At 69.1% G+C, this 57,671-nt stretch carries 50 protein-coding genes and 2 pseudogenes (2 of these 52 running past the window's edge); 17 read left to right on the top strand and 35 right to left on the bottom strand.

Features of this window, described 5'->3' with window-relative positions; translation table 11 throughout:
• On the bottom strand, positions 1-1,191 hold the 5' portion of the coding sequence (guaB, locus tag G6N23_RS04180) for an IMP dehydrogenase (protein WP_085261301.1). Its footprint begins 354 nt before the window's first position; 1,191 of the gene's 1,545 nt are visible here — the first part of the coding sequence; the start codon lies at positions 1,189-1,191; its stop codon lies off the left edge, out of view.
• Between the two features lie 189 nt (positions 1,192-1,380).
• Between guaB and G6N23_RS04175 the strand changes: the two genes are divergently transcribed.
• Entirely contained in the window at positions 1,381-1,785 is a 405-nt protein-coding gene (locus G6N23_RS04175) for a DUF5319 domain-containing protein (RefSeq protein WP_024440345.1), read from the top strand.
• Positions 1,786-1,792: 7 nt separating this feature from the next.
• Here the strand turns inward: G6N23_RS04175 and G6N23_RS04170 are convergent, their stop codons facing one another.
• Complete coding sequence (locus G6N23_RS04170; protein WP_085261302.1) at positions 1,793-2,605, bottom strand: tetratricopeptide repeat protein; 813 nt, start codon at positions 2,603-2,605, stop codon at positions 1,793-1,795.
• A 237-nt stretch (positions 2,606-2,842) separates the two neighbouring features.
• Here G6N23_RS04170 and G6N23_RS04165 point away from each other — a divergent pair, with 237 nt between their 5' ends.
• From G6N23_RS04165 to G6N23_RS04145, 5 genes are all read left to right on the top strand, one after another.
• A complete protein-coding gene (locus tag G6N23_RS04165) occupies positions 2,843-3,133 on the top strand; it encodes a WhiB family transcriptional regulator (RefSeq protein WP_085261303.1) in 291 nt (96 codons plus the stop codon).
• 66 nt (positions 3,134-3,199) lie between these two features.
• The gene (locus G6N23_RS04160) at positions 3,200-3,445 is read left to right on the top strand and encodes a hypothetical protein (protein ID WP_085261304.1); all 246 of its coding nucleotides are present in this window, start codon (positions 3,200-3,202) and stop codon (positions 3,443-3,445) included.
• Between the two features lie 53 nt (positions 3,446-3,498).
• Complete coding sequence (locus G6N23_RS04155) at positions 3,499-3,840, top strand: DUF732 domain-containing protein (protein WP_234808637.1); 342 nt, start codon at positions 3,499-3,501, stop codon at positions 3,838-3,840.
• Positions 3,841-3,964: 124 nt separating this feature from the next.
• Positions 3,965-4,939 carry a PE-PPE domain-containing protein gene (locus G6N23_RS04150; RefSeq protein ID WP_234808638.1) on the top strand — a complete coding sequence of 325 codons (975 nt, stop codon included), beginning with the start codon at positions 3,965-3,967 and terminating at the stop codon, positions 4,937-4,939.
• Positions 4,940-5,186: 247 nt separating this feature from the next.
• Positions 5,187-6,104, top strand: a complete 918-nt coding sequence (locus G6N23_RS04145; protein WP_085261375.1) for a PE-PPE domain-containing protein — start codon at positions 5,187-5,189, stop codon at positions 6,102-6,104.
• Positions 6,105-6,154: 50 nt separating this feature from the next.
• On the opposite strand, the gene G6N23_RS04140 is transcribed toward G6N23_RS04145, so the two are convergent.
• A complete protein-coding gene (locus tag G6N23_RS04140) occupies positions 6,155-6,436 on the bottom strand; it encodes a hypothetical protein (protein ID WP_085261305.1) in 282 nt (93 codons plus the stop codon).
• A 10-nt stretch (positions 6,437-6,446) separates the two neighbouring features.
• Positions 6,447-6,746 (bottom strand): GlsB/YeaQ/YmgE family stress response membrane protein, encoded by a 300-nt coding sequence (locus G6N23_RS04135; protein WP_085261306.1) that lies wholly within the window; start codon positions 6,744-6,746, stop codon positions 6,447-6,449.
• A 260-nt stretch (positions 6,747-7,006) separates the two neighbouring features.
• Here G6N23_RS04135 and G6N23_RS04130 point away from each other — a divergent pair.
• Positions 7,007-7,249 (top strand): annotated as a pseudogene (locus tag G6N23_RS04130) (IS256 family transposase); the annotation flags it as partial.
• Positions 7,250-7,309: 60 nt separating this feature from the next.
• Positions 7,310-8,050, top strand: coding sequence for an SDR family oxidoreductase (locus tag G6N23_RS04125; RefSeq protein WP_085261307.1), 741 nt, complete (start codon positions 7,310-7,312; stop codon positions 8,048-8,050).
• A gap of 409 nt (positions 8,051-8,459) precedes the next feature.
• Here the strand turns inward: G6N23_RS04125 and groL are convergent, their stop codons facing one another.
• The 8 genes and pseudogenes from groL to alr all read right to left on the bottom strand — a co-directional run bounded on the left by groL (position 8,460) and on the right by alr (position 15,575).
• Positions 8,460-10,082, bottom strand: coding sequence for a chaperonin GroEL (gene groL / locus G6N23_RS04120; protein WP_085261308.1), 1,623 nt, complete (start codon positions 10,080-10,082; stop codon positions 8,460-8,462).
• A gap of 100 nt (positions 10,083-10,182) precedes the next feature.
• Entirely contained in the window at positions 10,183-10,485 is a 303-nt protein-coding gene (groES, locus tag G6N23_RS04115) for a co-chaperone GroES (protein ID WP_019736720.1), read from the bottom strand.
• Between the two features lie 296 nt (positions 10,486-10,781).
• Positions 10,782-11,807, bottom strand: coding sequence for a tRNA (adenosine(37)-N6)-threonylcarbamoyltransferase complex transferase subunit TsaD (gene tsaD, locus G6N23_RS04110; protein WP_085261309.1), 1,026 nt, complete (start codon positions 11,805-11,807; stop codon positions 10,782-10,784).
• Positions 11,804-12,250 carry a ribosomal protein S18-alanine N-acetyltransferase gene (rimI, locus tag G6N23_RS21875; protein ID WP_234808643.1) on the bottom strand — a complete coding sequence of 149 codons (447 nt, stop codon included), beginning with the start codon at positions 12,248-12,250 and terminating at the stop codon, positions 11,804-11,806. The genes tsaD and rimI overlap by 4 nt, the downstream gene beginning before the upstream one ends.
• Before the next feature lie 21 nt (positions 12,251-12,271).
• Positions 12,272-12,877, bottom strand: a pseudogene (gene tsaB, locus G6N23_RS21870) (tRNA (adenosine(37)-N6)-threonylcarbamoyltransferase complex dimerization subunit type 1 TsaB); the annotation flags it as partial.
• Entirely contained in the window at positions 12,874-13,329 is a 456-nt protein-coding gene (gene tsaE / locus G6N23_RS04100; RefSeq protein WP_085261310.1) for a tRNA (adenosine(37)-N6)-threonylcarbamoyltransferase complex ATPase subunit type 1 TsaE, read from the bottom strand. The gene tsaE and the pseudogene tsaB, both read right to left, overlap by 4 nt.
• On the bottom strand, positions 13,322-14,425 hold the full coding sequence (locus tag G6N23_RS04095) for an alpha/beta fold hydrolase (RefSeq protein WP_085261311.1): 1,104 nt from the start codon (positions 14,423-14,425) through the stop codon (positions 13,322-13,324). The genes tsaE and G6N23_RS04095 overlap by 8 nt, the downstream gene beginning before the upstream one ends.
• Positions 14,415-15,575 carry an alanine racemase gene (gene alr, locus G6N23_RS04090; RefSeq protein WP_085261312.1) on the bottom strand — a complete coding sequence of 387 codons (1,161 nt, stop codon included), beginning with the start codon at positions 15,573-15,575 and terminating at the stop codon, positions 14,415-14,417. Before alr ends, G6N23_RS04095 begins: the two co-directional genes overlap by 11 nt.
• A gap of 164 nt (positions 15,576-15,739) precedes the next feature.
• Between alr and G6N23_RS04085 the strand changes: the two genes are divergently transcribed.
• Positions 15,740-16,612: a hypothetical protein gene (locus tag G6N23_RS04085; protein WP_085261313.1), complete on the top strand. Its 873-nt coding sequence runs from the start codon at positions 15,740-15,742 to the stop codon at positions 16,610-16,612.
• 73 nt (positions 16,613-16,685) lie between these two features.
• Here G6N23_RS04085 and G6N23_RS04080 read toward each other — a convergent pair whose 3' ends face one another.
• From G6N23_RS04080 to G6N23_RS04070, 3 genes are read right to left on the bottom strand one after another with little or no spacing between them, the layout of a single operon-like run.
• On the bottom strand, positions 16,686-18,074 hold the full coding sequence (locus G6N23_RS04080; protein ID WP_085261314.1) for a glutamate decarboxylase: 1,389 nt from the start codon (positions 18,072-18,074) through the stop codon (positions 16,686-16,688).
• Between the two features lie 12 nt (positions 18,075-18,086).
• Positions 18,087-19,508, bottom strand: coding sequence for an NAD(P)H-hydrate dehydratase (locus tag G6N23_RS04075; RefSeq protein WP_085261315.1), 1,422 nt, complete (start codon positions 19,506-19,508; stop codon positions 18,087-18,089).
• Between the two features lie 21 nt (positions 19,509-19,529).
• Positions 19,530-20,183 carry a rhomboid-like protein gene (locus tag G6N23_RS04070; RefSeq protein ID WP_085261316.1) on the bottom strand — a complete coding sequence of 218 codons (654 nt, stop codon included), beginning with the start codon at positions 20,181-20,183 and terminating at the stop codon, positions 19,530-19,532.
• A 114-nt stretch (positions 20,184-20,297) separates the two neighbouring features.
• On the opposite strand from G6N23_RS04070, the gene G6N23_RS04065 reads away from it, so the two are divergent.
• The 4 genes from G6N23_RS04065 to G6N23_RS04050 all read left to right on the top strand — a co-directional run bounded on the left by G6N23_RS04065 (position 20,298) and on the right by G6N23_RS04050 (position 24,947).
• On the top strand, positions 20,298-21,167 hold the full coding sequence (locus G6N23_RS04065; protein WP_085261317.1) for a sensor domain-containing protein: 870 nt from the start codon (positions 20,298-20,300) through the stop codon (positions 21,165-21,167).
• A 136-nt stretch (positions 21,168-21,303) separates the two neighbouring features.
• The gene (locus tag G6N23_RS04060; protein WP_085261318.1) at positions 21,304-22,179 is read left to right on the top strand and encodes a sensor domain-containing protein; all 876 of its coding nucleotides are present in this window, start codon (positions 21,304-21,306) and stop codon (positions 22,177-22,179) included.
• A gap of 102 nt (positions 22,180-22,281) precedes the next feature.
• Positions 22,282-24,213 (top strand): flavin-containing monooxygenase, encoded by a 1,932-nt coding sequence (locus tag G6N23_RS04055; RefSeq protein ID WP_085261319.1) that lies wholly within the window; start codon positions 22,282-22,284, stop codon positions 24,211-24,213.
• Positions 24,210-24,947, top strand: coding sequence for an SDR family NAD(P)-dependent oxidoreductase (locus G6N23_RS04050; RefSeq protein WP_085261320.1), 738 nt, complete (start codon positions 24,210-24,212; stop codon positions 24,945-24,947). The genes G6N23_RS04055 and G6N23_RS04050 overlap by 4 nt, the downstream gene beginning before the upstream one ends.
• Positions 24,948-24,959: 12 nt before the next feature.
• Here G6N23_RS04050 and G6N23_RS04045 read toward each other — a convergent pair whose 3' ends face one another.
• The 7 genes from G6N23_RS04045 to gjpA (G6N23_RS04015) form a co-directional block, all read right to left on the bottom strand.
• The gene (locus tag G6N23_RS04045) at positions 24,960-26,804 is read right to left on the bottom strand and encodes a fatty acyl-AMP ligase (RefSeq protein ID WP_234808640.1); all 1,845 of its coding nucleotides are present in this window, start codon (positions 26,802-26,804) and stop codon (positions 24,960-24,962) included.
• Between the two features lie 140 nt (positions 26,805-26,944).
• The gene (gene gjpA / locus G6N23_RS04040) at positions 26,945-28,081 is read right to left on the bottom strand and encodes an outer membrane porin GjpA (protein ID WP_407938363.1); all 1,137 of its coding nucleotides are present in this window, start codon (positions 28,079-28,081) and stop codon (positions 26,945-26,947) included.
• Between the two features lie 47 nt (positions 28,082-28,128).
• Complete coding sequence (locus G6N23_RS22560; RefSeq protein WP_157997541.1) at positions 28,129-31,527, bottom strand: PGRS repeat-containing protein; 3,399 nt, start codon at positions 31,525-31,527, stop codon at positions 28,129-28,131.
• Positions 31,528-32,138: 611 nt separating this feature from the next.
• Positions 32,139-33,005 (bottom strand): DUF4436 domain-containing protein, encoded by an 867-nt coding sequence (locus G6N23_RS04030; RefSeq protein WP_085261322.1) that lies wholly within the window; start codon positions 33,003-33,005, stop codon positions 32,139-32,141.
• Positions 33,006-33,234: 229 nt separating this feature from the next.
• Complete coding sequence (locus G6N23_RS04025) at positions 33,235-33,792, bottom strand: hypothetical protein (protein WP_133055489.1); 558 nt, start codon at positions 33,790-33,792, stop codon at positions 33,235-33,237.
• Positions 33,793-33,804: 12 nt separating this feature from the next.
• On the bottom strand, positions 33,805-35,673 hold the full coding sequence (gene glmS / locus G6N23_RS04020) for a glutamine--fructose-6-phosphate transaminase (isomerizing) (RefSeq protein WP_085261324.1): 1,869 nt from the start codon (positions 35,671-35,673) through the stop codon (positions 33,805-33,807).
• 137 nt (positions 35,674-35,810) lie between these two features.
• The gene (gene gjpA, locus G6N23_RS04015; protein ID WP_234808641.1) at positions 35,811-36,848 is read right to left on the bottom strand and encodes an outer membrane porin GjpA; all 1,038 of its coding nucleotides are present in this window, start codon (positions 36,846-36,848) and stop codon (positions 35,811-35,813) included.
• A 359-nt stretch (positions 36,849-37,207) separates the two neighbouring features.
• On the opposite strand from gjpA (G6N23_RS04015), the gene G6N23_RS04010 reads away from it, so the two are divergent.
• Both G6N23_RS04010 and G6N23_RS04005 read left to right on the top strand, forming a co-directional pair.
• Positions 37,208-39,046 carry a fatty acyl-AMP ligase gene (locus G6N23_RS04010; RefSeq protein WP_085261326.1) on the top strand — a complete coding sequence of 613 codons (1,839 nt, stop codon included), beginning with the start codon at positions 37,208-37,210 and terminating at the stop codon, positions 39,044-39,046.
• Positions 39,047-39,085: 39 nt separating this feature from the next.
• A complete protein-coding gene (locus tag G6N23_RS04005; protein WP_085261327.1) occupies positions 39,086-39,925 on the top strand; it encodes a dienelactone hydrolase family protein in 840 nt (279 codons plus the stop codon).
• A 91-nt stretch (positions 39,926-40,016) separates the two neighbouring features.
• On the opposite strand, the gene G6N23_RS22555 is transcribed toward G6N23_RS04005, so the two are convergent.
• Both G6N23_RS22555 and gjpA (G6N23_RS03995) read right to left on the bottom strand, forming a co-directional pair.
• Positions 40,017-42,809, bottom strand: a complete 2,793-nt coding sequence (locus G6N23_RS22555) for a PGRS repeat-containing protein (RefSeq protein WP_095174004.1) — start codon at positions 42,807-42,809, stop codon at positions 40,017-40,019.
• 78 nt (positions 42,810-42,887) lie between these two features.
• The gene (gene gjpA, locus G6N23_RS03995) at positions 42,888-44,090 is read right to left on the bottom strand and encodes an outer membrane porin GjpA (RefSeq protein WP_085261329.1); all 1,203 of its coding nucleotides are present in this window, start codon (positions 44,088-44,090) and stop codon (positions 42,888-42,890) included.
• Between the two features lie 282 nt (positions 44,091-44,372).
• Between gjpA (G6N23_RS03995) and G6N23_RS03990 the strand changes: the two genes are divergently transcribed.
• Together G6N23_RS03990 and G6N23_RS03985 are read left to right on the top strand one after the other, a co-directional pair.
• Entirely contained in the window at positions 44,373-45,416 is a 1,044-nt protein-coding gene (locus G6N23_RS03990; RefSeq protein ID WP_085261330.1) for an LLM class F420-dependent oxidoreductase, read from the top strand.
• Between the two features lie 66 nt (positions 45,417-45,482).
• Positions 45,483-47,312: a fatty acyl-AMP ligase gene (locus G6N23_RS03985; protein ID WP_085261331.1), complete on the top strand. Its 1,830-nt coding sequence runs from the start codon at positions 45,483-45,485 to the stop codon at positions 47,310-47,312.
• Positions 47,313-47,318: 6 nt separating this feature from the next.
• Here the strand turns inward: G6N23_RS03985 and G6N23_RS03980 are convergent, their stop codons facing one another.
• The 11 genes from G6N23_RS03980 to eccCb form a co-directional block, all read right to left on the bottom strand.
• Positions 47,319-47,750 (bottom strand): TA system VapC family ribonuclease toxin, encoded by a 432-nt coding sequence (locus tag G6N23_RS03980; protein ID WP_085261332.1) that lies wholly within the window; start codon positions 47,748-47,750, stop codon positions 47,319-47,321.
• A gap of 6 nt (positions 47,751-47,756) precedes the next feature.
• Complete coding sequence (locus G6N23_RS03975; RefSeq protein WP_165758706.1) at positions 47,757-47,993, bottom strand: CopG family transcriptional regulator; 237 nt, start codon at positions 47,991-47,993, stop codon at positions 47,757-47,759.
• Positions 47,994-48,050: 57 nt separating this feature from the next.
• Complete coding sequence (locus G6N23_RS03970; protein WP_085261333.1) at positions 48,051-49,373, bottom strand: hypothetical protein; 1,323 nt, start codon at positions 49,371-49,373, stop codon at positions 48,051-48,053.
• Between the two features lies 1 nt (position 49,374).
• Positions 49,375-49,677, bottom strand: a complete 303-nt coding sequence (locus tag G6N23_RS03965) for a type VII secretion target (protein WP_085261334.1) — start codon at positions 49,675-49,677, stop codon at positions 49,375-49,377.
• Positions 49,678-49,787: 110 nt separating this feature from the next.
• Positions 49,788-51,116 (bottom strand): phosphoglucosamine mutase, encoded by a 1,329-nt coding sequence (gene glmM, locus G6N23_RS03960; RefSeq protein WP_085261335.1) that lies wholly within the window; start codon positions 51,114-51,116, stop codon positions 49,788-49,790.
• A gap of 97 nt (positions 51,117-51,213) precedes the next feature.
• Positions 51,214-51,735: a 30S ribosomal protein S9 gene (gene rpsI / locus G6N23_RS03955; protein ID WP_085261336.1), complete on the bottom strand. Its 522-nt coding sequence runs from the start codon at positions 51,733-51,735 to the stop codon at positions 51,214-51,216.
• Complete coding sequence (gene rplM / locus G6N23_RS03950) at positions 51,732-52,175, bottom strand: 50S ribosomal protein L13 (RefSeq protein WP_085261337.1); 444 nt, start codon at positions 52,173-52,175, stop codon at positions 51,732-51,734. The genes rpsI and rplM overlap by 4 nt, the downstream gene beginning before the upstream one ends.
• Before the next feature lie 272 nt (positions 52,176-52,447).
• Positions 52,448-52,744, bottom strand: coding sequence for a WXG100 family type VII secretion target (locus G6N23_RS03945; protein ID WP_085261338.1), 297 nt, complete (start codon positions 52,742-52,744; stop codon positions 52,448-52,450).
• A gap of 9 nt (positions 52,745-52,753) precedes the next feature.
• Positions 52,754-53,077: a WXG100 family type VII secretion target gene (locus tag G6N23_RS03940; RefSeq protein WP_085261339.1), complete on the bottom strand. Its 324-nt coding sequence runs from the start codon at positions 53,075-53,077 to the stop codon at positions 52,754-52,756.
• 64 nt (positions 53,078-53,141) lie between these two features.
• A complete protein-coding gene (locus G6N23_RS03935) occupies positions 53,142-54,326 on the bottom strand; it encodes a type VII secretion-associated protein (RefSeq protein ID WP_085261340.1) in 1,185 nt (394 codons plus the stop codon).
• Positions 54,323-57,671 carry the 3' portion of a type VII secretion protein EccCb gene (gene eccCb / locus G6N23_RS03930; RefSeq protein ID WP_085261379.1) on the bottom strand. 224 nt of this gene lie beyond the right edge of the window, so only the last 3,349 of its 3,573 coding nucleotides appear in the window; the start codon falls outside the window, past its right edge; the stop codon is at positions 54,323-54,325. The genes G6N23_RS03935 and eccCb overlap by 4 nt, the downstream gene beginning before the upstream one ends.

Here is a 57,671-nt window from a genome sequence, read left to right as displayed (position 1 = left end):
GAAGATCAGCTCGCCGGGCGACTCAGCGGTACCGGCCAGCAGCGAACCGAGCATGGCCGTCGACGCCCCGGCGGCCAGCGCCTTGGCGATGTCACCGGAGTACTGCAGCCCGCCGTCGGCGATCACCGGCACCCCGGCCGGTTGACATACCGCTACCGCCTCCATGATGGCGGTGATCTGCGGGGCGCCCACCCCGGCGACCACCCGGGTGGTGCAGATCGAACCGGGGCCCACCCCGACCTTCACCGCGTCGGCGCCGGCCTCGACCAGCGCGGCGGCACCGCTCCGGGTGGCCACGTTGCCTCCGACCACCTCGACCCGCTCCCCCACTTCGGCCTTGAGCTTGCCGACCATGTCGAGTACCAGCCGGTTGTGGGCGTGCGCGGTGTCGACGACCAGCACGTCGACTCCGGCGTCGGCCAGCGTCATCGCCCGCACCCACGCGTCGGCGCCGACCCCGACCGCGGCGCCGACCAAAAGCCGGCCGTCACTGTCCTTGGTGGCGTTGGGGTGCTGCTCGGTCTTGACGAAGTCCTTGACGGTGATCAGCCCGGTCAGCTTGCCGTGGCCGTCGACGATCGGCAGCTTCTCGATCTTGTGCCGGCGCAGCAGGCCCAGCGCCGCATCGGCGGAGACCCCCTCCTGCGCGGTGATCAGCGGCGTCTTGGTCATCACCTCGGCGACCGGCTTGTTCTGGTCGACCTCGAAGCGCATGTCCCGGTTGGTGATGATGCCAACAAGTTGGCCCAGGGAGTCCACCACCGGCAGCCCGGAGATCCGGAACCGCGCGCACAGCGCGTCCACCTCGGCCAGCGTGTTCTCCGGGGTGCAGGTGACCGGGTCGGTAACCATCCCGGCCTCGGAGCGCTTCACGGTCTCGACCTGGCCGGCCTGCTCGGTGACCGGCAGGTTGCGGTGCAGCACACCCATGCCGCCGGCGCGCGCCATCGCGATCGCCATCCGGGCCTCGGTGACGGTGTCCATGGCGGAGCTGACCAGCGGCACCTTGAGCCGGATCTTGCGGGTAAGCCGGCTGGAGGTGTCGGCGTTGGCCGGCACCACGTCGGAGGCCGCAGGCAGCAGCAGGACGTCGTCGAAGGTCAGGCCGAGCATGGCGATCTTGTCCGGATGCCCACCGGACGGGACGCCGGTCGGCGCCGCATCATCGAGCGGGCCCGCGGGATACGACATCGTCGGGGCACTGACTTCCGTTTTTGGACTACCAACGGCCATCTGGGAGCCTCCACTACGCAGCCGGGGTGAGAAGCCCATCCTAGTCGCGGCGTACAGCGGCTTCGTTGCCCACCACCCTTGGCGATTATGCGGGCCGCAGAACCGGCCGCTGGCATTCTGTCCTGGGGTCTGCGTACCCTGATGGGCGTGCGTGACCACCTGCCACCGGGTTTGCCACCTGACCCGTTCGCCGACGATCCCCACGACCCGTCCGCTGCGCTGGACGCCGTCGAACCGGGCCAACCGCTGGATCCGCAGGAGCGGACCGCGGTCGAAGCCGATCTCGCCGACCTGGCGGTCTACGAGGCGCTCCTGGCGCATCGGGGAATCCGCGGCCTGGTGGTGTGCTGCGACGACTGCCAGCAGGACCACTACCACGACTGGGACATGCTGCGCGCCAACCTGCTGCAGCTGCTCATCGATGGCACCGTCCGCCCGCACGAACCGGCCTACGACCCGGAGCCGGACAGCTACGTGACCTGGGATTACTGCCGCGGTTACGCCGACGCGTCGCTCAACGGAGCGACCTCGGAGGCCGACGGCTACCGCTGAGCGCGGTTCAGTCGCCCTGCCACCTTCCGCCCCGGTAGCGCACCAGCTCAGCGGCCTCATCGCGGAGGCTGCGCACCTCCTCGACCGTCCGCGTCGCACTGCCCACATCGGTCAACAGGCACGCCAGCGCCCATCGCAGCGGAACCAGGCCCAGCTCCCCGGTCTCGTCCAACGCGGCGTCGGCCACCGTGCGCGCCCGTTCCGGGTTCCCCGCACAGCACAGCGCGCCGGCCAGCACCACTTGACTTTTCACCCGATGGCGCACCATGCCATCCCGGGCCTCGGAGGCCAGCTCCAGGGCCTGCTCGGCGTGCCGCACCGCGGTGGCGCCGTCACCGGTGACCATCGCCAGCTCGGCCGTCACCCAGTTCCGGCGCACCGCCAGGCGCGGCGGACCAGGCGAGTGGGGGGCCCGGCCGGCCCGGCCCAGCAGCGCCGCCGAGGCCGCGAAGCGCCCCACCCCCAGCGCGTCGGCGGCCAGCCCCACCAAGGCATCGGCGGTGGCCTCGGGGTCGGCTTCCGGTTCGTCGAGGGCCAGGGCCAGTGCCCGGCCGTCAAGGCCGCGGGCCAGATCGTGCCTGCCGAGCTGGCGCAGGAACGACGCCCGCGTGCTGTGGGCCAGGGAGGCCAACGGGCCGGCCGGTGTCTGCCGCAGCAGCGCCGCCAGATCGGCGGTGGCGCTGGCGTAACGGCCCTGCCCGCCCGCGGCGACCGCACGCAGCCACCGCTGCCGGGGTGTGGTCGCGGCAGGCAACGGCCAGCGGCCGGGTGCACCGCCGAACGCGGCGGCAGTCAACGCCGCGTCTGGGTCCTCGCTCATCGCTGCGCGACGTTACGCGGCCGGCTCACCGCACCGCCGTCGGCCCGGATAACACCGACTCTCAGGGAATGTCCACCGTCTTAGGCGAGCCTTTCTTAACCGTTACGTAGGTCTAACTTCAGACGCTTTGGTTACGGTCCCCACAGCGCCGGACACCGCCGGCGCTGTTTTACGCGCACCAACAGACACCTCAACGGCCGCAACCGATCCGGCCGCCGGCGTTTGAGAGGGGTTCCCATGCCACTGGTTGAGCAGTTGCCCGGCCGCAATGCGGACGTATGGGATTGGCAACTCCGAGGAGCGTGCCGGGGGGTCGACTCGTCGGTGTTCTTCCCGCCCGACGGGGAGCGCGGACGCGCCCGAGCGCAGCGCGAGCAGAACGCCAAGAAGTGGTGCCGAAACTGCCCGGTGATGGAGCAATGCCGTCAGCACGCACTCGCCGTCGGGGAGCCCTACGGCATCTGGGGCGGCATGTCGGAATCCGAGCGGCACGCCGCGCTCCGCTGCAATCTGCGGCCCAGCGGCTGACCCGCCGGGCCACCGGGCAGCCGGCGTTCTCGCCGGGTTGTCGGACCGCTCGTGTTGGATCCAGGCATGCGATCTGCAGCGGCCTTCACGGCGGTACTTGTCACCTGGTTCGGCATCGGCCTGGCCGCAACGGCCCACGCCGGCCCCACCGACTGCTTCGATCAGCGGCTCTGCGGCGACCTGGGCGACGTCTACTACTGCCCGGACACCGGCGAGGTGGTGGGCGCGTTCGGCGCCTGTCCCTCGCTGGTGACCGGTCCCTATGCGCCCGGCGGCCTGCAACCCAATGAGGGGCTGACTCCGCTGGGCTGAGATTGCGCCGTTATCCGCCGTCGCCGGCAACGGCACCGTTACGCTTCCCCACGGTGCAGGCCATCGAAAGCGAGGCGAACAACGTGCGCAGACAGCTTCTGTTCGGAACCGTCGCGGCAGGCTTGGCCATCGGCCTGATCGGCGCCCCCATCGCCAGCGCCGATGACGAAGGCTTTCTCAACGAACTGCGGGCCAACGGGTTTCCGGGTCTGACCGTCGGAGACGCCCAGATGCCCGACGGTGTGGTGGTGGCGAACGGCTGGATGGCCTGCAACCGGCTGCATCTGGGCGAGAAGCCCGAACAGACACTGGCGCAGTTGAACCCGAACGACCTCGACAAGGGCCGTATGCTGCTGAACGCCGCACAGCACCACCTGTGCCCCGACACGCTCTGAGCATCCGGACCCAAGGCAGCACCCGTCCGAATTGACGAGGACGTCAGATATCGGTGGCCGCAAAACCGGCTGACTCACTATCAGCTTGTGATAAGCAAATGCGATGAGAACGCGGGGAGCAGTAGTGAAAACGGCGGTCGCTCACGTCGCCGTCGCCGGCATGATGGTGGCCGCGGGCGGGGTGGGGATCGGCCAGACCGTCCACGCCGCGGCGTCGCTGCTGGCTGCCACCGGTCCGCTGGGGGGCAGCGTAACGGCGCTCATCCTCGGTGGCACCACCGAACCGACGCCCTCGCCCGAGTTCGCGCGGTCCGCCGAGAACCTGTATCTGAATCCGCTGGGATTCAACGGCGGTTCGACCGACTCGACGGTCTGCTACATGGACGGCACCGACCCGTGCAGCGCCCCACTGCAGGTGCTCACCACACCCGAACTGATCCAGCAGGGCCCGAGCAGTCTCACGGCCGCGTCGGCCATCGTGCTCGCCGTCCAGAACGAGTTCAACGCCAACCCGGGGGCATTCGACGCCGAACACCCGCTGACGATCTTCGGCTACTCCCAAAGCGCCACCGCCGAATCGATCGCCATGACCCGGCTGGCCGAGCTCGGAATTCCCAGCGACTCATTGCATTTCGTGTTCATCGGCGACCCGTCGACTCCCGATGGCATCTGGGGCCACCTGGAAGCCGCCATGGAGGCGACGCTCGGGCCGAGTCTGACGGCCTATCTGATCGACCTCTTCGACTTCAATGGCGTGCTGGGCAACGAGACGCCCAATGACCTCTACGAGACAACGATTTACGGCCTGCCGGGTGACCCGGTCTCCAACTTCGCCGACGTCTATGCCGATAAAGGACTGTTCGGCGCGCTGCTGGACATCCTCTGGCCGCACGTGTGGTACCTGGGCCTGACACCCGAGCAGGTCGCCGACGCCACCACCACGGTCGACGGCGCCCTGACCTACGTCAATATCGACGCCAGCGACATCAACGGCCTCGACGCCTGGCTCAACGCGGTCTTCGCCGGAGGGGCCGCCAACAGCGGCATCTTCGAGAGCCTGTGGGACTCGCTGCAACTCCTGTTCAACAACTTCTTCTGAGTTGTCGCTGTCCGGCAAGCGGGCGTCGACGCTGACGCTGACGAGAATCCTGGACTCAAATATGAGAACCGGATACTCTCATCCGACGCACAGCGGAAAGGATGCCATGGCTCAGGTGACGGGGCGATCGGCTGGGCCGATGCGGACGGGGGGTGACCCCACCGCACGAGGATGGGGCGCAGTACGGAACGCGAATAAGGCGGTAGCCCAGCTTGCCGTCGCCGCGACGGTGATTGCCGCGGCCGGCGTGGGAGTCGGTCAGACCGTCAGCGCCGCGGCGACACTGCTGGCCGCCACCGGTCCGCTGGCGGGCAGCCAGACCGCGCTCATCCTCGGCGGAACCGGCCAGCCGACGCCGTCGCCGGAATTCGCCCGATCCGCCGAGAATCTCTATCTCAACCCGCTCGGGTTCAATGGCGGCTCAACCGATTCGACCGTCTGCTACATGGACGGCACCGACCCGTGCAGCGCCCCACTACAGGTGCTGACCACGCCGGAACTCTTCCAGCAGGGCCCGAGCAGCCTCACCGGCGCGGGACTCATCGTGCTCGCCGTCCAGAACGCATTCGACGCCAACCCCGGCGCCTACGATGCCGAACACCCGCTGACGATCTTCGGCTACTCCCAAAGCGCCACCGCCGAATCGATCGCCATGACCCGCCTCGCCGAGGCCGGCATCCCACTCGACTCGCTGCACTTCGTGTTCATCGGCAACCCCTCCGCCCCGGACGGCATCTGGCAATACCTGGAGTCGGCCATGGTGGCGACACTCGGCCCTGACCTGACGAACTATCTACTCAACCTGCTGGGCATGACCGAGGTCCTGGGCAACCAGACACCCAATGACCTGTACGCGGCAACCATCTACGGCCTGCCCGATGATCCGGTCTCCAACTTCGCCGACGTCTATGCCTCCGACGGCCTGTGGGGAGCGTTGCTGGGCATCTTCGGCGCGCACGTCGAGTACCTGGGGTTGACGCCGGACCAGATCGCCGACGCCACCACCACGGTCGACGGCGCCCTGACCTACGTCAATATCGACGACAGCGACATCAACGGCTTCGACGCCTGGCTCAGCGCCTTACTCTGGCACGGGGTCGCCAACAGCGATCCGTTCCAGGCCCTGTCCGACTCGATGAACCTGCTTTTCAGCAACTTCTTCTGAGCCGGTTACAGCCCGCTCGAATCGCCGTGACGGCCGGCGCGTAATTCCGATCAGCCGTGCGGGGCCTCGGAAATCTTGCTGTCCGGACTTCCCACCGTCTTGCAGTAGGTCGACACCGACAGCCGAGTCGCCGAGATCTCCAGATTGGAGGGATCCGCGCCGCTCTTGTCTTTGAGCATCTTGCTGATCTCGTCGTCCTGCTTCTTCTCGTCCTGCTCGACGAAGTCCTTGCATCTGGTATCGCCACCGGTGTTGATCACCTTCGATGCCGAGCACCCGCTGGAGACCAGCACACCCAGTGTCATGGCCGCAACCGCAACGTATTTCATCATTACTCGCCCCTTACGCCTCGCGGCCGAACAGACGCATCACCCAGAGCAGGATGATCGCCCCCAGGACCGCGGTGAACAAGGTGAACCACCAGCCGCCGCTCGCCGTGTCCACGACGAAGCTCAGCAGAAAACCACCGATCAACGCGCCGACAACACCCACGACGACGTCGGCGAGCAGGCCGTATTTGGTTTTCATGACCATTCCCGCGATCCAGCCGGCAATCGCGCCGATGATGATGTAACCGATCCACCCGACACTGGTCAACGTTGTAGAGCGAGCCAGGAATTCAGTGGCCGCCACTGCGTTCATGGTGATCTCCTTTTCAGCACCGTCATACGCCGTCCTGCTTGACGCCGCGATGGATCAATACCCGTTCTCCACGACTACAAACCAATACGCCGCATCGACGCACTGTTGTGGACGAAGTGCCGCCAAGCAACGTGGTGGACGGCTGAAATATCGATCGTTCTGGAAAAGAGCGCCCGTGACTTCTTGCTCGCGTAGTCGCGCCGCCGGCGCCGGATTAAGCCAGCAGATGCAGAGGAACGTTCTGTTGGGGACATGTCAATGCCCAGGTGCGGGTTATCAACTCGGATTCCGGAGTGCCCGCTCGCAGAGCGGTGAGCATCGGAATGGCCATGCCTTACAAACTCGTCGCCGCCGCACAAGCCCGCTGACGCAAAGTCAACGCGCCGGAGATGGTCGCCCCTCGTGCGTGCCGGCGCGGTGTTCCACAAAGGCAAACTGCTCGAACGCCGCGTCGACACCACACCCGCTGAAACCGTCGATCAGCCGAAACGGAGGTCGCTTGAATCACAAAGCTAAGGTCATCGGGGTAAGCGGGCAGTGTTTCTCCTAGGCGAAAGGTCTTAATGACCATCCACAGCAAGGTCGTCGCCATCACCGGTGCCAGCAGCGGCATTGGTGAAGCAACAGCCCGCCACCTCGCCTCGCTTGGTGCGGCCGTCGTCCTCGGAGCCCGCCGCACCGACCGGCTCGACCGGCTGGTTGCCGAGATCGAAGCAGCTGGCGGGCAGGCGTGCGCCACGCGCGTGGATGTCACACGTCCCGAGGACCTCCAGTCGCTCGTCGCGGTCGCCGTCGAGCGCTTCGGCCGTCTCGATGTCATGGTGGGCAACGCAGGGGTCAGCAGGATCAGCCCCATTTCCGACCTGGACGTCGAGGGTTGGTCGGCGATGGTCGACGTGAACGTCAAGGGGGTCCTGCATGGGATCGCCGCGGCCTTGCCAGTGTTCCGGCGTCAGGGCAGCGGTCACCTCGTCACCGTCGTCTCGACCTCCGGCCTCAAGATCGTTCCCACCCAGGCGGTTTACGCCGGGACGAAGAACGCGGTCCGCACCCTCCTGGAGGGCCTGCGGCAGGAGAGCACCGACGGGGTTCTGCGGACGACGTCGATCTCCCCCGGCTACGTCCGTACCGAGCTTATTGACAACGCGGTCGACGATCTAGCCTTGCGCCAGCAGGCCAGGCAGAACATGGCCGATCTCGGTATCGACCCCGCGGCGGTGGCTCGAGCGATTGCATTCGTGATCGACCAACCCGACGACGTCGAAATCGGCGACCTGACTATTCGACCGACCCGCCAAGGCTGAGTGCCCGCTCATCGGCATGAGCGGCACGTGGGATTGCCGCCTCTTGATTGTGGCCGGGACGGCCTGAGGTAGGTCCGCGCAGGACGGGATCATGCCAGGGTTTGCCCCGACCCGCCCGTGCCAGTTGCGCCAATACCGCTACTCGGTCTTATGACAACTATGTCGAACCCCGATCCACAGGTATCGACAATTTCTGCTCAGCACCTTCAGTGCCCGGTCCGCAGGACAATGTGAGCGAGTCTCTTGTCAGCTCCCATGACAGTCTCCCGGTTAGTGATCTGATCGGAGTCTGGCACCGCGACAGTCTCGGTCTGGCAAATTCTGGTGATTCGCAGCTTGGATGGCATCCGGGGTCTCACAGCATGAAAAAGCCCCCGCCGCAGCGGGGGCTTTCTCGTGGCTTCCGGGCCTAGTGCGCGTGACCGTGATGCCCGTGCCCGGCGTGCTCGTCGGCCTCGGCGGGCTTGTCGACCACCGCGGTCTCGGTGGTCAGCACCATCCGCGCCACCGAGGCGGCGTTCTGCACCGCCGAACGGGTCACCTTGACCGGGTCGACGATCCCGTCGGCAGCCAGGTCACCGTAGGTCAGCGTCGCGGCGTTGAAGCCCTGCCCGGCCGGCAGCTCGGCCACCTTGCTGGTCACCACCGCGCCGTCTAGACCCGCGTTGGCGGCGATCCAGTACAGCGGCGCGCTCAGCGCGGCGGCGAACACCTCCACGCCCAGCTTCTCGTCGCCGGTCAGCGAGGACCGCAGCTCCGACAGCGCCGCGCGGGCCTGCACCAGGGCGGCGCCGCCGCCAGTGACGATCCCCTCCTCGACCGCGGCCTTGGCCGCCGCCACCGCGTCCTCGACGCGGTGCTTGCGCTCCTTGAGCGCGGTCTCGGTGGCAGCGCCGACCTTGATCACCGCTACCCCACCGGCCAGCTTGGCCAGCCGCTCCTCGAGCTTTTCGCGGTCCCAATCCGAATCGGTCGCCTCGATCTCGGCGCGCAGCTGCTTGACGCGAGCGGCGATCGCCTCGGCGGTGCCGGCTCCGTCGACGATGACGGTGTCGTCCTTGGAGACCACCACGCGGCGGGCGCTGCCGAGCAGATCGAGACCGGCCTCCCGCAGTGTCAGGCCGACGTCGGGGTTGATCACCTGGGCACCGGTGACGATCGCGAGGTCCTCCAGGAAGGCCTTACGCCGGTCACCGAAGTACGGCGCCTTGACCGCGACGGCCTTCAGCGTCTTGCGGATCGCGTTGACCACCAGGGTCGACAGCGGTTCGCCCTCAACGTCCTCGGCGATGACCAGCAACGGCTTGCCCGACTCGGCGACCTTCTCCAGCAGCGGCAGCAGGTCCGGCAGCGAGCTGATCTTGTCCCGGTGCAACAGGATCAGCGCGTCCTCCAAAACGGCTTCCTGGGAATCGAAGTCGGTGACGAAGTACGCCGACAGGAAACCCTTGTCGAAGCCGACACCGTCGGTGATCTGCAGCTCGGTGTTCAGCGTCGAGGACTCCTCCACACTGACCACGCCGTCGCTGCCGACCTTGGTCATGGCTTCACCGACCAGCTCACCGATCTGCTCGTCGCGCGAGGACACATTGGCCACCTGCGCGATCGACTCCTTGCCGGTGACCGGGGTGGCCGCGGCCAGCAGCGCCGCCGACACCGCGTCGGCCGCCTTGGCGATACCGGCGCCCAGCGCGATGGGGTTGGCGCCTGCCGCGACGTTGCGCAGCCCGCCGGTGATGATGGCCTGGGCCAGCACGGTGGCGGTGGTGGTGCCATCGCCGGCGACGTCGTTGGTCTTGGTGGCCACCGACTTCACCAGCTGGGCACCGAGGTTCTCGAACGGGTCCTCCAGGTCGATCTCACGGGCCACGGTGACGCCGTCCATGGTCACCGTCGGGCCGCCGAAGGCCTTGGCCAGCACCACGGAACGTCCGCGCGGGCCCAGCGTGACCCGGACCGCGTCGGCGAGTTTGTCGACGCCGGCCTCCAAAGCCCGGCGGGCGGCTTCGTTGAACTCAATCTGCTTGCTCATGAATGTTCAACCCTTTCCTTCACGCGTGCCGCCCCGGAGATCGCCCCCCAAAACAGATTGGTACGGGGATCTCCGGGGCGGGCACGGTGGTTGCTGGTGGCTACTTGCCGACGATCGCCAGCACGTCGCGCGCCGACAGGATCAGGTACTCCTCGCCGGCGTACTTGATCTCGGTGCCGCCGTACTTGCTGTAGATGACGACGTCGCCTTCCTTGACGTCCAGCGGAATCCGCTTGTCACCATCCTCGTCCCACCGGCCGGGACCGACGGCGACGACGGTGCCTTCCTGCGGCTTCTCCTTGGCGGTGTCGGGGATGACCAGCCCGGAAGCGGTCGTGGTCTCGGCCTCGTTGGCCTGAACGAGGATCTTGTCCTCGAGTGGCTTGATGTTCACGCTCGCCACGATTGGAGCCCTCCACATTGTCTGGATGCGGCCCGGCGTTTAGCCGGGCCCATCGGTACGTACTTACTTAAGGTGTTCGGCATTCGTGCGAACCCTCGCGTCGTCGTCGCGGGTGCCGAGCAAGGAATCGTCCGACTGCCACCTAGCACTCTATACATGAGAGTGCTAGCACTCAAGGTGGGGTCGCTGCGAATCGCAACTTTTGCGCGAAGGTGCACAGTTGTACGCCCTCGCCCGGTGTGTCGTGTGCAAACACGCGCGCTCGCGCGGTGGGAGCGCGGGTGGGAGTCAGGGGGTCAGCTGACCCGGGCCTGCACCACCGGCAGGCCGGGATCGGTAGCCACATCCAGCGGCGACGGTGGCGCTCCGGCCGCGATCAGATGCGCCGCGAACGACGCGATCATCGCCCCGTTGTCGGTGCACAGTCGCAGCGGCGGGATACGCAGGCTCAGACCGGCTGCCGCGCACCGCTGCTCGGCCAGCTCACGCAGCCGGGAGTTGGCGGCCACCCCGCCGGCGATCAACAGCGTGCCGACACCGAGGTCGGTGGCCGCCCGCACCGCCTTGGCCGTCAAGACGTCGGCGACGGACTCCTGGAAGCCGGCCGCCACATCGGCGGGGACGAAGTCGGGGTTGCGTTCCACATAGCGGGCCACCGCGGTCTTGAGTCCGGAGAAGCTGAACGCGTAGGGGGCATCGCGCGGCCCGGTCATCCCACGCGGGAACACCACGGCATCGGCATTCCCGGTGCGGGCCAGCTCGTCGAGCACCCGCCCGCCGGGGTAGCCCAGCCCGAGCAGCCGGGCCACCTTGTCGTAGGCCTCCCCGGCGGCATCGTCGACGGTGCTGCCCAACTCGACGATCGGCTCCCCCAGCGACCGCACGTGCAGCAGGTGGGTGTGGCCGCCGGAGACCAGCAGGCCCACACATTCGGGCAGCGGGCCGTGGGAGTAGACGTCGGCGGCCAAGTGTCCGCCCAGGTGGTTGACGGCGTAAAACGGCACCCCCCAGGCAGCGGCATAGGCCTTCGCCGCGGCCGAGCCCACCAGCAGCGCACCCGCCAGACCCGGGCCGATGGTGGCGGCCACGGCGTCGGGACGCTGCAGGCCGGCACCCGCCAGCGCCCGGCGCATCGTCGGGCCCAGCGCCTCCAGGTGCGCCCGCGACGCGATTTCGGGCACCACCCCGCCGAACCGGGCGTGCTCCTCGACGCTGGAGGCCACCTCGTCGGCCAGGAGCTCCAACGTACCGTCGCCGCCCAGCCGGGCGATACCGACACCTGTTTCATCGCACGATGATTCGATCGCAAGCACGATTGTCATAGGCAGGCCTCTCGCCGCATCATGTAGGCGTCCGCACCGTTGCGGTAGTAGCGCTTACGCAATCCGGTCTCGACGAAGCCGACGTCACGGTAGAGCGCGATCGCCGCGGTGTTGTCGGTGCGGACCTCCAGGTGCACGACGCCGCCGGCGGCATAGGCCAGCAGGTCGTCCAGCAGCTTGCGGCCGATTCCGCGGCCCTGGTAGGCGGGATCCACCCCGATGGTGTGCACCTCGAATTCGAACGGCGGAGTACGCCCGAGCCTCGAGATCCCCCCGTAGCCCACCAACTTATCGCCGATGCGGGCCGCGACGTAATGATGGTCGCGGGCTCCGATGGCCCGGCGAAACGCCGCCGCGGGCCACGGGTCGTCGCCGCCGAACAACTGCGACTCCAGTTCGGCGCAGCGCGCGGCATCGGTCTCGAGCAACGCGCCGATGGCCACCGGCGCCGCGCCTGAACCCGACGGTTTGGCATCGGGGCGGCGCAGATACATCGGCACCAGCGGCGCCGGGGTATCCCAATCCCGCACCGCGGCAACCAGTCCCGCGGGAGTCGGATAGGACACCTCGAGCGTCGGCAGGTCGAACAATGCGGCGTGCGCCGGTGATCCGGCCACCGCGACGGCGTCGCCGGGGTCGACGTCGGCCGGGGCACTTACCGCCGGCCCAGCCACCCGTATCCCGTCGCGGTAGCGCGCCCAGTACACCTCGCGGCGCCGGGCGTCGGTGACCACCAGGGTCGCGCCGGTGGTGCATACCCCGATCGCGTCGAGGCTGCACACCCCGTGCACGCCGATACCCAGCGCATGCCCGTAGGCGGCCGCACTGGCCATCCCGACCCGCAGCCCGGTGAACGGCCCCGGGCCGCAACCCACCACCACCGCCGCCAGATCGGCCATGCCCAGCCCGGCATCGGCCAGTGCCGCAAGCACATTGGGGGTGAGTCGCTCGGCGTGGGCGCGGGCGTCCAGCGTGAGCCGCTCAGCCAGCACGGTGCGCCGGTCCGGCGCCACCAGGCCCGCGGTGACCGCGGGGGTGGCGGTGTCGATGGTCAGGATCGCCCCCGTCATGGCGCGTGCCACCGCCAGGTCGCGGTGCGCGCCTCGGATTCGGCGCCCCGGTCCAGCCGGATGTCGAGGTGCCGTTCGGAGAGCCGCTCGGCGAGCCCCTCGCCCCACTCCACCACGACGACGGCGTCATCGAGTTCGGTGTCCAGGTCCAGTGAGTCCAACTCGGCGAGCAGGTCCAGGCCCGACTCGTCGAGCAGCCGGTAGAGGTCGACGTGGATCATCGCCGGGGTACCGGGGCGGCGGGGCCGATGTTCCCGGGCCAGTACGAACGTCGGTGAGGTGACCGGCCCGTCGACGTCGAGTGCCGCGGCGATCCCCTTGGCCAACACGGTTTTTCCGGCGCCGAGCGGTCCGGACAGCACGACCACGTCGCCGGCGCGCAGCTTGGCGCCCAGTCGCGCTCCCAACGCGATGGTGTCTTCGGCTGTCGCCAGGATCTGCGTCTCAGCCACTGCGTCCGGCCTTCCGCCGCAACCGGCGAGTCAACACCACGCGGCGCGGCGTGGCCCGCTCCACCAACCGCACCAGCGCGTCGTCGATGACGTCGGGTTCCTCCAACTGCACCAGATGGCCGGCGCCGGGCACGATCACCAACTCGCAATCCCACAGCGCGGCCGCCATCGCCCGCGAGTAGCCGGGCGGGGTGAGCAGATCGCGGTCGCCGCACGCGACCAGGGTCGGGATCTTGGCCAGCGTCGCCAGGGCGGCACTTTCGTCGTGCACCTCCAGGGCGTGCAGAAAACCCACCATGGTGGCGACCGGGGTGGCGTGCATCATCTCTTCGGAGTACGCGACCACGCTCGGGCTGATCTTGTCGGTGCCATAGGAGGCCGCACGCAGGATCGGTGCGATCACCCGGCGGGCCGCGCCGCGGCCACGGTGCACCAGGTTCGGCACGTAGCGCACACTGAACTGGACCGCCTCCAGGGCCGGGTTGCGCAGGATCTCCCCCAGTGGTGATCGGGAAACCCCTTTGGCCGCCGAGGAGATCAGTGCCACGCCGACGATCCGGTTGCCGTAGCGCCGGGGAAACTGCCGGGCGTGCGACAGCACGGTCATTCCCCCCATCGAATGCCCGACCAGCACCACCGGACCACGCGGCGCCGCCACCTGAAGCACCGCCTCCAGGTCCTGGCCGAGTCGCGGCACCGTGTAGGTCGCAGGTGCGGCGACGGTGGAGTCGCCGTGGCCGCGCTGGTCATAGAAGACCATCCGGACCTGCTTGCCCCATTCCGCGGTCAGCCGGGCGCGCTGAAAGTGAAAGGACCCCATCCGTAAACAGAATCCGTGCGCGAACACCACGGTCAGCGGCGCATTGCGCGGTCCCACGTCACGTACCGCCAGCTCGACGCCGTCGTCGGTGACCACCACCGAGCTGTGATCGTGCGCCAGGATTTCGAAATCCTCAGCGGCGTAAGGGTCTTCGGATGTGGTGCGCCGGGTCACCGAGCGTGCGACGGTGGACCCGGCGATGGTGCCGACGGCGGCCAGCCCGGCCGCCCCGGCCAGCAGGCCACCGGCCCGCCAGGTGGGCCTTCTACCGGCCATCGGCGCCGGCCCCCCGATACGTCCTGGCGACCCGCCCGCGCGGACTGTTCACCACCTCGTAGTGGATAGTGCCGAGCGCACCGGCCCAGTCCTGTGCGGTCGGCTCTCCCTGGCTGCCGGACCCGAACAGGATGGCCTCGTCGCCCTCTTGCACGTCGACCGGACCGGGTCCCAGATCGACGACGAACTGGTCCATGCACACCCGTCCGACGCTGCGCCGGCGCCGGCCGTTGATCAGCACCTCGAACCGTCCGCTCAGCGGGCGGAACACCCCGTCGGCGTAGCCCATCGGGACCAGCGCGACGGTGGTGTCGGCCTGGGCGATCCAGGTGTGCCCGTAGGAGACGCCCTCCCCAGCACGGATCGAGCGCACCAGCACCACAATGGATTTCAGCGTCATGGCGGGGATCAGACCCATGTCACCGCGCTCCGGGATCGGACTCAGGCCGTAGACGGCGATTCCCGGCCGCACCATGTCGAAGGCCAGGTCGGGTCGGGTCATCACCCCGGCCGAGTTGGCCAGATGCGCCACCTCGAACTTCAGGCCCTGTTCGCGGGCCAGGGTCAGCATGTCGGAGAACCGTTGCCCCTGGAGATCATTGACCGGGCTGGCCGCGTCGTCGGCGCAGGCCAGGTGCGACATCAGGCCCCGCACCCGGATCGCGTCGTCGGCGACGGCGCGGCGCAGTGCGGTCAGCAGTTCCGGGTAGCCGGCGGCGCCCACACCGTTGCGATTCATCCCGGTGTCGGCCTTGACCGTGACCGTCGCGGTGCGGCCGGTCCGTGCCACTGCGTCGAGCAGCTCGTCGAGCTGGCGCACCGAGGAGACCGCGATCTGCACGTCGGCGGCCAGGGCCGGCGCGAAGTCGGTGTCGGGGCCGTGCAGCCACGCCAGCACCGGTGCGGTGATGCCGGCCGCCCGCAACGTCAGCGCCTCGTCGACGGTGGCGACCCCGAGTTCGGCCGCACCGGCGGCCAACGCCGCGCGGGCCACCTGCACCGCGCCGTGACCGTAGCCGTCGCCCTTGACCACAGCCATCAGCTCGGCGGCGCCGGCCTGTTCGGACAGCACCCGCACGTTGTGGGCGATGGCGTCCAGGTCCACCAGCGCTTCACCGAGCAGGCCGGCCGTTCGGGATGTGGCAGTCATGTCACCGTCAATTGTCCCAGAACGGCCCGGATGCCCCTATCAGGCCGCCGAGTGTGCGGTTTATGTCGCTCCAAGGCCGTTTTGCGACCTAGAACGCACACTCGGGCGAACCGCCTTGTGGATGGGCGTCGGCGCCGGGCGCGCCCGAATGCCACCCTGCGACCATGCCACCACCGCGTGGGCCCTTCCGGGCGACAGAGGCGTTGGCTGCCGGCGCGGTGACCCGTAGCGGGCTGCACCGTGATTGCATCCGGATCTACCCGGGGGTCTGGGTGCCACGCGAGGCAGAACTGACGGCGTACGACCGCGCCCGCGCCGCCTGGCTCTGGTCGCGCCGGAGCGGGGTACTGGCCGGGCTGTCGGCGTCGGCGATGCTCGGCGCGAAGTGGATCGACGGGGACACCCCTGCGGAGCTTGCCCACACCAATCGGCGCACCCCGCCGCTGCTCACCGTGCACACCGACACGTTGCTGCCCGGGGAGGTGCAGACGGTTCGCGGCATGCCGGTGACAACAGCCGCCCGCACCGCGTTCGACCTGGGTAGACGGCTCGGCCCCACCGAGGGGGTGCAGCGCATCGATGCCCTCATGAATGCCACCGACCTCAAGGTTGTCGATGTCATGGCGGTGGCCGACGCGCACCCCGGCGCCCGGGATCTGCGGGAGCTTGATCAGACGTTGCTGCTTGTCGACGGCGGCGCCGAATCGCCGTATGAGTCGCTGGCCCGGCTGCTCCTGGTGCGGGCGGGCTTTCCGGGGCCGCAGACCCAGATCCGGGTGTACGGCCATCACGGCCGAGTCGTTGCGCGCATCGACATCGGGTGGGAGGACTACCTCGTCGGCGTTGACTTCGAAGGCGCCCACCATTGGACCGACCCGATGCAGCGACAGCACGACGCCGAGCGCTACTACGTGCTGCCTGAACTCGGCTGGATCGACCTGCGGCTGACGGCTCGCAGGCTGCACCACAGCCCCGGAGTGTTCCTGGAGCGGGTTGGCGCGGCGTTGATCAGCCGCGGCTGCCCGAAAACCTGGTGACCGGCGCGCCGAGTGTGCGGTGTGGGCACCGAAATCGCGAATTTGCGACCTACAACGCACACTCGAGCGGCGTTCAGTGCGAGAAGTGCTGCTGATCGTCGTAATGGCCCGCCGGCTTGACCCGGTCCAGCGCGGTCACCGCCTTCATGGTGTCGTCAAACAGCGCCCGGGCGAGATCCGCCGAGAGACCCTCGCGGACCACCACCCGCAGCACCGCGACATCCTCGGCGCCTTCCGGCATGGTGTAGGCGGGCACCTGCCAGCCGAAGGTGCGCAGCTCGTGGGAGACGTCGAACTCGGTGTAGCCACGCTCGCCGGCCAGCCGGCAGCTCACCACCGGAATCGCCGAACCGTCGCTGATCACCTCGAAGTGCTCACTGGCGGCCAGCTGGTGGGATAGCCAGCGGGCGGTGTCGGACAGGGTCCGCATCACCTCGGTGTAGCCGGCGCGGCCCAGCCGCAGGAAGTTGTAGTACTGGCCGACGACCTGGTTGCCCGGCCGGGAGAAGTTCAGCGTGAAGGTGGGCATGTCCCCGCCCAGGTAATTGACCCGGAACACCAGTTCCTCGGGCAGATAGTCGGCGCTGCGCCACACCACGAACCCGATGCCCGGGTAGGTCAGGCCGTACTTGTGGCCGCTGACGTTGATCGAGACCACCCGCGGCAGTCGGAAATCCCATTTGAGGCCCGGGTGCAGGAAAGGCACCACGAACCCGCCGCTGGCCGCGTCCACGTGCACCGGCACATCAACCCCACCGCCGGCGGCCAGGCTGTCCAGGGCCGCGCAGATCTGCTCGACGGGTTCCAACTCCCCGGTGTAGGTGGTGCCCAGGATCGCCACCACCCCGATGGTGTTCTCGTCGACAGCGTCGACGACCTGTTCGGGGGTGATCACGTAGCGGCCCTGCGCCATCGGCAGGTAGCGGGGTTCGACGTCGAAGTAGCGGCAGAACTTCTCCCACACCACCTGGACGTTGGAGCCCATCACCAGGTTCGGGGTGCGCCCCTTCCAGTCGTCACCGAGCTTCTGCCGCCACCGCCACTTCATGGCCAGACCGCCGAGCATCACCGCCTCGCTGGAACCGACGGTGGACACCCCGATGGCGCTGGCCGGGTCGTCGTCGCGCAGGTTCTCGGCGTGGAACAGGTCGGCGACCATCGACACGCAACGCTGCTCGATGGCCGCGGTCGCCGGATACTCGTCCTTGTCAATCATGTTCTTGTCGAACGACTCCGCCATCAGTGCCGACGCCTCGGGGTCCATCCAGGTGGTGACAAAGGTGGCCAGGTTCAGCCGGGAACTGCCGTCGAGCATCAGCTCGTCGTGGATGAAGCGGTAGGCGGCCTGGGGTTCCATCGGGTCGTCGGGCATCCGCAGTGCCGGGACCGGCGAGGTGAACAGCCGGCCGGTGTAGGCGGGGGCGATGGTGTGCGCCGGCACGGAGGGGTGGGAATGGGTCACTGCGACTCTCCTCTATAGCTGGGCCAGGGCGGTGCGGATGTGGGCCAGGATGCGCGCCGCCGACGTCGGGGTGTCGCCTGGTCCAGGGTCGGCGGCCGAGGCCGCGGCGGCGCGGGTGTGCACGAATGCGGCGGCGGCGGCGGCTCGGGGGGCGGGCAGGCCGGATGCCAGCAGGGCGCCGATCATGCCCGAAAGCACGTCGCCGGAGCCGGCGGTGGCCGCCCAGGATCCGCCGGCCGGGTTGAGATAGATCGGGCCGGACGGGTCGGCGATGACGGTGACGTTGCCTTTCAAGAGCACGGTGGCCCTGAACTTCTCGGCCAGTTCCCGGGCCGCCCCGACCCGGTCGGGCCCGGGCGGATGCCCGGCCAGCCGGGCGTATTCGCCGGCGTGCGGGGTGAGCACGGTCGGTGCCTTGCGATCGGCCACCAGCGATGGGTGGGCGGCCAGGATGGTCAGCGCGTCGGCGTCGACGATCACCGGCAGATCGGTGCCGAGCGCGAACCACAGTGCGGCGGCACCTGCCTCGTCGGTGCCCAGGCCGGGACCGACGGCCCAGGCCTGCACCCGCCCGGCGGCCGCCGCGCTGGGTGCCGCAATCACTTCCGGCCAGTGCGAAACCACCTCGGCGGCGGCGCTTCCGGCGTAGCGCACCATGCCGGAGGTGGCGGCCACCGCCGCGCCCGCGCACAGGATCGCCGCGCCCGGATAGGTCGCCGAGCCGGCCAGGATCCCGGTGACTCCCTGGGTGTATTTGTCGTCGCGCGGGCCGGGCGCCGGCCAGCACGCCTCGACGTCGGCCGCGGTCAACGAATGAATGTCGGTGTCCGGCAAGTCCAGGCCGATCTCGACGAGCTCGACCCGCCCGCACTGCCCTAGTGCGTGCACCGGCTTGAGACCACCGAAGGTAACGGTGAGCGAGGCACGCACGGCCGGGCCTTCGGCCGCGCCGGTGTACGGATCCAGGCCGCTGGGGATGTCGACGGCCACCACCGGAATACCCGCCGCCTCAACCGCGGCGAAGACTTCGGCGGCGTTCGGCCGCAACGGGCCGCGCCCGGAGATGCCGACCACTCCGTCGATCACCAGATCCGTTGCGGGCGGCACGGTGTCGACGATCCGGCCGCCGGCCTTGCGCAACGCCGCCAGACCCTTGGCGTGGGCGCGCTCGGGGTCCAACAAGAGGGCGCTGGCCGCCGCGCCCCGCCGGCGCAGCAGGGTGGCCGCCCACAGCGCGTCACCGCCATTGTCACCGGAACCGACCACGGCACATACACTCCGGCCGGCCACCCCGCCGGTGCGGGAGGTCAGTTCGGCGGCGATCGCTCCTGTGAGACCGAACGCGGCCCGGCGCATCAACGCGCCATCGGGCAGGTTTGCCAGCAGGGGCGCCTCGGCGGCGCGGATCGCCTCGACGGTGTAGTAGTGCCGCACTCTGCTGCCTCCCTCGCGATGTCAGGCTAGTTGCTCGGTCCGGACCCCGGGGCCAGTCGGACGCGCCGGATGGTGACGGGTCAGCGGATAGCAGCACAATCCGATCAGCAGCGCGGCGGCGTGACCGATCGCGGTGAAGTCCGGGTTGATGACCAGCGGCACCGTGAAGATGACGAGCAGCGCGGCCAGATACCCCCAGCGCCAGGGCCGGCGGATCCGGTAGGTCAACACCGCCATCACTCCGACCAGGAAGTAGCTGACGCCGATGTCGCGGGCGTAGGTCAGCCGCTCCGATTCGCGGTGCAGGTGAATCAGCACGTACAGCGCCCCCTCGCTGACATAGGTGGCCCCCACATGTGAGATCAATCCGACCATCAGCCAACGAAGGTGCCCCAGCCAGTGTTCGGCGGGCGCCAGAAACAGCGTGAACAGCACCAGATACGGCGACCAGTCCTTGCCGTCGATCCACAACAGGCTGGAGACCAGCACCTCCAGCGGGTCGGTCGCCAGATGGTGGAGGTTGGTGGACTGCTCGACGAGCATGGAGTGCAGTCGCCGGCCGACCAGGTGCTGGATGACGGTGGTGGCCCCCAGCACCGCCAGCCACAGGTAGGTCAGCGGCGCAGTGTGCACGAAGTGCCACACCGCAGCCAGGCGCGTTCTGACGTCCGCCACGGCGTACAGCGTCGCATGGCCAGTGCAGACACGGACAGACCGACCGCTGATAACGTCTCATGCCAGTGAGGCCCGTCCGCCTGTGACCGGCCGCGATGGGACGGGGGTGCCCGGATGAGCGAACCGCACGGCCCAACTCCCAACCCGTACGACCCGACGCCATTTGCGCCCACCAGCCGACCCATGCCGCCGGTTGCGGGCGGACACTTCCCGCCACCATGGCCGCCCGGTCCGCCGCCGCAGCGCAATCGCCGACTGGTACGCGTCCTGCTGGGGCTGGCCTGCGTGCTTGCCGTAGTTGCCGTGGTGCTCGCCGTGAACGTCGTCGGCCGTGACCGGCACGAGAGCGCGCAGTCCGCCACAGAGTCGGACTCCGGCGACGGCAAGCTCGTACCCGTCTCCGCTCTAGAAGGACTGCTGCCGGCCAAGGAAGTCATCTCCTCGGCAGTGGGCGATCCGGGCATGGGTCTCGTCGCGACCGGTGCGGGTATCGACGCCGACGTCATGGTGGACGCCGAGTGCCAGGGACTCACCTCGGTTTCCGGGCCCGTTCTTGCCGGTTCCGGCTGGACCGCAGTGCGCTGGCAGGGGTGGAACAGTCCCGCTGAGCCGGATCCGCCCGATTGGAAGCACCAAGCTCTGATGTCGGTAACGACGTATCCGCATGCCAGCACCGCCCGCGCCTTCTACTCCAAGGAGAGCGCAGCGTGGCAGAAGTGCTCCGGCCGCATCATCAATAGCCGCATACCCGCTGTCGCAGACTCGCCGGGCCGATTCTGGTCTGTCGAGAGCGTCACCGACGGCGACGGGGTGCTCAAAGCGACCACAATCTCCGAGGGCGGCGGCGGCTGGTCGTGCCAGAACACGCTGACCGTACGCAGCAACGTTGCCGTCCGTGTCAGCGTGTGCGCGGAGACGGATTCGACGGCGGCGGCACAGGCGCTGCTCGACTCGATCACTGCGAAGATCGACGCGGCAGCATGACATTGATGCCGAGCCGCCGCGCCGGTAGGCACTACCGCGCGGTCAATGCCGGGTTGCGGTAGACCGCCCGCTGATAACGTCTCGTGCTGACGACGCCGTCCGTTTACGGCCGGCACCTAGGGGATGGGGTACCCCGATGAACGAGCCCGGCTCGCCGGCGCCAGGCGGACCAGGCCCGCCATTCTGGCCACCGGGTCCCCCACCGAACGGCAACCGCCGACTGATACGGCTGCTGCTGGGTCTGGTCTGCGTGCTCACGGCGATTGTCGTGGTGCTCACCGTGGCCGCCATACGCGGTGAGCGGCAGGAACGCCCGCAATCCAGCCCGACATCGTCACCGGCTGCCTCCCCCGACCGGACACCGGCGCCCGTCTCCGCTTCCGACCGTCCGGTGCCCGTCGCCGCGCTCGACGGCCTCTTGCCGGATAAGAACGTCGTCTCTTCCGCGGTGGACGACCCCGCCATCGATCTGGTGACGCACGGTGAGTACATCGACCCAGGCGATCTGGCGGATGCCGATTGCCAAGGGATCACGTCCGTCTCTTCGCAGGCCTACGCGGGCTCGGGTTGGACTGCAATCCGCTGGCAACGATGGAACAGTCCGGCCGATCCCGATCCCCGCTACCTGGCGAAGCATGTCTCGATGTCCGTGACCAGCTTTCCGCACGCCGCCGCTGCCAGGGCGTTCTATGCCAGGCAGAGCGCTGCGTGGCGGAAGTGCAACGTCCGTATTGTCAACAGCCGCCTTGCCAGCGCGAACGAATCACCCGACCAACTTTGGTTTATCGACAATTTCATCGACTCCGACGGCGTGCTCCAGGCCCTCATGATGGACAACGTCAACTCCGACTGGACGTGTGAAACCAGACTGACTGTACGCAGCAACGTTGTTGTCCGCGTCTCCGTGTGCGAAAGCACAACGACTTCGATAGCCGCACGCACAACTCCTTCGACAGTGGCGGCACGTACGCTGCTCGGCGCGATCACCTCGAAGGTCGACGCGGCCGGCTGAGCTGACCGCGCCGGCCAACCCTTGATCAGCCCCTGCGCCTCGCGTATCGTCCGTTTCAATTTCGCGACGCAGGGTAGCGGATCGACGGAAAGGGCTGAGCCGTTGCGCAACCGCTACGCCGGGGAACCGTTCACCACCGCCGACGCCGAGATCGCCGCCGCGCTGGAGCAGGTCAGTATCCCCACCCTGTTGCTGTCGTGTGTGCACATCACCGGCGACCCCCGCTTCATTCGCGAGTTCACCCAGAACGGGATCTTCCTCAACGAGATCCAGGGCTTCATGTCCGAGGAGGACAAGGCCCGCGCCCGCGCCGAGGCGCTGCCGGTGATCGTCGACTACCGCGACCGGGGTTGCCCGCAGCCCGCACCGCTGCCCGCCGATCTCATCAAGGAGATGATGGATTGGGCGGCTTGCGAAGTCGTCCCGGATGCCTACCTCGGCCTGCTCGCCGAAGAACTCGACCTGGACGGCGCCGACCCCCGCCGTCCGCTTCCGGTGGACCGCGCCGCGGAGCTGCCGGTGGTGGTGATCGGCTGCGGAGAATCCGGTGTGCTGGCCGGAATCCGGCTGGCGCAGGCCGGTATTCCCTTCACCATCGTCGAGAAGAACTCCGGCCCGGGCGGGACGTGGTGGGAGAACACTTACCCGGGCGCCCGGGTGGATGTCGCCAACCACTTCTACTGCTTCAGTTTCGAACCCAACAACGACTGGGGCCACTACTTCGCCGAACAGCCGGAGCTGCAGGCCTATTTCACCGGGCTGGTCACCAAACACGGCCTGGACGACCATATTCGGTGGGACACCGAGGTCACCGATGCTGCCTGGGACGAGGACTCCGGGACGTGGGCGCTGACGGTCCGCACCAGCGACGGCGCGGTGTCGGCGCTGCGGGCACGCGCGGTGATCACCGCGGTCGGCCAGCTCAACCGGCCGCACCTGCCGGATCTCGATGGCGCGGACAGCTTCGCCGGGCCGTCGTTTCACTCTGCGGCCTGGGATCACAGCGTCGATCTGACCGGCAAGCGGGTGGCGCTGCTCGGGGCGGGCGCCAGCGGATTCCAGATCGCGCCCGCGATCGCGGGGAAAGTGAAGCACCTCACGGTGTTTCAGCGCACCGCGCAGTGGATGTTCCCGAATCCGATGTATCACGACGCGGTCGGCGACGGGGTGCGCTGGGCACTGGATCACCTCCCGTTCTACGGCCGCTGGTACCGGTTCCTGCTGCTGTGGCCCGGCGCCGACAAAGGCCTGGAGGCCGCCCGGGTAGACCCGGACTATCCCGACCAGGACTACGCCGTGAGCGAGATCAACGCTTTGGCCCGGCAGATGTTCACCGGCTGGATCACCGATCAGGTCGGCGGTGACGAGGAGCTGCTGGCCAAAGTGCTGCCGGACTATCCGGCCACCGGAAAGCGCACCCTGCAGGACAACGGCACCTGGCTCAAAACCCTGCGGCGCGCCAACGTCGATCTGGTGCGCACCGGTATCAAGCGGATCACCCCGCACGGCGTGGAAACCGAAGACGGCGTCCATCACGACGCGGACGTGATCGTCTACGCCACCGGGTTTCGGCACACCGACGTGCTGTGGCCGATGCGCGTCACCGGCCGCGACGGCACCGACCTGCACGCGCTGTGGGGCAGCCGACCGTATGCGTATCTGGGTATCACCGTGCCCGGGTTCCCGAACTTCTTTCTGCTCTACGGGCCCGGTGCGCATCTGGCTCATGGCGGCAGCCTGATCTTCAACTCGGAGTTGGAGATGCGCTACATCGACGCCTGTCTGGCCAAGCTCGCCGGCGAGGGGCTGCATTCGATCGAGCCGACCGCGCAGGCGGCCACCGAATGGCATCGCCGCACCCAGGAGGAGATCGTCAAGATGGTGTGGGCGCACCCGGCGATCCAGCACTCCTACTTCAAGAACGCCGACGGCGAGATCCACACCGTGAGCCCATGGCGCCTCGACGAATACTGGTCGGCAGTGCGTGAGCCGCAGTGGTCGCAGTTCGTCATCGTCAAAGGAGACCAGAGATGAGCGGAGTCGTCATCACCGGTGCGGCATCGGGAATCGGCCGGGCGTGCGCTCAGGCGCTGGTCGCCGAGGGTCGACGGGTCGCGTTGTGGGACATCGCTTCTACCGTGCAGGACGTGGCCGACGACCTGGCGATGCCCGGCGCAGTGATCGACGTCTGCGACGACGCCGGGATGCCCGCCGCGGTAGCGGCGGTCGCCGAGGCGCTGGACGGGATCGACGGTCTGGTGCATGCCGCGGGCCGGGTGCTGCCTGAACCGGTGGGCGCCTACACCGGCGAATCCTGGGATGCCGTCATGGATGTCAACCTGCGTGCCCAGGCGATGCTGGTGCAGTTGATGCTGCCGCACCTGGAGGCCGTGGCTCGAGCCGGCGGCGACCCGGCGGTCGTCGGCATCTCCAGCATCGAGGGGTTGACCGCCAACCCGTTCATCCCGGCCTACTGCGCCTCCAAGGCCGGACTGCTGGGCCTGACCCGGTCGATGGCCGCCCAGCTGGGTCCGGCCGGGATCCGGGTCAACGCGGTCTGCCCGGGCTTCATCGAAACCCCGATGCTGCAGATCGCGCTGGACGTCGAAGAGGTCGCGGCCGGCTTCGTGGCCGCCGCGCCGCTGGGGCGCATCGGCCAACCGGAGGAGGTCGCCCAGGCGGTGGCGTTCCTGATGTCGCCGCGGGCGTCGTTCATCACGGGCACCCAGATCGTCGTCGACGGCGGAGTCACCGCCCGGCATCCCTGACGGCGAAAGGGATCAGGCGCCGCCGGATGCCCGGCGAACGGCCTCGGCCAGGATTTCCTGTGCTACCGCCATGTTCTCGGCTTGCTCAGCCTCGTCGACGCCGTCAGGCGGTGCTTGCCAGTGCGCCACCACCGCGAGATCTCCGTCGAGGAACTGCTGCCGGCACTGACCCCGCTGGATCTTGCCGCTGGATGTGGTGGGAATCGACACATGCTCCACCAGCACCACATCGTGGGCCTCGAGGCGATGGTGCTCGGTGATCGTGGCGCGGATGGCGTCGACGACGTCGGCGAGGTCGGTCTGTCCGATCAGGTCGCGGTCGACTTCCTGCACGACCACCAGGTGCTCGACGGCATGTGGCCTCGGCGTCACCGTGAAGACCGCACCCCGGCCCGCCACCAGCACCGGATGGCAGTCCTGCACGGTGAACTCAACGTCGTTCGGGTAGTAGTTGTGGCCGTCAATGGTGACCAGGTCCTGGTAGCGCCCGGTGACGAACAACTCTCCGGCGCACAAGAAACCGAGGTCCCCGGTGCGCAGGAACGGCCCGCGTGCCGACTCTGAGCCGTCGGCCTGCGACAGGTAGGCGGCGAAGGTCTGAGCGGTCTCTTCGGGGCGTCCCCAGTATCCCTGGGCGACGCTGGGTCCGGCGACCCAGATCTCGCCGACCTCGTCCGGTTCGCACAACCGGTGGGTCACCGGATCGACGATGGCCACATCCTGGCCTCCTCGGGGAGGACCGCAACTGACCAAAGTCGCAGCAGAGGGGTGCTCCGGCGCGACGTCGGTAACCCGGTCAGAACTCAGCGCGGTGCGATCGATGTAGCGAACCCCCGGTACCGCCTCGTCTGATCCGCCGGCCACCAGCAGGGTGGCCTCGGCCAGCCCGTACACCGGCGTGAACGCCTCCAGGCGGAAACCCGCCGGGGCAAAGGCCGCGGCGAAATTCTGCAGTGTCACGGCACGTATCGGCTCCCCCCCGTTCATGGCGATGGACAGGTTGGACAGGTCGAGTGCCGCACGCTCTTCCGGTGTGCTGGTCTCCACGCACTTGTCGTATGCGAAGTTCGGTGCGGTGGTGATGATGGCGCGATGCCGGGAAACGGCTTCCAGCCAACGCATCGGACGCTTGATGAAGGCGGTCGGAGACATCAGCACGGCGGTGGCCCCGACGTAGAGGATCTCCAGGACGACGCCGATCAGACCCATGTCGTGATGCGGCGGCAACCAATACACGCCCACTCCGGTGTCGTCGCCTCGCCACGCCTGACGGACGATCTCCAGGTTGTGCAGCAAGTTGCGGTGCGTCAGCACCACGCCCTTGGGCGAGCGGGTGGAGCCCGAGGTGTACTGGATCATGGCGGTCGAGTCCGCGTTGACGTCCGGGGGCGTCCACCCTTCGGGATCTCCGAGTACGGCGTCTTCGATGAGATGCCAGTGCAGGGAGCGCCCCTCGGCCAGCTCATCGATCATGGCCTTGGTGTTCGCCTGGGTGTCAGCGGTGGCCAGAACGAAGCTCGCCTTCGCATCGGGGACCACCGCCGTCAACCGCGGCGCCATCCGCTGGTGCACCGGCACCGCAACCGCGCCTGCATAGATGCAGCCGAAGAAGGCGGCAACGAACTCCAGACCCGGGCGATACAAAACCAGCACCCGCTGTCCCCCCGCGCCCTGCTGTTGCAGCGTGGACGCGATCGCTCGCGCCTTGAGGTCGAGCTCGTGATAGGTCAGCTGGCTGCGGTCCTCATCGTCGCCGTGATAGGAGAAACTGAACGCCACCTTGTCCGGATACTGCTCGGCGCGCCGCTGCAACACGTCCAACAGGGTGTTTTCGCTGGTCAGGTCGTAGTCTGACAACTCGTCTCCTCAACGGTCGTGCGATTCATCCTGGTGAGGTGCACCCTAGCGAGATCCCAGCCGTCTCAGCTCAGTTCGTGAACGCCGGCCCGGCCGCCCACCGACGACGCCCTCGGTAGCGGCAGTTCCAGAAGCGGACTCTAGAAGAGGTCGCCCCACTGGAAGTCGGTCACGGCGTCGCTCAAGTGGCTCCAGAAGTCGGTGGCTGCCATGCCGCCCGCCTCGGCGCCGCCGAAGTAGTCATCGGGGACGGTGGGGAAATCGACCCCGGCCCAGGGCGGTAGGACAGGTCCGGTTGGCGCCCCCTTGCCGTCGCCTACCTCGTTCCAGCCCGCGCCGAGCAATTGGGCGGCCAGTTCCGAGAAGCTCAGCCACGCCCCCATCGGGCCGATCGCGTGGCCATCGAAGCCGAGACTGCCAAGGACAGGAACACCCAGGAGATTGATGCCGAGGCTGTTGATGATGGAGCCGCCGACAACGGGCACCGATGCAGCGACGTCTCCGTTGGAGTCGAAGACCTGCCACGGCCCGTGGGCCACGTCGCCACCGGTGAGCAGCCCGCCGAAGGCGAACTCCAGGTTGTCTATCTCCATGGGTGCCGGCAGTAGACCCGCGTCGTTGATCAGCGGCAGCAGGAAGTTGAGGTTGAGGGTGGCACCGTTGAAGTAGGCGCCGACCATGTTGGCGATGATGTCGGTGAAGCTGTCGCCGTCGGTGATGCTGTTCGACAGCGCCACCCAGGGGGCGATGGCCGGACCCAGCGAACCCATGATGATGCCGCTCAGCGGTGACGACAAGAAGTTGAGGACCGTGGTCACCATGTCGGGATCGATATCTGCCGGGAGGAAGCCGGGAATCTGACTCAGCAGGAGGGTGTGGTCGCTGGCCACGGTGAAGGCGGTCGTCGCGGCCACCGTCGCGTCGTCGGCGTTGAGCAGATCGTAGGACGAGAACACCGCCTTGATGTTGTCCTGCATCTGCTCGGCGACGGTGCTGATATTCGCCGGGTCATTGATCAGCAACTGCATGAAGCCGACCATGTTGACGAGGCTCTGCTGGAAGCCCACGCCGGGCGCCAAGCCGTAGTTGTTGACCAGTTGCGACAGATTGGCGGACCCGGCGTTGAAAGCGTCTTCCCACGCGCCGGTGAGCTGGACCGCCGGGGCCTGGATCTCGGCGACGCCGGGCAACGGCGCCGCCGCCGGAGGCACCGCGATGAGACTGGCGCCCGCGATCGCGATACCCGCGGTGACATAGGGCTGAAGGGCTAACTGCACGGCCATCTCCTTATGGTTGGTGATCTTCTGGTCTTCAGGACGCAGCGTTATCCAGGCTGGCCGTCGCTGCCGGCGTTACCGGCAGTGCCGCCGGCGCCGGGAGTTGTGCCGGACGGTCCAGTGCCGCCGGTGCCGCCCCCGCCGCCGAGGGCGCCGGTGCCGCCATTACCGGGAGTAGCCGAGCTCGCACCCCCATTGCCGCCGTCACCGCCGTCGCCGCCGTTGCCGCCGTTTCCGCCGGTGCCAGTGCCGGTGGGAGCCCCACCGTTGCCACCGGCACCGCCGACCGCTCCGTTGCCACCCTTGCCGCCGTTACCGGCGTCGCCGGCAGTACCGCCGGTGCTCGCACCGCCGGCACCACCCGCGCCCCCGACACCGCCGTTGCTGCCGTCGCCGCCATCACCGCCGGCATAGCCGTTGCCGGTGTCGGGGTTGGTACCGCCGCTACCGCCGGACCCGCCGACGCCGGCGTTACCACCGGCACCGCCGACACCGCCCTTGCCGCCGTTCCCGGTGTCAGCGCCGCCCCCGACACCGCCCTTGCCGCCGAGACCACCGGCCCCGCCGCTGCCGCCATCGTCACCGGCCGCCTGCAGATGGTCGGCACCGTCGCTGCCGGCGCCGCCATCACCGCCGACACCACCGGCACCGCCGACGCCACCGTTACCGCCGGCCCCGGCGTTCCCGTCGATGCCGCCCCCGGTGGCCGTGCCGCCGGCCCCACCGTTACCGCTGTGTCCACCGGCCCCACCGTTGCCGCCGGCCCCACCGGTCAGGCCCTGGCCCGCGCCGTTGACGCCACCAATACCGCCGACACCACCGGCACCGCCGACGCCACCGGTTCCGCCGCCGCCACCGGTTCCGGCGGTACCGCCGTCAGATCCACCGCCGACACCCCCGTTGCCGGCGTTACCGCCGGCCCCGCCGTTGCCGCCGTCGGCACCCGCGGCGGTCGCGGAACTGGCTCCCGCCGCCCCGGCGCCGCCGATACCACCGTTACCGCCCTTACCGCCGTTACCGCCGTCGCCGTTGGTGCTGGCGGTACCACTACCGGCGCCGCCGCTGCCAGCCGTTCCGGCCATGCCGCCGGCGCCTCCGGCCCCGCCGTTGCCGGCGTTACCACCGGCCAGACCATTGCCGGCCGCGTCGACACCGCCCTTCCCGCCGTTACCGCCGACACCGCCGGTACCGCCGCCACCGCCGGCGCCGGCGTTACCACCGAGCCCGGTGTCCGAGCTGCCACCGTTACCGCCGGTGCCGCCGTCGCCGCCGGCCCCTCCGTCGAGGCCGTCGCCTCCGGCCGCTTCGGCGGGATCGACACCGTTGGCGCCGGTGGTGCCCAGACCGCCGGCGCCACCGTTGCCACCGTGGCCGCCATCGGCGCCATTGGTGCCATTGCCGCCGTTGCCGCCGTTACCTCCGGCCCCGCCGGTGCCGGCCGCGCCGGTGGTCCCGTTCCCGCCGTCGCCGGCGTGGGCACCGGTCAAAGCGCCAGCCGTGGCACCGGAACTGTCGCCGCCGTTACCGCCGTTACCGCCGCCGGCCCCGCCGTGACCTCCGGCGCCGCCGATGTAGGTGCCGTCGCCACCGTCACCGGCGTTACCGCCGGGACCGCCCACTCCGCCGAGGATGCCCTTGGCGCCGCCCGCGCCACCGGCACCACCGTCGCCGCCCCAGCTGATGACACCACTGCCCGTGGCGCCGTCGGCACCGGCACCACCGGCGCCGCCGGCGCCACCGGAACCACCCGCGATCCCGGAACCACCGCCGGCGCCACCGGTACCGCCGGCACCGGCGTGGCTCAGGACGGTGCCCGTCGGAGCAGCCGTCACGGAACCGTCGTTGGCCCAGCCTGTCGCGGCACCGCCGTTACCACCGTTGCCGCCGTTGCTTCCGTCGCCCTGCAGGCCGGCGGCGGCGGCGCCCGCGCCACCGGCGCCGCCGTTACCACCCTGGAACGTCCCGGTGCCGCCGTTACCGCCGTTACCGCCGGCACCGCCGACACCACCGTCGCCGCCGAAGGTCTGAACGGTGTTGTCACCGCCGACAGCGGAACCGCCGTTACCACCGTTGGCGCCGGCTCCGCCGGTTCCGCCGGTACCACCTCTCGCGCCATTCACAGCTCCGGTGGCGTCACCGCCATTACCACCGTTGGCGCCGGCGCCGCCGGTACCGCCGTTACCACCGAGGTTGGTGCCGTCACCGCCGGCGCCGCCAACACCACCGGCGCCGTTGGCTCCATCAGCGGCGACGCCGCCGTTACCACCGGTGCCGCCGCTCCCACCGGTAAGGCCCTCACCGCCGGCGCCGCCGACACCACCGTTACCGGCCGTCCCGCCGACATTGGTGGTGGCCGGGTCGCCGGCGGCGCCGCCGTTACCACCCGCACCGCCGCTGCCACCCGTTCCGAGGAACGAGCCATCGCCAGCGGTGGCCGCGGAACCGCCGGCACCGCCGCCACCGCCGTTGGCGGCCACCCCGATCTCTCCGCCCTTCCAGAAGTTGCCGCCGGCCGCACCACCGTTGCCGCCGTGGCCGCCGGCACCGCCGTCCAGATGCGCGTCAGTGCCCGCGGCGCCGCTCCCACCGGCACCGGCCTGTCCGCCGTTGCCGCCGTTACCGAGGCTGAAACCACTTCGAGTGCCGCCGATACCGCCGTTACCGCCGCTACCGCCGTTACCACTGCCGCCATTGGCGAAACTGCCGGCGAGGCCATCGGCGCCGGCACCACCAGTCCCGCCGTTGCCGAAGAACCAGGCAACCGCTTTACCACCAGCGCCACCGTTACCGCCGTCAGGGTCGGCTGCAGTGGCGGCACCACCGGCCCCGCCGGCCCCGCCATTGCCCATGAACGTCCCACCGATACCACCGGCGCCACCATCCGCGCCGGCGCCACCGTCACCGCCGGCCCCGCCATTACCGAACCCGAGCGCATTTCCGCCGTCACCGCCGGCAACGCCGGCCGCATTGCTGTCCCAACCGGCCCCGCCGTCACCGAACCACAATCCGCCGACGCCGCCGTCTGGGGAATCAGCCGTTCCGTCGGTGCCGTCACCGATCAGAAACTGCCCAGCCATGGTGTTGATGGCGCCGTTGACCAGCTCACCGAGGTCGCTGTTGATCCACGCCTCCAGGCCGGTGTGCAGCGGGGTGTAGAACCATTGGTCGACCAACGTCGTCATGTCGAAAAGGCCCGCGGCAGCCGGGCCGATATCGGACGGCGCCAGATCCAAGCCTGACGCGTCCGCCGGATTCCCAAAGTCGGAGAGCCAACCGAAGTCGAAGAGATCCTCAAGATCGGCCTGCGCCTGCGGCGCGGTCGCCAGTGGGGCCATCCCGAACGCCAAGAACGCAGCTACCGCGCTACCGGCACCGACCATCCCGTTACGGCGCTGCCCGCTCTGACCCTGAGGGTTGCGATGACTGTTGGTGTGACGACGGCTCATTGCGAAAACCTCATTCTGTGAACAGGCCTACTAGGCAGTCGAGATAATCTCAGCGGAAGTTAATTTAACTCACGCGTAACTTAATAGGCAAGCATTTTGTTGATTTAGCGGAAAATCTCCTCAAAACCGCCAACGCAGTGCGGTCCGGGATCGTTTTCCCACCCGCCGCCGGGCGGATCTGTTGCTGTATTGCTCTCGATGAAGCCCCGAAATACTGGCCCGACCAGCGCGAATTCGTCGATCGGTACTGCTCGGCCGGACGGGCGGCCCGGAGATTGGGTCCGCCGCTGCGCACACACCCAGGGCAGCTACGAAACCCCCGAACGACCTCGTCCCGACTTAGCTCGTACAGGTAACCCACATTAAGTTCACAATTCAACGCACCCATTCTCAGCTTTGGGCGATACCAGCCGTCACCGCCGGTAGCCGCCTCGGCCAGCCAGACGCGGCTTCAGAACACCCAGCTTTGCCGGGCCGCGATGACGAAACCGTGGGTGACAATCGGGCCGTTGAAACGCTGTTGCACGCTGCGCCGATTCCCCCGGGGTGCTGTGAGCACCCGGACCAATCCGGGGCCGGTGGGATCCCGTGGATCATCGACCGGGGTCGAGTTACCCGCCCACCTCGGTCAAGACGGGCTGCGGCGCCACCACCTCAGGCGCCGGCGCAACCGGCTCCGGTTTCAGGTCGCGCCACCAGCAGTAGACGAACAGCAGCATCGACATCACCAGTGCGACGATCACCCAGAGCGTGATCGTGACGTCGATCCAGGATCCGATCGGCGGAGCGTCGGGCAGTGCGTTCCTCAGCGGGACCACCGCGAAAAGCATTGCCGCATACCACGTCGTCATCGGCGCCTGGAACTTTCTCCGGCCGAGGAAGGTGAGCACCGCGACAACCACGGACACCGCGGCCAGCGCGACCAGGACACCTACGACCACGGCGCCGAAAGCCATGGTGCTCGGAGACCGGTGCAGCGTGATCCGATACGGGCCGCCGGCCTCGCGTTCGCCGACAATATCGTTCTTCCAGCCGGCGATATGGTCGATAAACGTCACCGAGATCCGTTCCGACACTGTGGAGTCCCCGCGCAGGATGTCGACGGTTATCGGCCCGGTCTGGTAGTGATCGAACGGCCATTTCGCCGAATTACCGGAGACGGTCAACGGGACCGGGAACTCACCGGGCACCATGCCCTTGGTCCAGGTGCGCCTGGTGGGCGTGACCGCGGAGTGCACCGCGATGCTGAGATCTTGCGTGAGCCCGTGCGTGCCCGGATCGAGCAGTTCCGGTCCCGGGGTGATGGTGACCCTGCCGGTCAGCGTGCCCTTCACCGTCTGGAGATCTTCGATGTCGACGATCACGGCCGTTCCGTCGGCCGCCGGCTGCCCTTCCGTGAGTTGGCGTGGGCAGCCGCATCCCGCTCGTTCGTACAACGCGACGGTGACGACATAGGAGGCGATGAAGAAGACCGCCATCCCGAGGATCAGAAGCAGTCGAGACCGGTGGACCCGCGCCGCAGCATCATCGTCGGACAAGACGGATCTCCTTCACTCGACGGTGACCGGCGTGGTCAGGTGAGATGGTCGACAACAACGGCTGCATCGTCTCATCGCCCCCTCGTTCGCCGCCGGGATTTCGACGCACGCGCGGCACCCTTGCGGCTCCGGCAATCAGGTTCCGGCGCCGCCGGGTATCTGGAGCGGCTTAGAAGACTTCGCTCTGGGGTGCGGAGATGACGAACCCGTGTGTGACGGCCGGGCCGTCGTTCTTGGGACCGTTCTCGTGCGCGGCCTTGAGCACACAGACCACGTCGGTACCCAGTGGGATCCCGCAGGCCAGTGATTCGGTGGGCGAGAAATCCCAGAACACGATCTTCTGACCGATACCCAAAGTGATAGCGGGTACCCGTGCGGGGTCCCCGCGCAGCCCGTCGGCGGCCGTGGGTAGAAACAGTGCCGGACCGTCCCCGCGGGCCGACACGGCGGTAAGACTCACGCTGCGGGTGCTCGGCGCCATGCCGGGGAAACGCCCCTGGCAGGCCACTATGTGCGTCACCTTCCCGTGACTCTTGCGGCACACCAGGCCGGCGGGCGTGGTGAACACCAGGTCCGGCGTTTCAGGCAGGTCGGCAGCGGTGGCGGGCAGCGGCCCGCTGATGTCGATGAGCGGGCCGAGGTCGGGAACCTCGTCCGCCGCAACGGCGTTCGGGACCTGCGTGAGCGCAGCCATCACGGCGCACGCCACTGCCAACGATCGTCGCATGGAAAGCTCCCGTTACTCGACGGTGACCGACTTGGCCAGGTTGCGCGGCTTGTCGACGTCGTAGCCCCGGGCCTGGGCCACCCCGGCGGCGAACACCTGCAGCGGGATGGTCGACAGCAGCGGCTGGTAAAGCGTTGGCACGACGGGGATCTCGATCAGGTGGTCGGCGTAGGGCCGCACCGTCTCATCGCCCTCCTCGGCGATCACGATGGTGACCGCGCCGCGGGCCTGGATCTCGCGAATGTTGGAGAGCAGCTTGGAATGCAGCATCGCGGCGTTCTTGGGCGAGGGCATCACGACGATCACCGGCAAGTCGTCCTCGATCAGCGCGATCGGGCCGTGCTTGAGCTCACCGGCGGCGAAACCCTCGGCATGCATGTAGGCCAGTTCCTTGAGTTTGAGCGCGCCTTCCAGGGCCACCGGGTAGCCGACGTGCCGGCCGAGAAAGAGCACCGCACTCGACGCCGCGAATCGCCGAGCCAGCTCGGCCACCGATTCCACCCCGTCGAGCACCCGCGACACCAGTTCGGGCATCGCCTCCAGTTGCCGGTACTCGCGCTCGACCTCGTCGGGGTATTTGGTACCCCGGGCCTGGGCCAGTGCCAGGCCGACCAGGTAGTTCGCGGTGATTTGGGCCAAAAACGTCTTGGTCGAGGCGACACCGATCTCCGGTCCGGCGCGGGTGTAGATCACCGCGTCGCACTCGCGCGGGATCTGCGAGCCGTTGGTGTTGCAGACCGCCAGCACCTTGGCCTTCTGCTCCTTGGCGTGCCGGACGGCTTCGAGGGTGTCGGCCGTCTCGCCGGACTGGCTGATCGCCACCACCAGGGTGCTGCGGTCCAGGACCGGGTCGCGGTAGCGGAACTCACTGGCCAGCTCGACCTCCACCGGCAGTCGAGTCCAGTGCTCGATCGCGTACTTGGCCAGCAGGCCGGAGTGGTAGGCGGTGCCGCAGGCCACCACGAACACCTTGTCGATCTCGCGCAGCTCCTGGTCGGAGAGGCGCTGCTCGTCGAGCACGATGCGACCGTCCTCGAAGTGCCCGAGCAGGGTCTCGGCCACCGCGGTGGGTTGCTCGGCGATCTCCTTGAGCATGAAGTATTCGTAGCCGCCCTTTTCCGCGGCCGACAGGTCCCAGTCGATGTGAAAGTGCCGAGCAGCGTCGGAGGCGTCGTTGCCGGCGAAATCGGTGATGCGGTAGCTGTCCGCGGTGATCACCACCGCCTGGTCCTGGCCCAGCTCGATCGCATTGCGGGTGTAGGGGATGAACGCCGCCACATCCGAGCCGAGGAACATCTCGCCCTCGCCGATGCCGACCACCAGTGGGGTGGATCTCCGGGCCGCCACGATGGTGCCCGGCTCGTCGGCGTGGGCGAACACCACCGTGAAGTGCCCCTCCAGCCGACGCAGCACCGCCATCGCCGAGGCCACGAAGTCCCCGGCGGTGTCGCCGCGACGATATTGGCGCGCCAACAGGTGGACGGTCGCCTCGGTGTCGGTCTCGCTGGTGAACTCCACCCCCTCGCGCTCCAGCTCGTCGCGCAACACGGAGAAGTTCTCGATGATGCCGTTGTGCACCACGGCGAATTGGGACGCCGCGTCGCGGTGCGGGTGCGCGTTCTGGTCGGTGGGCCGGCCGTGGGTGGCCCAGCGGGTGTGTCCCAGCCCGGTGCCGCCGACCAGCAGGCTGGGATCCGTACGGGCCAAGTCGGCTTCCAGGTTGGCCAACCGCCCCGCGCGCCGACGGATCGTCAGCTGGCCCACACCGTCGACGACGGCGATCCCGGCAGAGTCGTAGCCGCGGTACTCCATGCGGCGCAGTGCCTCGATGACGACCTCGCGGGCGGGCCGTTGCCCGACGTAGCCGACGATTCCGCACATAGGTGTTCAGGGTAGTGCAACGGCAGGCGGCCTTAAGCAATCGCGCAGGTCAAGCGGGGGTCCGTGCGTCAACGGGGTTCAAAACCGTCGAGGCGGCCGTGCCGATGCACGACCGCCTCGCCCAGTTGACGCTGTGGCTACAGTCCACCGCCGAACAGGTCGGCCAGCAGACCAGCCAATCCGTCGGTGGCCAACCCAGGATCCGGGACGACGTCGTCGGGCGGGTCGAAGACCAGGTTGCCGCTGAGGAACTCCGCGATCGCCTGTTCCAATCCGGCCATCGCACCGCCCAACCCGACCCCGTGGGCGAGAACGGGCAGCTCGAGGGGTAGTGGATCGGTGATGCTCAGGCCGAGGCCCAGCGAGTTGAAGATCGAGCCGCCACCGGGGACGGCATCACCGAAGAAAGTGAGATCGCCTGGGTCGGCGCCGACGAGCCCCGGCGTCAACAACCCGCCGAAGGCGAAGCTCAGCGAGGTGATCGCGGTACCCTCCGGCAGCGGCAGCAGGTCAGCATCGGCGATGGCCGGGATCAGGGCGTCGAGGTTGAGCGTGGCGCCGTTGAGCAAGCCGTTGAACATGTTCGCCGGGATGTTGACCAGCTCCTGCAGCGCCGCCGTGGTGTCCGGAGTGTCCCCGCCGAGGTTGGCGCTGATGGCTTCGACGCTGTTGAGCAACGCCACCCATGGCGCAATGGACGGCCCCAGGGCGCCGATCAGCACACCCGCCAACGGTGACGACAAGAAGTTGATGATGTCCGGAACCGGTGCCGGGATCTCCGGGAAGAGCCCAGGGGCGACGGCGCCGCCCTGATTGGTCAAAATCCCATACAGCAGAGCGTGCGTGGCGTCCACCGTTGCATCCCCATCAGGACCGGCGCCGTTCAGCGTCCACTCGGTGAGCGGATTGATGAACGTCTTCTGGTCCCCGTCCAGGAATGTCAGGGCAGCACCCAGTTCCTGAAGGTTCAGATCGCTCAGATCGGCGTTGCTCAACGCCTCGCTCAGTGCTGTGTTGGCGTCCTGCATCGCGGTCTGCAGGCTCGCGAAATTCGCTTCCGCCGTGTTGATGGCGTCAGTCCACGCCCCGGTGAAATCTATATCGGCGGTCAGGGCAACGTCGTGGACCACCGAAGCCTCGAGCAGCGGGGTGGCCACCGGGGTAACCGTGATCACGCCGGCACCTACCAAGGCGACGCCGGCTGTGACAAAAGGACGCAGTGCAGGATTCATCAGAGCAACTCCTCAAATCTGGTCCGCGGCAGCGGCACGATTAGGCGTAGCAGTCATATTACCTGATAAGAATCTGTGTAACAAGACATTTTTTCCGGCGTTCACCCCATCTTCCGGCGGAAGATCGAACACTAAAGTAGACTTTCAACGTTTTTTGGTTCATGGCGATGGTGCAGATTTCTTGGGCTTTTACCAGCACACGCGGCTGACCCGGCTGCGTTTCGGTGCACCCAGCGGTTATGTTAGGAATTCCGCGACGTTCCGCGGTGAGGCGACCAGGAAACGACGGTCTGAAAGACGACATGCCAGAGGACACCGAGGACACAGCCGCCGCGCGCACCCTGGTGGATCTGCTGCGCCAACAGGCCGACCGCCACCGGGAGAAGGCCGCGTTCGTCTTCGCCCCCGACGGCGCCGACGAACAGGGCCGGCTGACCTACGCCGAACTCGACCGCAGAGCAAGGGCGATCGCCGCCGGCCTGCAACAGCAGGGCGCCGCGGGCCGCCGGGTGCTCACCGTTTGCCGGCCAGGTCTGGACAGCGTCGCCGCCTACTTCGGCTGCCTGTACGCCGGGGCGATTGCCGTGCCGGTGCAGGATCGGCTCGCCCGGTTGACGCTGATCGCCCCCGACGCACGGGCCGGCTTCGCCCTGGCCGACGCCGAGAGCCAGGAGAAGCTCCGGACGCGGGTCGACGGATTCATGAAGCGGCCGCTGCGCTGGCTGGCCCCGGAACAGCCCGGTGCGGACCCGGACTCCTGGACGCCACCGGACATCGACGCCGACACCACCGCCACCCTGCAATACACCTCGGGTTCGACCAGGGCGCCCAAGGGAGTAGTCCTGACACACGCCAACCTGCTGGCCAACCTGGCTGCGATCCGCGAGGCGTGGGGCGGCGACGAGCGGGCGGTCACCGTGTATTGGCTACCGCAGCACCACGACATGGGTCTGATCGGCGGAATTCTGGAAATGGTCTACGTGGGCTGCACGACCGTACTGATGTCACCGGCGTCGTTCATCATGCGTCCGATGCGGTGGCTGGAGGCCATGTCCCGGTACCGCGCCACCGGGACCACCGCACCCAACTTCGCCTACCAGCTCTGCGTGGAACGCAGCACTGCCGAGGAGCGTGCGGCGCTGGATCTGTCGCAGTGGTCGACGGCGATGAATGGCGCCGAACCGGTGCAGGCCACCACTCTGCGCGACTTCGCGGAGGCCTTCGCGCCGGCGGGTTTCCGGCCAGAGGCGTTTCTGCCGGTATACGGCTTGGCAGAGGCCACTCTGCTGGTCTCGGGCGGATCGGACGCCAACGCGCCGGTGGTCCGCCATATCGACCGCACCGCACTGGGCGAAGACCGGGTCGTCGAGATCACCGACGCTGCCGACGACGATCCCGGCGTCGTGGAACTGATCGGTTGTGGCCGTCCTCGAGGCGGTCAACAGATTGTGATCGTCGATCCGGAGACCCGTCGGCGCCGCGACTCAGACCGGGTCGGCGAGATCTGGATCTCCGGGCCGTGCGTCGCACACGGTTACCGGGGAAAACCGGAGGACACCGAGCAGACGTTCGGCGCCTACCTGGCCGATACCGGAGAAGGCCCGTACCTGCGCACCGGTGATCTCGGGTTCCTGCGAGCCGGGGAAATCTTCATCACCGGACGTTGCAAAGACCTGATCATCATCCGCGGCAACAACTACTACCCCAACGACATCGAGAAGACGGTGCAGGGCAGCCACCCGGCGCTGTTGTCCGGCCGCGGTGCGGCGTTCTCGATCGCACCGAAGCCCGGTGACGGCGAAGAACTCGTGGTGGTGCAGGAGGTGAGCCCGCCGGCCGACGCCACCGGATTCACCACCGTGTTGGAGGCGATCAAGGCGGTGATCATCCGCCACCACGGCATCGGAGTTCACGCCGTGGTCCTGGTCGAACCGGGCTCGATACCGACCACCTCGAGCGGGAAAATCCAGCGACAGGCCGCCCGGCAGCGGTTCCTCGACGGCGGATTCATCGCGCTGGCGGAATGGCATGCGGCGCAGGGCGCCGGCAGCGGGGCCGGTGAACCGGTGGCGGCGGTGCGGACCGCCGCGGCGGCGCAGCGGGCAGTGGCGCTGCAGTATTGGAAGTCGCGTCAGGACTGACCGCTCAACCTCGGCTCCCCGGTGCGTTAACGTCATCGGGTGGCCAGCATCAAGCGTCTTTACACCGCACTGACCCGACCCGGCCCGCACCGCGTGCTGCGGGGCGATCTGGCCTATGCGGGGCTGGCCGGTCTGGTCTACACCCCGGCGTCGGGTTACCGGCTTCCCGCGGTGGCGTTCGGCCACGACTGGCTGACCGGCGCCGACCGCTACGCGGGTCTGCTGGAGCACCTGGCGTCGTGGGGCATGGTGGCGGTGGCCCCTGACACCGGGCGCGGGCTGGCGCCGTCGGTGCTGGAATCGGCCGCCGACTTAGGCCGTGCCCTGGAGATCGCTACGGAGATCCGGTTGGGTCCGGGCCGGATCAGCGTCGACCGCCGCCGGCTCGCGGTGGCCGGCCACGGCTTCGGCGGTTCGGCCGCGGTGTTCGCCGCCGCCGGGTCGCCGGTGACACCGAAAGCGGTGGCGTCGATTTTCCCGACGGTCACCACCCCGCCGGCCGAGCAGCCGGCGGCGACGCTGGAGGTGCCCGGTGTGGTGTTCAGCAGCCCCGGGGACGCGAAGGCACTGCGCTCCAACGCCATTGAGTTGGCCCACGCCTGGCCTGCGGCAACACTTCGGGTGGTTGCCAAGGCATCCGCGGCCGGTCTGCCGCAGGGCCGCCGGCTGACCGGGTTCTTCGGTCTGCCGACCTCGGATCGGCGCACCCAGCGGCGGGTGCGCGCCCTGGTGACCGGATATCTGCTGGCACAGCTGGCCGGCGACAAGACCTACGCCGAGTTCACCGACCCGCAGGTGCGGTTGCCGCATACGGAGGCGCTCGAGGCGCTGCCGGAGCCGGCGAGCCCGGAAGAGAAGATCGCCGCGCTGCTCAAGTAGGCGCGCAACGGCCGGCCGCCGGGTCCGCCACAACGACCACGGTCGCCGGGCCCGGGTGGACCCGGCGACCGCGGTCGCTCTCAACTGTCGGCTAGGCGCCGGGCGTACCGTCCGCGCCGGCGGTGCCGGCGGTGCCGGGCGCCCCGTCGGTGCCGGGCGTCCCGGTGCCGGTTGCGGCGCCGCCGGGGCCAGCCGCACCGGCCGCGCCACCGCTGCCACCGTCACCGGCCGTACCACCGGTGCCGTTGCCGGCCCCGCCGGCGCCGTGCGCACCACCGTTACCGCCGGTACCTCCGTTGCCACCGTTACCACCGTCGCCGCCGTCGAAACCGTTGCCGGTGTCGGGGTCGGTGCCACCGGGTCCACCGGCGCCACCGCCGCCGCCGTTGCCACCGCCACCGCCGGCACCACCGTTACCGCCGGTGCCGTTGGTGGAGGTGCCGCCCACTCCGCCATTGCCACCGGTGCCGCCGGTGTTGCCGTTGCCGCCGTTGCCGCCAGGGCCGTTGGGGCTGCCTGGGAGTAGCGGGATGCCGCTGGTCCCGTCGGCGCCATTGTCGGCAGTACCGCCGGTGCCACCAGCGCCACCATCACCGCCGTTGCCGTCCACGGCACTGCCACCGGCACCGCCGTTGCCGGCGTTACCCGCGGTGACACCGCCACCGCCCGCGCCGCCCTGTCCGCCGGTGCCGCCGTCGACAGCGCCCGTCGCGTTACCACCGGCACCGCCGTTGCCGCCGGTGCCACCGGCGAGCCCATTGTAGGAATGCCCGCCGGTACCGCCGGCACCACCGGTACCGGCATGGCTGGTGTCCCCGAAGGGCGACGGAATCGTGCCCTGGGCCCCGGGTGCGCCGGCCGGAGTGTCGACACCGCCGCTGTCGCCGCCCGCGCCGCCGTCGCCGCCGTTGCCGCCGGCGCTCTTGGTTGCCAGACCCGAGAAGCCGTCGCCGCCCTGACCGCCCTGACCACCTTGGCCGCCGGATGCGGTCCCGCTGCCGCCGGCGCCGCCGTTGCTGCCGTTCCCGGCCAGCCCGCCGCTGCTGGTGCCGCCGGCGCCACCGTCACCGCCGTTGCCGCCGAGGCTGACGACGTTCGCGCCGGTCAAACCGTCGGCGCCGTCCGCGGCGATACCCCCGTTGCCGGCATTACCGGCCGAGCCGCTGCTGCCACCAGTACCACCGGAACCGCCGTTGCCGCCGATGCTCCAGACGGTGGTGCCGTCGTCATAGCCCAGGCCCTTGCCGGCCGCACCGCCGTTACCGCCGGCACCGCCGTTTCCGGTCTGGCTGTAGCCGCTGTTGCCGCCGCCGCCGCCGCTGCCGCCGCGCAGCGTGCCGTCGCCACCGGCCCCGCCGTTGCCGCCGGCACCACTGGTGCCGCTGTTGCTTGCGCCGCCCCAACCGCCGTATCCGCCGGCGCCGCCGGTGGTGGCGACCGTGGGATCGTCGGTGCCCCCGTTGCCGCCGAGGCCACCGGCGCCGCCGGCGCCACCGGTGCCGCTGTCGCTGGTGCCACCCCAACCACCGGAGCCGCCCGAGCCGCCGAAGCCCACGGTGCCCAAGCCGCCCTTGCCGCCGTCGCCGCCGTTACCGCCGGTGTTGGCACCGAGTGAATTACCACCTTGGCCGCCGCTGCCGCCCTGCCCGCCAGTGTTGTAAGGGAGGGTGGGGTCGGTCGTGTTGAGGCCGTTGCCGTCGCCACCGTTACCGCCGGTGCCGCCGTTGCCGCCGTGCTCACCGCTACCGGCGGTGCCGCCGCCACCGCCGTTACCGCCCTGGCCGAGGTAGGCGCCGGTGACCGAGTCGATGGCTGCGCCGCCGCCGTTACCGCCGTTGCCGCCGTCCGCGCCGTCGCCGGCGGCACCGGCGCTGCCGTAGAACGCGCCGGCGTAGTAGTTGGACCCGCGGGCGCCACCCGCGCCGCCGTTACCGCCCTGGCCACCCGTACCGCCGTTCGCGCCGTCGGTAGCACCGGTCATACCGTCACCACCGTTGCCCGCCGCGCCACCGGCACCGCCCTTGCCGCCGTCGCCGAACATGTAGCCGCTGCGACCGCCGGCGCCGCCATTGCCACCGGCACCGCCGGCGCCACCGACACCGTTGGCAGCAGCACCTGCGGCGCCGTCCAATCCCGCACCGCCGACACCACCGGCGCCGCCGTTGCCGAAGAACCAGGCTGCTGCCGCGCCGCCGTCACCGCCGTCGCCGCCGTCGCCGCCCGCAGCGGTCGCGGCACCACCGGCACCGCCGTTGCCGCCGTTGCCCATGAACCAGCCGCCGGCACCACCGTCACCGCCGTCCGCACCGACGCCACCGGCGCCGCCGTCACCGCCGTTGCCCAGCCAGCCGAGCGCGGCACCGCCGTCACCGCCTGCCACACCGTCCTGATCGCTGGACCAGCCGGCGCCGCCGTCGCCGAACCACAGCCCGCCGTCACCACCGTCGGGTGAGTCCTCCGTACCGGCGACACCGTTGCCGATCAGGTACAGGCCGGACCAGTCATTGATCATTCCGTCGATCGACATGCCGAACGGACTGGTGATCCAGAGTTGGGTCATAGTGTGCAGCGGCTCGTAGAACCACTGATCCATGATCCCGGTCCACGAGAACGGGTCACCGGCCGCGCTGCCCGCGCCGCCGAACAGCGCGTCGAGGTCCCACGTGGCGGCGGTATCACCGACGTCGGTCGAGGTCCACGAGCTCAACAGATCGCCGAAGAGATCGCCGAGGTCGAAATCGGCATCGGCGTGCGCGGCGGGTGCCGCGGCTAACGGGGCCAATCCGAAGGCCAGGAAAGCCCCGGCCGTGCTGGTGGCGCCCACCACCCGCTTGCGGTGGCGCGCTCCGGTGTTACCAGGCTGGCTGCTGTCACGACGACTCATTTGCGAACACCTCTCCTATGAAGCGGTTCTGATAAGCAGTGTTGAAGTTGGTTGCGGGAAGTTCGGTTCAGCGTCGGATCAGACGTCGATGCCGAGGAGTGCGTTGACGATGTCGCCCAGGTCCATGCCCGCCAATGCGCTGGCCGCACCGTCGCCCGGATCCGGTGTTGCGCCACCGTCGTCGAAGAGACCGTCCGGGATGGTCGGGAAGTCGATGCCCGGCCAGGGCGGGCCGACGTTGACCGGGCCCTTGCCGTCCCAGCCGGAGCCCAGTAGCGCGCCGACGGTCTGGCTCCAGGCCTCCATGGCCGCGATCGGACCCACGGCGTGGCTTTCGATCGAAATCGGCACTCCCGGCAGCAGGCTGGCCGTGAGCGTGATACCGAGGCTGTTGAAGATCGAGCCGCCGACCGCGGGAACGTCGATGGTGTCACCGCCGGGGAGATCCACCTGGTAGGGCCCGATGGCCACGGTGCCGGGAGTCAGCAGGCCGCCCAGCGCGAAGTCCAGGTGGGTGATCTCGGTGCCCTCCGGCAGCAGACCGGTCTGCGCGATCAGCGGGAGCAGGAAGTCCAGGTTGAGCGTGGCGCCGTTGAGGTAGCCGTCCATCCAGCTGGCCATGATCTGGTTGAGTCCGTCACCGTCCTGGATGCTGTTCATCATCGCGACCCAGGGGGCGATCGACGGACCCAACTGCCCGATGATGATGGCGCTCAGCGGTGAGGCCAGGAAGTTCACGATCGGAGTGGCGATCTCAGCCTGGTCAGGCGGTAGGAACGTCGGCAGCAGCCCGAACAGCAGATCATGGCCGAAGACGCCGTTACCGATGTCGGTCCCGTTGAGGGTGTGGACTCCGACCTGGCCGATAGTGCCTTCCAAACCACTCAAACCGAAACTGCCGGAGGCGTTCTGCAGCGTGTAGCCCGTCAGCACCGCGTCGAGGTTGTGCTGCATCTGCTGCATCACGTCCGGGATCTTCGACGGGTCGTCCAGGATCGTCTGCCAAAACTCCGACTGGTTCGCCAGCATCTGCTGGAGGCCCACCCAGGGCGCAATGAAGAAGTTCTGCGTGAGAACGGTGGCGTTCTCTGACGCCTCGTTGAACACCGCCGTCCAGGGCGCCAGCAATTCGGGCAAGGTGTCGCCTGCGGTGAGTGCGACATCCCGGACGCTGGGGACACTCGTTAGCGGGGTCGCCACCGGAGTGGCGGCGATCAGGCCGCTGCCGACGATCGCAATGCCCGCGGTGACGTAGGGGCGAAGGGTTTGCTGCACAACCATCTCCTTTTGTGAGGTGCCGCCCTCGGCAAGCGCCTCTCGGGGGCTGCGACGCTGCCGTGTTGATCCTGAATTCACACTGATGCACTGATGTGAGACAGAACACTAGCCGTGAGGAACCTAAGATTCAAGCATCTAAGCCAAATCTCTTTACGGTATTTTTGGAGGTCAAACGCTTTCGGTGCGCGGAAGCATCCTTACGGTTTATATGGAAGAACTAAGGATTAGCGGAAAGACGTGTACCTTCCGGTGCCCATCGGCTCGTTCGGCTGGTACTTGTTGTGAATGCGAATCGGTGTACAGCTGTCCTATTCAGGCGGCTTCAAAGAGGCGGCCGAACAGGTCGTCGAGCTGGAGCGGGCCGGCATCGATGTGGTCGCGGTCGCCGAGGCCTACTCGTTCGACGCCGTCAGCCAGCTGGGCTATCTGGCGGCGAAAACATCGCGCGTGGAACTCGTCTCCGGCGTCCTGCCGATCTATACGCGGACCCCGGCACTGCTGGCGATGACGGCCGCCGGCCTGGACTTCGTCTCCGACGGCAGGTTCCGGCTGGGTATCGGCACCTCCGGGCCGCAGGTGGTGGAGGGCTTCCACGGCGTACCGTTCGACGCCCCGCTGGGGCGCACCCGCGAGGTGGTGGAGATCTGCCGGGCGGTGTGGCGCCGCGAGCGGGTGAGCTACGCCGGCAAGCACTATCAGCTGCCGCTTCCGGCCGAGCGCGGCACGGGCCTGGGCAAGCCGTTGCAGTTGATCAATCACCCGGTGCGCGAACGGATTCCGATCTCCATCGCTTCACTGGGACCGAAGAACGTCGAACTGACCGCCGAGATCGCCGACGGCTGGCAGCCGGTGTTCTACTACCCGGAACGCGCAGCCGAGGTGTGGGGTGACGCATTGCGGGCGGGCGCGGCCAAACGGGATCCGGCGCTGGGCGCGTTGGACGTGATGGTGGGCGCATCGCTGGCCATCGGTGACGATGTCGACGACCGCCTGGCCTGGGCGAAACCGCAACTGGCTCTCTACATCGGTGGGATGGGCGCCAAGGGCCGCAACTTCTACCACAATCTGGCTACCCGATACGGCTTCGGCGAGGTGGCAGACCGCATCCAGGAGCTGTACCTGTCCGGGCGCAAGACCGAGGCGATCAACGCCGTACCCGACGAGTTGGTGCGGCACACGTCGTTGATCGGGCCGCGCGGATTCGTCGCCGAGCGGATCGCCGCGCTCGCCGAGGCGGGCGTCACGACGCTGCTCGCCGGTCCGCTGGCGACGGAGCCGGGCGAGGCGCTGCGCTACACCGAGGAACTGCGCGCTCTGGCGCCGGCCTGACCCCCGCAGCGGGGCCGGATGTGGGCCGGATGTGGTCCAGGACACTCCCCGGGCCAAGATAGGGCCATGGACTTCACGCCGACGGTGACGACACCCACCGTAGAAACCCTGGTTGAGCTGCTGCAACGCCAAGCCGAACGGTTTGGAGACAAGCTGGCGTTCAGCTTTTCCTACAACGGCGACGACGAGGACCGCAGTGAGCTGACCTTCCGCGAGTTGGACCTCCGCGCCCGCGCCATCGCGGCGAACCTGCAGCGCCACGACGTCGCCGGCGAGCGGGTGCTGGTGCTGGTGCGTCCGGGCCTGGACTTCATCGCCGGGTTCTTCGGCTGCCTTTACGCCGGCGCCGTCGCGGTACCCGTCCACCAGAAGCTGGCTCCGCGCCTGGCGGTGGTCGTCCCCGACGCGCAGGCCCGGTTCGCGCTCACCGCCGTCGAGACCCAGCAGGCCACCCGGAGCGCGGTCGCCGGAATTCCCGGCGAACCCGAGCAGTGGTTCTTCACCAATGCCGAACCGGCGGACGCCGAGGCCTGGGTGGCCCCCGAGATCAACACCGACTCCCCGGCCGCCATCCAGTACACCTCGGGCTCAACCCGCTCCCCCAAGGGTGTGCTGCTCAGCCACGGCAACGTGCTGCACAACGTCGACGCCATCCGTCAGGCCTGGAACGGTGACGAGCACGCCAGGGGCGTCTTCTGGCTGCCGCCACACCACGATATGGGTCTGATCGGCGGGATCCTGTCCATGGTCTACATCGGGGCCAGTACGGCGCTGATGTCGCCGACCGCGTTCATCAAACGCCCGATGCGCTGGCTGGAACTGGTGTCGCGGCACCGCGGCGTCATCACCGCCGCCCCGAACTTCGCCTACGACCGGTGCGTGGACACCAGTACCCCTGAAGAACGTGCCGCACTGGACCTTTCCTGTATGACCGTCGCCATGAACGGCGCCGAGCCGGTGCGCGCCACCTCGCTGGCGGCGTTCGCCGACGCCTTCGCCCCGGCGGGTTTCCAGGTTTCGTCGTGCTATCCGGTATACGGGCTGGCCGAAGTCACCTTGCTGGCATCAGGCGGGTGCCCCACCGGGATGCCGGGAGTGCGCTACGTCGATCGTGCGGCGCTGGCCGAGGACCGCATCGTCGACATCGCGGCCGACGATCCGGCTGCCGCGACGTTCGTGGGTTGCGGTCAACCGCGCCAGTCCGACGTCGCCATCGTCGATCCGGTGACCCGCCAGCCCTGCGGGCCTGACGAGGTCGGTGAGATCTGGGTGGCAGGACCCAACGTAGCCCTGGGCTACTGGAACAGGCCCGAGGAGACTGCGCAGACATTCGCGGCGCGGCTGGCGGAGCCGGGCGACCCCGACCGCGGACCGTTCTTGCGCACCGGTGATTACGGGTTCCTGTGCGCCGGTGAGCTTTTCATCACCGGTCGCTGCAAGGACCTGGTCGTCGTCGATGGACACCGCTACTACCCCAACGACATCGAGTTCACCGTGCAGGAGTGCGATCCGGTGCTGGTCTCCGGTCGGGGCGCGGTGTTCGCCACCGATGCGCCGCCGGGCGGCATCGAGCAGCTGGTCATCGTCCACGAAGTGGACAGTGCACAGGCCGGCGAGACCGACCTGAACGGCGTCATCGACAGAATCCGGACCGCCGTCGCCACGCACCACGGAATCGCAGCCGACGCCGTGGTTCTGGTGCACCACCTGTCGATGCCCACAACGTCGAGCGGCAAGATCCAGCGCGGCCAGACCCGGCAGCAGTTCACCGATGGCGCTCTGGCGGCCATCGCCGAATGGCGGGGAGACCCGGCCGACGAGCTGTCGCTGGAGCAGCTGGAGGCAGCAGCGAAGATCGTTTCGGCGTTGCAGACCTGGGGCAGCCGTCAGGGGTGAGTGGGCTCAGCCCGGGTTCAGCGGGTTGATCCAGCGCAGGCCGGGGAATCGCTGAAAATCGGAGTCGGCGGAGGCGAGTTCCACGCCGTGTTCGATCGCGAGAGCAGCCAGTTGCGCATCCGGCACAAGATTTCCGGTGACTTCAACCTGTGCGCAGATGCCGGCGTAGACCCGGGCGGTGGCTTCGGTCGCGGGTGGGATCCACACCACGGGTACCGCCAGCCAGTCAGCGATGTGGCTCCACGCGTCGGATGCCGTCAGTGGATTCTCGGCAACCCGGGGGTGACTGACGATCCGCAGGAACGCGCCGATTGTCTGCCAGGGCAGGCCGACGCGGTTGGCGCCGCTCAATGTTTCCTGCAGCCATGCTGCGGCCGCCGTATGGTGCCTACTGTCAGCATCCACCGCGTACAGCAGCAGATTCGCGTCTAGCATCATCGACGATCACCGGTCGTCGTCGAGCAGGTCGAGTACGTCGGCCACGTTGGAGACATCGACCTTCAATCCGATGCGCGCCGTCCGATGCCGGTATCGAGCCCCGGGCGTGGCGGTCTGGGCGGCCATGCCACGGCGCGCGAGCAAGTTCAGCGCCTCGCTGACGCCCAGGCCTTCCCGGCGAAGCCGCTCGACCTCGGCGGCGACGTCACTGTCGATCACCACGGTGGTACGCACATCCGTCATCATACGTCTTGCGCATCAAGATGCGATTTTTCACGCATGTCCATGCTTCCGCCTCTTTTACCTCCCCACCTGCGGTAATTCCTCCGCAGCGGTCTCGCAGGGGGTCTTCGCCGGGAGGTCGGAGGTCGGCTCGGGGACAGGCTCGGGGACCGGTTCGGGATCCTGCTCTGGACCGGTGTTCTCGACCGCCGGCACCGGTTCGGTGTCGGTGAGCGAATCGGCTTCCTCGACCGTCTCGGCGTCGCCGGGTTCGGGTTCCTCGGCGTCGTCGTCCCCGACGGCCTGTTCGGGGTCAGGGTCGTCGGAGCCCGCGGGCTCCTCGCTCTCGTGCTCGTCGACCCCGGCCGGTTCGTCGAATGCGTCGTTGTAGGGCGCACCTTGGCCGGGGGCACCCAAGGCATCGGCCAGCCGCGGAATGAGCCCGCCCAGTCCGCCCAGCCCGCCAAGGCCGTCGCCTCCAGCCGGAAGCCCTCCCGACGGCAGACCCAGGTCACCGGGCAGTCCCAGGCCGGACGGCAGACCGAGATCGGCCGGCGGCACGTCGTCGGGCGGCGCGGCCGGCGCCGGGAGCGCAGCGCCCGCCCCTTCGTCGGGCAGCTCCGGTGCTTCGGCCACGGGTCGTTCCAACGCCGCCGGCGGGGCAACTGCGGCCGGGACCACCGGCGCTGCCTCGTCTGACCGCCAGACCGGCCCGAGCTCGCCCGGGATCGCGAAGACCGCCTCGCCGCCGGGACCGACCGCCGCGGTCGCCGTGCGATAAGCCGACGCCACCCGGTCGTGCGCGGATCGCACCGCCGACACCCACGCGCCCCGAACGTCGTTGTCCACGTAGGGGATCACCTGTTTCTCGATCACTTCGGCGGCGTGTTTGTCGCCCGCGCCGGAGCTCACCGCGCGTGCGGCGGCCAACCACACCGGACGCTGAGCGCCTACCCGCTCATCCACCGCCACCACCGTCGCCACCTTGGCGTCGACCAGCTGCCACAGTTCGTCGCGCAGTCCGGCGCATCCGGCGGCGGCCTCGCGCAGGCGTGCGCTCAACTGCGCACCGGCCTCGCAGTGCCGGCGCAGGAACTCCGCGGAGGCATCGGCGCCCGGCCCCCGCCACGCCGCAGCCAGATCGACCAGTTGCCCGCGCTGGCGGCGCAGCGCATCCTCGCCCGCCTCCGCCAGCGCCGCCAACGCCGCACAATCGGTGTCGAGTAGCCGCAGGTCCAAGCCTGCTTCACTGTCATAGCGGTCGGTGAGCTGGCCCTCGTAGCCGGTCAGATCCGGGTGCCGATAGCCCAGCCGGCTACCGGCCGAGACGTAGGCCTGGGTGTGCGCCACCGCATCTCGGCCTTCGGCCAGCCGTCCCGCCACGTCGTAGCGCGCCGCCACCTCAGCCGACCCGATCCGCCGCTGAGGACTCTGCGCGGCCGTACCGCTCCAGACCGGCCCGCAATGCCGCGGCGATCTCGGTACTCGCCCGCGACCAGCTGGTCAGCTGCGGCGCCCAGGCTCCCAGCACACGCCGCAGCCCCTCTCCCGCCGCGACGTGGTCGCGTCCGGCGGCACCGCCGTCGAACATCAAGCCGCCCAACCGAATTCGGATGGCGGTATCGATATCGGCCGCGGTGGCCTCGAAGCAGTCCGCCACCGAGCGCAGCGCGGCGGCGTCGAGGTACAGCTGTTGTCGTCCCATACCGGTAAGACGCTGCGCGCGGCCCGGCGGTTCCGCCCGATTGTGACGGCGGCGCGAGAGATCTCGGCCCGCTCAGGAACACACGTGGCGGATGAGCCGCCGAAGCAAAATCAGCGGGTGCGCACCGTTTCGGCGACACTGAGTGCGATCTGACGCGCGGCGTCCTCGTCGGCGGCTTCCACCATGACCCGGACGAGTTGCTCGGTTCCCGACGGTCGCAACAGGATCCGTCCCGTATCACCGAGCTCTTCCTCGGCGCGCCGCACCGCGGTGCGCACCGCCAGGCGGCCCACCGCCTCGGCTTTGTCGGTGACCTCGACGTTGATCAGCACCTGCGGCAGGGTGCGCATCGCCGAGGCCAAACCGGCCAGCGGAGTGCCGGTTTGCGCCATCCGGGCCATCAGGCGCAGACCGGTGATGATGCCGTCACCGGTGGTGGCCAGCTGGGGCAGCACGATGTGACCGGACTGCTCACCGCCGAGGGTGAAGCCGCCGGCCCGCAGTTGCTCGAGTACGTAGCGGTCGCCGACGTCGGTGGTGCGCACCTCGACGCCCGCCTCGCGCATCGCCAGGTGCAGCCCGAGATTGCTCATCACGGTCGCCACCAGAGTGTCACCGGCCAGTTCGCCGGCCTCACGCATGGCCAGCGCCAGCACGACCATGATGGCATCGCCGTCGACGGTGTTCCCGAGGGCGTCGACGGCCAGGCAGCGGTCGGCGTCGCCGTCGTGGGCCAGGCCCAGATCCGCGCCGTGTGCAAGCACCGCCGCACGCAACGGTTCCAGGTGTGTCGAACCGCAGCCGTCGTTGATGTTGAGCCCGTCCGGGTCGGAGTTGATCGTGATCACGGTGGCACCGGCGGCCCGGTAGGCGCGCGGCGCGGCCTGGAAAGCCGCGCCGTGGGCACAGTCCACCACGACGGTCAGTCCGTCCAACCGGGTCCGGTTGGTTTCGCCGAGGTGGCGCAGATAGCAGTCCAGGGCGTCCTTGGCGTCCACCACCCGGCCCAGCCCGGCGCCGACCGGGCGCAACCCCGGCCCGGCGGCGACCAGATCCTCGATCTGGTCCTCGGTGGCGTCGTCGAGCTTGTGGCCGCCCGGGCCGAAGAACTTGATGCCGTTGTCGGGCATCGGGTTGTGCGACGCGGAGATCATCACCCCGAAGTCGGCTTCATAAGCGCCGGTCAGATAGGCCACCGCCGGCGTGGGCAGCACGCCGGCCCGCAGCACGTCCACGCCTTGACTGGTCAGCCCGGCGATGACCGCGGCTTCGAGCATCTCGCCGCTGGCCCGCGGGTCACGGCCGACCACCGCCACCCGTCGCTCGGTGCCGGTGGCCAACCGCTGGGCCGCCGCGCTGCCCAGCGCGACGGCCAGTTCCGCGGTCAATTCGCGGTTGGCAACCCCGCGGACGCCGTCGGTGCCGAAAAGTCGACCCATAACTATCCTTTATCGCCGCGAGCGTGCGTGTTCGCGGTCCGACACGCCGGTGTCGGACCGTTTCCACGCACGCTCGCTGCCAGAACGTGACCGCCGATCAGCGCTTGCTGTACTGCGGTGCCTTGCGGGCCTTCTTCAAGCCGTACTTCTTGCGCTCGGTGGCCCGCGGGTCGCGGGTCAGGAAGCCGGCCTTCTTCAGCGCCGGCCGGTCCTCCGGCTGCACGATGATCAGCGCTCGGGCCAGAGCCAGCCGCAACGCACCGGCCTGCCCGGAGGGGCCGCCGCCGTCGAGGTGGGCGTAGACGTCGAAGCTTTCCAGGCGGTCCACGGTGACCAGCGGAGCCTTGATCAGCTGCTGGTGCACCTTGTTCGGGAAGTAGGCCTCCAGGGTCCGCCCGTCCAGGTCGAACTTGCCGGTGCCGGGCACCAGACGCACCCGCACCACGGCCTCCTTGCGGCGGCCCACCGTCTGGATGGGACGGCCCAGGTCGTGCGGCTCGTAGGCCGGTGCGGCTTCGGCCTGCACCGCTACGGTCTCATCGACCTCAACGGTCTCGCCGGCCTCAGGGATCTCGGTGGCCTCGGTGGCCTCGGTACCTGCGATTGCCGTCTCGGTCATTGCGCCACCTGCTTGATTTCGTACGGGACCGGCTGCTGGGCGATGTGCGGATGCTGCGGGCCGGCGTAGACATGCAGCTTGCGCTGGATCTGCCGACCGAGCTTGTTCTTCGGCAGCATCCCGAGGATCGCCTTCTCCACGACGCGGTCGGGACGGGTCTCCATCAGCTCGCCGATGCTGCGCTTGCGCAGCCCGCCCGGGTAGCCCGAGTGGCGGTAAGCCATCTTCTTCTGCAACTTGTCGCCGCTGATGGCGACCTTGTCGGCGTTGATGACGATGACGAAGTCACCACCGTCGACATTCGGCGTGAACGTCGGCTTGTGCTTGCCGCGCAGCAGGTTTGCTGCCGCAACGGCGAGCCGGCCGAGCACCACGTCGGTGGCGTCGATGACATGCCACGACCTCGTGGTGTCACCCGCCTTCGGCGTATAGGTGGGCACAGCGCTTACCTCTCTTTTGAGCCTCGAGCCGGGCTTTCCCGGTTCTGCGGATCCCGGTGCGAGCCGGGCGCCGGTCCAGCGTGGACGGGGGGTGATTCTCGGCGACCGACAGTGACCCGAGTACCCGCTGTGCCAGGACGGCACCGCACGCCAAACGAGCAGCTTACCGGCGGGTATCCGAGCAGGTCAAAACGGGGCGTGAACCACATGCCGGTGTGGCCCCGACGGCTCTCCATCCATCGGGGCCACACCGTTTCCGGGGGCGGCCTCTCCTACCTCCCCCAAGCCCCCGCGGCCCGGCGGTCGGCGTCGGCGACATCTGCCGCGCCGTCGCGCACCGCGTTGCCCAGATCGAACAAGATCTGGTTGAGCGCATCGACCGCCTGCTGCCACCTGATCTGCTCGGCGTGGTAGGCACCGGCAGCCTCCCGGGTCCACACCTGCTGCAGCGGTGCGATCTGCGACCGCAGTTGTTCGAGCGCACCGTTGAGCCGGCTGCCCGTGGCGTGGATCTCCTGGCGGACGGCGTATTCGATCTCCTCGAAGTTGTACGACAGCGCGGTGTCCATGGCTGCCCCTCAGATGCCGTCGCCGGCGACGGCGATGCGGTGCGAATGGGTCTCGGCCACCTCCCGCAAAGCGCGTTCGTTGAGGCGGATGGTCTCGGCGATGCGCGCCAACGCGTGGTGCAGGCTCAGCGATTCGCTGTTCCAGCGGTCCAGGACATCCTGGAACCGGACTGCCGCCAGACCCGACCAGATCGAGGGCGGCACGGCCCGCATCCTGGCGACGAACGCCTGCAGCATCCCCCGGATCTCCTCGTTGCGGGCGTCGGTGGCCGCCGCCACGGCGAGCATGACGTCGAAGTCGGCACTGAGTGTGGTGGCTGCGGGTGTGCTCACATGTCCCCCATTCGGTCGTTGGTTGATATGTAGTTGGACTGCGACGGGGCGGTTTCGGTTCCCGTCAGCTCGCGGGAGGCAGCCCCAGCGCGTGGGCGGACCGCACCGCCTGCTCGCAGACCGCACGCAGGGCATCGTCGCCGTCGGGTCCGCTCTGACAGCCGATGCCGATCCGCACCGCACGGTCGACCAGCACCGCCCAGTCGACGTGATGGCCGTCGCGAACCTCCCGGTAGGTCACCGCGGGCCGGCCCGCGCTGCTGCCCGCCGGGGCGAAGCCGACGAATACCCCGGGCGCGTCGGCCTCGGCCAGTTCCATGGCCCGCTGCAGGGGTTCGGCGATGGCGGCCAGGGTGTCGCCGCCGGCCGGCGCCTGGGTGACGTGCAACATCAGCCGTGGGTCGGTCGGTGACACCACCTCCACCCGGGCCGATCCGGGTCCGGCAGTGACCCGACGCAGCGACCAGTCCGCCGGCACCTGCACCGTCACCCGGCCCTCGACGAGGTTCGTCACCGCCGCCGGTTCCGGCGGCGGGTCATGCTGCACCCGCAGGCCCACGGCGATCACCGCCAACGCCACCGCGACGGCCAGCGGTAGCCGTCGCCGGGGGTCGGCACGGGCCGGTTCCAGGTCCGGATCCGGCGGCCTGGCGGCTTCGACGCCCCGGGCGGCCGGGAGCTCGTCGATCACCGTCACCTGCGCCGCACCCCGCAACCGGTCGGCGATCAGCACCGCCAGCGCGCCCGCGCCGCCCACCCCGGCGGGCGCGTCGATCACCACCGCCGCGCCGCGATCCGCGACCACCGCCACTACCCGGCGCGCCACCGCGGCGGCCACCTCGTCGGGTGCGCCGATACGCGGCTCGGCGGAGATTTCGGGGGCCCCACCGGTCACCGCCACCAGCCCGGTGGCGATCTCGACGACCGCCGCGGCCGCGAAGGTGGCGGACAGCAGCCGCGCCCGTGGCCGGGTGACGACGTCCCCACCCAGGCCATGTGCCGCTGCGGTGACCAGTTCCACCCGCCGCTTCGGCCACCACGACGGGTGGATGATCTCGATCGACTCGGCGGTGACCGGGCAGGACAGCACGCCGCGCAGCAGATCCGGCACCTCGACCGGCTCCCCGTCGACCAGTGCGATCGGTTCGTCGATCCACTCCAATGCCGCTGCGGCGCCGGCCGATTCGGTGTCGCAACACGACCTGCGGATGGTGCCCGGCCCGACTTCGACGACGGCGCGGTGTGTCACAGCTCCCAGGCCACCTGGATCAGCCGCTCACCGCGGGCCCGGGTGATCAGGGCGCCGCGGCCGGGCGGCAGCGGTCGCGGCCGAATCGACCCGATCAGCGGGGTGTCGGCCGGGTCGCCGCTCATCACCAGCCCCATGGCGCCCAGGTCGTGCAGTGCGGCCAGCACCGGCTCATACATCGACCGCGCCGCTCCGCCGCTGCGCCGGGCAATCACCAGGTGCAGCCCGAGATCGCCCGCCTGAGGCAGGTATTCCAACAGCGGTGTCAGCGGGTTGCCGGCCGCGGTGGCCACCAGGTCGTAGTCGTCGACCAGGACATACAGCTCCGGTCCGGTCCACCAGGACCGGTCGCGCAGTTGCTGCGGGGTGACCTCCGACCCGGGCAGCCGCCGGGCCAAGGTGTCGAGCAGGTCCGGGAGCAGGGCCGCACACGCGGCAGCAGACATCGCGTAGCCGGCCAGGTGCCCGGAGTCGACGACCCCGAGCAGGCTGCGCCGGTAGTCGACCACCAGCAGCTGCGCCTGGTCGGCGGTGCGGGTGCGCACCAGCTCCCGGCACAACACCCGCAGCACCGTGGACTTGCCGCACTCGTTGTCGCCCAGGATCAGCAGGTGCGGCTGCCGAACGAAGTCGACCGTGACGGGCCCGCGTTCGTCAGCGCCCAGCACCGGTTGGTCACCGGCCGCCGCAACCAGGTCAGCTCGCTCGACCATCGCCGGCGGTAGTGGGACCGGCGGTACGGCATAAGCATTGTGCCGCAACGGTTCCCATTCCTGCGGAAGCGCGACCAGCATGTGCAGGCCCTCAGCTGTCAGGCCGCGCCCGGGCCGGTCGGGCGGTACCCGGTGTGCTTGGCGCCGATCCAGCTCGGATTCGGCCGGATCGCCCAGGCGAAGCTCGATTCGGGTTCCGATCAGATCGCGCAACGCGGGCCGGATCTCGGCCCACCGCGACGCGGACAACAGCACGTGCACGCCGTAGGACAGGCCGCGACCGGCCAGGGCGATGATCCTGGCCTCGACGTCGGCTTCACGGTCGAATTCGCGGCACAGGGCTGCCCACCCGTCGATCACCAGGAACACATCGCCGGGCGGTCCGCCGTCGCACGCATCTTGTTCCCGCCGCGTCTCCCTGCGTTGCACGATTGCCTCCATTTCGGCGATCGTGCGCGCCACCACGTCGGGTTGCCCACGACCGGCCACCGACCCCACCTGCGGCAGCCAACCCAGTTCGGCGAGGGCGCCGCCGCCGAAATCCACGCAGTAGAACGCGACCCGGGTCGCGTCGTGGACGGCGCTCAGCGCGGCGATCAGCGTGCTCAGCGTCGTCGACTTGCCGGACCGGGGCGCACCGACGACGGCGACGTGTCCGGCGGCCCCGTCGAGGTGAACCACGAGCGGGGTGCGCCGTTGCTCGAAGGGCCGGTCCACCACCCCGATCGGCACGCTCAATTCGCCGTACTGACCGTCGAGCAACGCACCCAGCGCCGGCGAGGACCCCAACGGCGGCAACCAGACCCGCCGGGCCGCCGGACCGTGACCGGACAACCGCTGCAGCATCGCCTGCAGCACGGTGCGTTCGGCCGGCTCAGGCGCCGCCGCGGGACCGCTCGGCGCGGCGGTGAACAGCCGTACTTCGCGGGGGGTCGGCCGCGGGACCGGGCAGCCGCCGGAGACGTGGACCGTCTGGAATCGGGTGATCTCGCCGTCGGCGGTGCGCAGGAATCCCGCCCCGGGAACGTTGGGCAACTCGTGGGCATCGGGCACACCCAGCACGAGCCGGGACTCGGCGGCCGACACCGTCTTGAGGCAGACCCGGTAGGACAGGTGCGATTCCAGACCACGCAGCCTCCCCTCCTCGAGGCGCTGGCTGGCCAGCAGCAGATGAATGCCGAGCGAGCGCCCCAACCGGCCGATCGCGACGAACGTGTCGATGAAATCGGGCTGCTGGCCGAGCAGTTCGGAGAATTCGTCAACGATGACGAGCAACGCCGGCAGGGCCGGCAGCGCCATCGGTCCGACGCGCCGGGCCTGCGCATAGCCGCCGATACCGGAGACTCCCGCGGCACGCAGCAGTTCCTGGCGCCGGTGCATCTCACCGGAGAGGGCATCACGCATCCGCTCCACCAGCGGCGCCTCATCGGCGAGGTTGGTGATGATCGCGGCGACATGCCTTAGTTGTTCGAAGCCGAGAAAGGTTGCGCCGCCCTTGAAGTCGACCAGCACCAGGTTCAGGTTCTGCGGCGAATGCCGAACCGTCATGCCGAGCACCAGGGTGCGCAGGAACTCGGATTTGCCCGAGCCGGTGGCGCCGATGCACAGCCCGTGCGGTCCGCTGCCGTGCTCGGCGGCCTCCTTGATGTCCAGCCGCACCGGGTTTCCGGTCGGATCGGTGCCGAACGGGACACACAGTCGCGGCGCCGGTGCGCCGGCCCATCCGGCGGCCGGATCGTATCGGTCGACATCACCGATGCCCAGCAGCTGAGTCCAGTGCGTCGATCCCCCACCGCCGGACTCCGCCGGATGGTGACCGGCCAGCTGCTGCGCGCACACCACCGCGTCAGCGACGCCGAGGAAATCCGGCCGGGCGCCCTCGGGATCACTCAGCGTCGCCGCCGTCACCGTCAGCCGCCGCTGGGCGCCGGGGGCACCGGCCTGCCTCACCGAAAGGCCCGCGACCGCGCTGTCGATGACCACCACCGCCCGCCGGCCGGCCAGCGCGGCCTCAGCGGCAGCCAGGCTGTCGTAGGTCAGCCGCAGCGGGCCGGTGGCGTCGAGGGCCGACGGATGTTGATGATGCGGCAACCATTTCAGCCAGTCCCAAAAATCGGGTGCATCGGTGACGGCTGCGATCAGCAGCACATCCGGGCCGTGCAGCATCGCCAGCTGGCAGATCATCGCGTGGAGCAGGCCGCGCCCCCGCTCGCCGTCGCCGTCCAACAGCAGCGGTCCGACCCCCAACAGCGTGACCGTGATCGGGACCTCGGGAACCGTCGCGTGGGTCTCCAGGAAGCGGTCCAGCGCGGCCGCGGTGACGGGGTCCACGCGCCGCCCCGGATCCTTCGGCGGTGCCACCAGTCGGGTGGCCAGGCCGGTCGGTCCGATCCCCACCCTGACCCGGCCGAAGTCAGCGTCGCCGGGCCGGCGCTCCCACATCCGGGCACTGCCGGCCAGCATCCAGAGCGCATCGGGCTCCGGATGCGCCCACATCAGAAACGAGCGCTGGCGGGCGGCGGTATCGGTGACGGACTCACGCAGCGCAGCAAGATATGCCAGGTAGTCCTCGCGGTCGTCGTCGATGTCCTTGGGGCCGCGGCTTCGCCCGGCCACGACCGCCGAGACCACC

Origin of the sequence: Mycolicibacter terrae (assembly GCF_010727125.1) — a bacterium.
In the GTDB taxonomy this organism is placed as follows: domain Bacteria; phylum Actinomycetota; class Actinomycetes; order Mycobacteriales; family Mycobacteriaceae; genus Mycobacterium; species Mycobacterium terrae.
Note: the sequence above shows the minus strand (reverse complement) of the source record. Positions and strands in the feature narration are given on the sequence as shown.

What these genes read in the sequence shown, in the direction of transcription:
- G6N23_RS04170 (WP_085261302.1), bottom strand. Translation starts at nt 2,605, where the DNA reads ATGAGCGAGGACCCAGACGCGGCGTTGACTGCCGCCGCGTTCGGCGGT.
- G6N23_RS04165 (WP_085261303.1), top strand. Translation starts at nt 2,843, where the DNA reads ATGCCACTGGTTGAGCAGTTGCCCGGCCGCAATGCGGACGTATGGGAT.
- G6N23_RS04160 (WP_085261304.1), top strand. Translation starts at nt 3,200, where the DNA reads ATGCGATCTGCAGCGGCCTTCACGGCGGTACTTGTCACCTGGTTCGGC.
- G6N23_RS04140 (WP_085261305.1), bottom strand. Translation starts at nt 6,436, where the DNA reads ATGATGAAATACGTTGCGGTTGCGGCCATGACACTGGGTGTGCTGGTC.
- G6N23_RS04135 (WP_085261306.1), bottom strand. Translation starts at nt 6,746, where the DNA reads ATGAACGCAGTGGCGGCCACTGAATTCCTGGCTCGCTCTACAACGTTG.
- G6N23_RS04125 (WP_085261307.1), top strand. Translation starts at nt 7,310, where the DNA reads ATGACCATCCACAGCAAGGTCGTCGCCATCACCGGTGCCAGCAGCGGC.
- groL (WP_085261308.1), bottom strand. Translation starts at nt 10,082, where the DNA reads ATGAGCAAGCAGATTGAGTTCAACGAAGCCGCCCGCCGGGCTTTGGAG.
- tsaD (WP_085261309.1), bottom strand. Translation starts at nt 11,807, where the DNA reads ATGACAATCGTGCTTGCGATCGAATCATCGTGCGATGAAACAGGTGTC.
- G6N23_RS04095 (WP_085261311.1), bottom strand. Translation starts at nt 14,425, where the DNA reads ATGGCCGGTAGAAGGCCCACCTGGCGGGCCGGTGGCCTGCTGGCCGGG.
- alr (WP_085261312.1), bottom strand. Translation starts at nt 15,575, where the DNA reads ATGACTGCCACATCCCGAACGGCCGGCCTGCTCGGTGAAGCGCTGGTG.
- G6N23_RS04085 (WP_085261313.1), top strand. Translation starts at nt 15,740, where the DNA reads ATGCCACCACCGCGTGGGCCCTTCCGGGCGACAGAGGCGTTGGCTGCC.
- G6N23_RS04065 (WP_085261317.1), top strand. Translation starts at nt 20,298, where the DNA reads ATGAGCGAACCGCACGGCCCAACTCCCAACCCGTACGACCCGACGCCA.
- G6N23_RS04060 (WP_085261318.1), top strand. Translation starts at nt 21,304, where the DNA reads ATGAACGAGCCCGGCTCGCCGGCGCCAGGCGGACCAGGCCCGCCATTC.
- G6N23_RS04050 (WP_085261320.1), top strand. Translation starts at nt 24,210, where the DNA reads ATGAGCGGAGTCGTCATCACCGGTGCGGCATCGGGAATCGGCCGGGCG.
- G6N23_RS22560 (WP_157997541.1), bottom strand. Translation starts at nt 31,527, where the DNA reads ATGAGCCGTCGTCACACCAACAGTCATCGCAACCCTCAGGGTCAGAGC.
- G6N23_RS04030 (WP_085261322.1), bottom strand. Translation starts at nt 33,005, where the DNA reads ATGGCGGTCTTCTTCATCGCCTCCTATGTCGTCACCGTCGCGTTGTAC.
- G6N23_RS04025 (WP_133055489.1), bottom strand. Translation starts at nt 33,792, where the DNA reads ATGCGACGATCGTTGGCAGTGGCGTGCGCCGTGATGGCTGCGCTCACG.
- glmS (WP_085261324.1), bottom strand. Translation starts at nt 35,673, where the DNA reads ATGTGCGGAATCGTCGGCTACGTCGGGCAACGGCCCGCCCGCGAGGTC.
- G6N23_RS04010 (WP_085261326.1), top strand. Translation starts at nt 37,208, where the DNA reads ATGCCAGAGGACACCGAGGACACAGCCGCCGCGCGCACCCTGGTGGAT.
- G6N23_RS22555 (WP_095174004.1), bottom strand. Translation starts at nt 42,809, where the DNA reads ATGAGTCGTCGTGACAGCAGCCAGCCTGGTAACACCGGAGCGCGCCAC.
- gjpA (WP_085261329.1), bottom strand. Translation starts at nt 44,090, where the DNA reads ATGGTTGTGCAGCAAACCCTTCGCCCCTACGTCACCGCGGGCATTGCG.
- G6N23_RS03990 (WP_085261330.1), top strand. Translation starts at nt 44,373, where the DNA reads ATGCGAATCGGTGTACAGCTGTCCTATTCAGGCGGCTTCAAAGAGGCG.
- G6N23_RS03985 (WP_085261331.1), top strand. Translation starts at nt 45,483, where the DNA reads ATGGACTTCACGCCGACGGTGACGACACCCACCGTAGAAACCCTGGTT.
- G6N23_RS03980 (WP_085261332.1), bottom strand. Translation starts at nt 47,750, where the DNA reads ATGATGCTAGACGCGAATCTGCTGCTGTACGCGGTGGATGCTGACAGT.
- G6N23_RS03975 (WP_165758706.1), bottom strand. Translation starts at nt 47,993, where the DNA reads ATGACGGATGTGCGTACCACCGTGGTGATCGACAGTGACGTCGCCGCC.
- G6N23_RS03965 (WP_085261334.1), bottom strand. Translation starts at nt 49,677, where the DNA reads ATGGGACGACAACAGCTGTACCTCGACGCCGCCGCGCTGCGCTCGGTG.
- glmM (WP_085261335.1), bottom strand. Translation starts at nt 51,116, where the DNA reads ATGGGTCGACTTTTCGGCACCGACGGCGTCCGCGGGGTTGCCAACCGC.
- rpsI (WP_085261336.1), bottom strand. Translation starts at nt 51,735, where the DNA reads ATGACCGAGACGGCAATCGCAGGTACCGAGGCCACCGAGGCCACCGAG.
- G6N23_RS03945 (WP_085261338.1), bottom strand. Translation starts at nt 52,744, where the DNA reads ATGGACACCGCGCTGTCGTACAACTTCGAGGAGATCGAATACGCCGTC.